57 protein-coding genes (1 of these 57 running past the window's edge) are annotated in these 57,155 nt (G+C 63.8%); 26 read left to right on the forward strand and 31 right to left on the reverse strand.

The features are described from left to right. Positions 1–81: 81 nt before the first annotated feature. From RDU83_09835 to RDU83_09880, 10 genes are all read right to left on the reverse strand, one after another. Entirely contained in the window at positions 82–1,164 is a 1,083-nt protein-coding gene (locus RDU83_09835) for a uroporphyrinogen decarboxylase family protein (GenBank protein MDQ7841312.1), read from the reverse strand. A 142-nt stretch (positions 1,165–1,306) separates the two neighbouring features. Further along, positions 1,307–2,158: a nucleotidyl transferase AbiEii/AbiGii toxin family protein gene (locus tag RDU83_09840; GenBank protein ID MDQ7841313.1), complete on the reverse strand. Its 852-nt coding sequence runs from the start codon at positions 2,156–2,158 to the stop codon at positions 1,307–1,309. Continuing rightward, positions 2,142–2,771: a type IV toxin-antitoxin system AbiEi family antitoxin domain-containing protein gene (locus tag RDU83_09845; GenBank protein MDQ7841314.1), complete on the reverse strand. Its 630-nt coding sequence runs from the start codon at positions 2,769–2,771 to the stop codon at positions 2,142–2,144. The genes RDU83_09840 and RDU83_09845 overlap by 17 nt, the downstream gene beginning before the upstream one ends. Positions 2,772–3,010: 239 nt before the next feature. After that, the gene (locus RDU83_09850) at positions 3,011–3,223 is read right to left on the reverse strand and encodes a hypothetical protein (protein ID MDQ7841315.1); all 213 of its coding nucleotides are present in this window, start codon (positions 3,221–3,223) and stop codon (positions 3,011–3,013) included. A 649-nt stretch (positions 3,224–3,872) separates the two neighbouring features. Next, positions 3,873–5,225, reverse strand: coding sequence for an FGGY-family carbohydrate kinase (locus RDU83_09855; protein ID MDQ7841316.1), 1,353 nt, complete (start codon positions 5,223–5,225; stop codon positions 3,873–3,875). Positions 5,226–5,292: 67 nt separating this feature from the next. Beyond that, the gene (locus RDU83_09860) at positions 5,293–6,237 is read right to left on the reverse strand and encodes an ABC transporter permease (GenBank protein ID MDQ7841317.1); all 945 of its coding nucleotides are present in this window, start codon (positions 6,235–6,237) and stop codon (positions 5,293–5,295) included. Positions 6,238–6,254: 17 nt separating this feature from the next. Then, on the reverse strand, positions 6,255–7,721 hold the full coding sequence (locus tag RDU83_09865) for an ABC transporter substrate-binding protein (GenBank protein ID MDQ7841318.1): 1,467 nt from the start codon (positions 7,719–7,721) through the stop codon (positions 6,255–6,257). 196 nt (positions 7,722–7,917) lie between these two features. Next, positions 7,918–9,108 (reverse strand): pyridoxal-phosphate dependent enzyme, encoded by a 1,191-nt coding sequence (locus RDU83_09870; GenBank protein MDQ7841319.1) that lies wholly within the window; start codon positions 9,106–9,108, stop codon positions 7,918–7,920. 22 nt (positions 9,109–9,130) lie between these two features. After that, entirely contained in the window at positions 9,131–10,369 is a 1,239-nt protein-coding gene (locus RDU83_09875) for an amidohydrolase family protein (protein MDQ7841320.1), read from the reverse strand. An 8-nt stretch (positions 10,370–10,377) separates the two neighbouring features. Next, positions 10,378–11,244, reverse strand: a complete 867-nt coding sequence (locus tag RDU83_09880) for an ABC transporter permease (protein ID MDQ7841321.1) — start codon at positions 11,242–11,244, stop codon at positions 10,378–10,380. Positions 11,245–11,432: 188 nt separating this feature from the next. Here RDU83_09880 and RDU83_09885 point away from each other — a divergent pair, with 188 nt between their 5' ends. Next, a complete protein-coding gene (locus tag RDU83_09885; protein ID MDQ7841322.1) occupies positions 11,433–12,560 on the forward strand; it encodes a SelA-like pyridoxal phosphate-dependent enzyme in 1,128 nt (375 codons plus the stop codon). Between the two features lie 42 nt (positions 12,561–12,602). On the opposite strand, the gene dhaL is transcribed toward RDU83_09885, so the two are convergent. The 3 genes from dhaL to RDU83_09900 form a co-directional block, all read right to left on the reverse strand. Then, a complete protein-coding gene (dhaL, locus tag RDU83_09890; GenBank protein ID MDQ7841323.1) occupies positions 12,603–13,229 on the reverse strand; it encodes a dihydroxyacetone kinase subunit DhaL in 627 nt (208 codons plus the stop codon). A 9-nt stretch (positions 13,230–13,238) separates the two neighbouring features. Next, on the reverse strand, positions 13,239–14,252 hold the full coding sequence (locus tag RDU83_09895) for a dihydroxyacetone kinase subunit DhaK (GenBank protein ID MDQ7841324.1): 1,014 nt from the start codon (positions 14,250–14,252) through the stop codon (positions 13,239–13,241). A gap of 111 nt (positions 14,253–14,363) precedes the next feature. Then, a complete protein-coding gene (locus RDU83_09900; GenBank protein ID MDQ7841325.1) occupies positions 14,364–14,741 on the reverse strand; it encodes an aldehyde ferredoxin oxidoreductase C-terminal domain-containing protein in 378 nt (125 codons plus the stop codon). 89 nt (positions 14,742–14,830) lie between these two features. Between RDU83_09900 and RDU83_09905 the strand changes: the two genes are divergently transcribed. The 8 genes from RDU83_09905 (at position 14,831) to RDU83_09940 (ending at position 21,558) form a co-directional block, all read left to right on the forward strand. Beyond that, positions 14,831–14,980: a hypothetical protein gene (locus tag RDU83_09905; GenBank protein ID MDQ7841326.1), complete on the forward strand. Its 150-nt coding sequence runs from the start codon at positions 14,831–14,833 to the stop codon at positions 14,978–14,980. Positions 14,981–15,179: 199 nt separating this feature from the next. Beyond that, positions 15,180–16,283 (forward strand): spermidine/putrescine ABC transporter substrate-binding protein, encoded by a 1,104-nt coding sequence (locus tag RDU83_09910; GenBank protein MDQ7841327.1) that lies wholly within the window; start codon positions 15,180–15,182, stop codon positions 16,281–16,283. Between the two features lie 10 nt (positions 16,284–16,293). After that, positions 16,294–17,418 carry an ABC transporter ATP-binding protein gene (locus tag RDU83_09915; GenBank protein ID MDQ7841328.1) on the forward strand — a complete coding sequence of 375 codons (1,125 nt, stop codon included), beginning with the start codon at positions 16,294–16,296 and terminating at the stop codon, positions 17,416–17,418. Positions 17,419–17,420: 2 nt separating this feature from the next. Then, on the forward strand, positions 17,421–18,308 hold the full coding sequence (locus RDU83_09920) for an ABC transporter permease (protein MDQ7841329.1): 888 nt from the start codon (positions 17,421–17,423) through the stop codon (positions 18,306–18,308). Next, the gene (locus tag RDU83_09925) at positions 18,305–19,129 is read left to right on the forward strand and encodes an ABC transporter permease (GenBank protein MDQ7841330.1); all 825 of its coding nucleotides are present in this window, start codon (positions 18,305–18,307) and stop codon (positions 19,127–19,129) included. Before RDU83_09920 ends, RDU83_09925 begins: the two co-directional genes overlap by 4 nt. A gap of 23 nt (positions 19,130–19,152) precedes the next feature. Then, entirely contained in the window at positions 19,153–19,923 is a 771-nt protein-coding gene (locus tag RDU83_09930; protein ID MDQ7841331.1) for a creatininase, read from the forward strand. A gap of 470 nt (positions 19,924–20,393) precedes the next feature. Beyond that, positions 20,394–20,822, forward strand: coding sequence for a hypothetical protein (locus RDU83_09935; GenBank protein ID MDQ7841332.1), 429 nt, complete (start codon positions 20,394–20,396; stop codon positions 20,820–20,822). A 106-nt stretch (positions 20,823–20,928) separates the two neighbouring features. Beyond that, entirely contained in the window at positions 20,929–21,558 is a 630-nt protein-coding gene (locus RDU83_09940) for a hypothetical protein (GenBank protein ID MDQ7841333.1), read from the forward strand. Positions 21,559–21,657: 99 nt separating this feature from the next. Here RDU83_09940 and RDU83_09945 read toward each other — a convergent pair whose 3' ends face one another. Both RDU83_09945 and RDU83_09950 read right to left on the reverse strand, forming a co-directional pair. After that, positions 21,658–22,815 (reverse strand): hypothetical protein, encoded by a 1,158-nt coding sequence (locus RDU83_09945; protein MDQ7841334.1) that lies wholly within the window; start codon positions 22,813–22,815, stop codon positions 21,658–21,660. Continuing rightward, complete coding sequence (locus RDU83_09950; protein ID MDQ7841335.1) at positions 22,812–23,420, reverse strand: nitroreductase family deazaflavin-dependent oxidoreductase; 609 nt, start codon at positions 23,418–23,420, stop codon at positions 22,812–22,814. Before RDU83_09950 ends, RDU83_09945 begins: the two co-directional genes overlap by 4 nt. Positions 23,421–23,632: 212 nt before the next feature. Here RDU83_09950 and RDU83_09955 point away from each other — a divergent pair, with 212 nt between their 5' ends. The 10 genes from RDU83_09955 to RDU83_10000 all read left to right on the forward strand — a co-directional run bounded on the left by RDU83_09955 (position 23,633) and on the right by RDU83_10000 (position 34,389). Beyond that, positions 23,633–24,283, forward strand: coding sequence for a corrinoid protein (locus RDU83_09955; GenBank protein ID MDQ7841336.1), 651 nt, complete (start codon positions 23,633–23,635; stop codon positions 24,281–24,283). Next, positions 24,280–25,440, forward strand: a complete 1,161-nt coding sequence (locus RDU83_09960; protein ID MDQ7841337.1) for a uroporphyrinogen decarboxylase family protein — start codon at positions 24,280–24,282, stop codon at positions 25,438–25,440. Before RDU83_09955 ends, RDU83_09960 begins: the two co-directional genes overlap by 4 nt. A gap of 75 nt (positions 25,441–25,515) precedes the next feature. Then, positions 25,516–26,556, forward strand: a complete 1,041-nt coding sequence (locus RDU83_09965; protein ID MDQ7841338.1) for a LacI family DNA-binding transcriptional regulator — start codon at positions 25,516–25,518, stop codon at positions 26,554–26,556. A 4-nt stretch (positions 26,557–26,560) separates the two neighbouring features. Continuing rightward, entirely contained in the window at positions 26,561–27,577 is a 1,017-nt protein-coding gene (locus tag RDU83_09970) for a uroporphyrinogen decarboxylase family protein (protein ID MDQ7841339.1), read from the forward strand. Between the two features lie 20 nt (positions 27,578–27,597). Continuing rightward, on the forward strand, positions 27,598–28,029 hold the full coding sequence (locus RDU83_09975; protein ID MDQ7841340.1) for a cupin domain-containing protein: 432 nt from the start codon (positions 27,598–27,600) through the stop codon (positions 28,027–28,029). 107 nt (positions 28,030–28,136) lie between these two features. After that, positions 28,137–30,092 (forward strand): ABC transporter substrate-binding protein, encoded by a 1,956-nt coding sequence (locus RDU83_09980; GenBank protein MDQ7841341.1) that lies wholly within the window; start codon positions 28,137–28,139, stop codon positions 30,090–30,092. Positions 30,093–30,174: 82 nt separating this feature from the next. Further along, a complete protein-coding gene (locus RDU83_09985; protein MDQ7841342.1) occupies positions 30,175–31,161 on the forward strand; it encodes an ABC transporter permease in 987 nt (328 codons plus the stop codon). Positions 31,162–31,218: 57 nt separating this feature from the next. After that, positions 31,219–32,319: an ABC transporter permease gene (locus RDU83_09990; GenBank protein MDQ7841343.1), complete on the forward strand. Its 1,101-nt coding sequence runs from the start codon at positions 31,219–31,221 to the stop codon at positions 32,317–32,319. A gap of 61 nt (positions 32,320–32,380) precedes the next feature. Then, positions 32,381–33,367, forward strand: a complete 987-nt coding sequence (locus tag RDU83_09995) for an ABC transporter ATP-binding protein (GenBank protein MDQ7841344.1) — start codon at positions 32,381–32,383, stop codon at positions 33,365–33,367. Then, positions 33,364–34,389 carry a dipeptide ABC transporter ATP-binding protein gene (locus tag RDU83_10000; GenBank protein MDQ7841345.1) on the forward strand — a complete coding sequence of 342 codons (1,026 nt, stop codon included), beginning with the start codon at positions 33,364–33,366 and terminating at the stop codon, positions 34,387–34,389. The genes RDU83_09995 and RDU83_10000 overlap by 4 nt, the downstream gene beginning before the upstream one ends. Positions 34,390–34,424: 35 nt before the next feature. Here the strand turns inward: RDU83_10000 and RDU83_10005 are convergent, their stop codons facing one another. The 5 genes from RDU83_10005 to RDU83_10025 form a co-directional block, all read right to left on the reverse strand. Further along, positions 34,425–35,450, reverse strand: a complete 1,026-nt coding sequence (locus RDU83_10005) for a glycerol-3-phosphate dehydrogenase (protein ID MDQ7841346.1) — start codon at positions 35,448–35,450, stop codon at positions 34,425–34,427. Between the two features lie 69 nt (positions 35,451–35,519). After that, positions 35,520–36,386: a metallophosphoesterase gene (locus RDU83_10010; protein ID MDQ7841347.1), complete on the reverse strand. Its 867-nt coding sequence runs from the start codon at positions 36,384–36,386 to the stop codon at positions 35,520–35,522. Positions 36,387–36,390: 4 nt separating this feature from the next. Then, positions 36,391–37,257, reverse strand: coding sequence for a carbohydrate ABC transporter permease (locus tag RDU83_10015; protein MDQ7841348.1), 867 nt, complete (start codon positions 37,255–37,257; stop codon positions 36,391–36,393). Further along, positions 37,254–38,087, reverse strand: coding sequence for a sugar ABC transporter permease (locus tag RDU83_10020; protein ID MDQ7841349.1), 834 nt, complete (start codon positions 38,085–38,087; stop codon positions 37,254–37,256). The genes RDU83_10015 and RDU83_10020 overlap by 4 nt, the downstream gene beginning before the upstream one ends. Positions 38,088–38,176: 89 nt before the next feature. Then, positions 38,177–39,433 carry an ABC transporter substrate-binding protein gene (locus tag RDU83_10025; protein ID MDQ7841350.1) on the reverse strand — a complete coding sequence of 419 codons (1,257 nt, stop codon included), beginning with the start codon at positions 39,431–39,433 and terminating at the stop codon, positions 38,177–38,179. A 189-nt stretch (positions 39,434–39,622) separates the two neighbouring features. On the opposite strand from RDU83_10025, the gene RDU83_10030 reads away from it, so the two are divergent. Then, positions 39,623–40,606 carry a sugar-binding transcriptional regulator gene (locus tag RDU83_10030; protein MDQ7841351.1) on the forward strand — a complete coding sequence of 328 codons (984 nt, stop codon included), beginning with the start codon at positions 39,623–39,625 and terminating at the stop codon, positions 40,604–40,606. A 37-nt stretch (positions 40,607–40,643) separates the two neighbouring features. Here RDU83_10030 and RDU83_10035 read toward each other — a convergent pair whose 3' ends face one another. The 7 genes from RDU83_10035 to RDU83_10065 all read right to left on the reverse strand — a co-directional run bounded on the left by RDU83_10035 (position 40,644) and on the right by RDU83_10065 (position 46,275). Continuing rightward, positions 40,644–41,768 carry a uroporphyrinogen decarboxylase family protein gene (locus RDU83_10035; GenBank protein MDQ7841352.1) on the reverse strand — a complete coding sequence of 375 codons (1,125 nt, stop codon included), beginning with the start codon at positions 41,766–41,768 and terminating at the stop codon, positions 40,644–40,646. A gap of 41 nt (positions 41,769–41,809) precedes the next feature. Then, a complete protein-coding gene (locus RDU83_10040; GenBank protein ID MDQ7841353.1) occupies positions 41,810–42,622 on the reverse strand; it encodes a sugar phosphate isomerase/epimerase family protein in 813 nt (270 codons plus the stop codon). Between the two features lie 5 nt (positions 42,623–42,627). Continuing rightward, a complete protein-coding gene (locus tag RDU83_10045) occupies positions 42,628–43,848 on the reverse strand; it encodes an MFS transporter (protein MDQ7841354.1) in 1,221 nt (406 codons plus the stop codon). 4 nt (positions 43,849–43,852) lie between these two features. Continuing rightward, a complete protein-coding gene (locus RDU83_10050) occupies positions 43,853–44,416 on the reverse strand; it encodes a YSC84-related protein (protein ID MDQ7841355.1) in 564 nt (187 codons plus the stop codon). A 198-nt stretch (positions 44,417–44,614) separates the two neighbouring features. After that, positions 44,615–44,821, reverse strand: coding sequence for a cold-shock protein (locus RDU83_10055; protein ID MDQ7841356.1), 207 nt, complete (start codon positions 44,819–44,821; stop codon positions 44,615–44,617). 96 nt (positions 44,822–44,917) lie between these two features. Beyond that, positions 44,918–45,523: a DUF305 domain-containing protein gene (locus RDU83_10060; protein ID MDQ7841357.1), complete on the reverse strand. Its 606-nt coding sequence runs from the start codon at positions 45,521–45,523 to the stop codon at positions 44,918–44,920. 47 nt (positions 45,524–45,570) lie between these two features. Continuing rightward, on the reverse strand, positions 45,571–46,275 hold the full coding sequence (locus RDU83_10065; GenBank protein MDQ7841358.1) for an endonuclease V: 705 nt from the start codon (positions 46,273–46,275) through the stop codon (positions 45,571–45,573). A 144-nt stretch (positions 46,276–46,419) separates the two neighbouring features. Here RDU83_10065 and RDU83_10070 point away from each other — a divergent pair, with 144 nt between their 5' ends. The 6 genes from RDU83_10070 (at position 46,420) to RDU83_10095 (ending at position 53,276) form a co-directional block, all read left to right on the forward strand. Further along, positions 46,420–47,559, forward strand: a complete 1,140-nt coding sequence (locus tag RDU83_10070) for a serine hydrolase domain-containing protein (protein MDQ7841359.1) — start codon at positions 46,420–46,422, stop codon at positions 47,557–47,559. 97 nt (positions 47,560–47,656) lie between these two features. Continuing rightward, positions 47,657–48,823 (forward strand): MFS transporter, encoded by a 1,167-nt coding sequence (locus RDU83_10075; protein MDQ7841360.1) that lies wholly within the window; start codon positions 47,657–47,659, stop codon positions 48,821–48,823. Between the two features lie 93 nt (positions 48,824–48,916). Then, positions 48,917–49,408, forward strand: a complete 492-nt coding sequence (locus tag RDU83_10080) for a ferritin (GenBank protein MDQ7841361.1) — start codon at positions 48,917–48,919, stop codon at positions 49,406–49,408. Between the two features lie 139 nt (positions 49,409–49,547). Beyond that, positions 49,548–50,792, forward strand: coding sequence for an L-2-hydroxyglutarate oxidase (lhgO, locus tag RDU83_10085; GenBank protein ID MDQ7841362.1), 1,245 nt, complete (start codon positions 49,548–49,550; stop codon positions 50,790–50,792). A 39-nt stretch (positions 50,793–50,831) separates the two neighbouring features. Further along, the gene (locus RDU83_10090; protein ID MDQ7841363.1) at positions 50,832–52,022 is read left to right on the forward strand and encodes a dipeptidase; all 1,191 of its coding nucleotides are present in this window, start codon (positions 50,832–50,834) and stop codon (positions 52,020–52,022) included. Positions 52,023–52,067: 45 nt separating this feature from the next. Continuing rightward, positions 52,068–53,276, forward strand: coding sequence for a threonine synthase (locus RDU83_10095; GenBank protein ID MDQ7841364.1), 1,209 nt, complete (start codon positions 52,068–52,070; stop codon positions 53,274–53,276). Here RDU83_10095 and RDU83_10100 read toward each other — a convergent pair. From RDU83_10100 to RDU83_10115, 4 genes are all read right to left on the reverse strand, one after another. After that, positions 53,239–54,024: an aldolase/citrate lyase family protein gene (locus RDU83_10100; GenBank protein MDQ7841365.1), complete on the reverse strand. Its 786-nt coding sequence runs from the start codon at positions 54,022–54,024 to the stop codon at positions 53,239–53,241. The two genes, RDU83_10095 and RDU83_10100, sit on opposite strands and share 38 nt — an antisense overlap. Positions 54,025–54,277: 253 nt before the next feature. Further along, positions 54,278–55,009, reverse strand: coding sequence for a PIG-L deacetylase family protein (locus tag RDU83_10105; GenBank protein ID MDQ7841366.1), 732 nt, complete (start codon positions 55,007–55,009; stop codon positions 54,278–54,280). Between the two features lie 115 nt (positions 55,010–55,124). Next, a complete protein-coding gene (ugpC, locus tag RDU83_10110; GenBank protein MDQ7841367.1) occupies positions 55,125–56,225 on the reverse strand; it encodes a sn-glycerol-3-phosphate ABC transporter ATP-binding protein UgpC in 1,101 nt (366 codons plus the stop codon). An 18-nt stretch (positions 56,226–56,243) separates the two neighbouring features. Next, positions 56,244–57,155 carry the 3' portion of a pyridoxal phosphate-dependent aminotransferase gene (locus RDU83_10115; protein ID MDQ7841368.1) on the reverse strand. The gene runs 288 nt beyond the window's last position, so 912 of the gene's 1,200 nt are visible here — the last part of the coding sequence; the start codon falls outside the window, past its right edge; its stop codon occupies positions 56,244–56,246.

Raw genomic sequence — 57,155 nt, forward strand, 5'->3', positions numbered from 1 at the left:
CGGGCTTTTAACCCGCGCGTCGGGGGTTCGAGTCCCTCAGGGCCCACCAGGCAGGACTCGGTCGGGATGCTGCGGTGGTTCTCAGCGCCTCCCGCAAGACTCATCGTAAACCGCCAACAGATTCTCCAGCGGCACGTCATGCTGCACGACGTTAGACGGGGCCAGGATCAGGCCGCCGGTCTGTCCCAACTCTCTGATGCGCGCTCTGACTTCGGCTCGAACATCCTCGACGCTCCCAAACGGCAAGGTACGCTGTGAGGACAAAGTCGAATGGAACGTGATGCGGGCCCCATACTGGCGTTTGAGTGCCACGACATCCATGCATTCCGGCTGTAGAGGATCGACGATATCGAAACCAAGCTCAATAAGGTCGGGAATCACCGCCTGCATGGCGCCGTCGCTGTGGAAGTAGTAGTACACGCCAGGACGGCGCGTTGCGGCAACAACCCGCGCGAGGCGCGGTTTGATCTCGGCCCGCCACCAAGCGGGGGAGATCATCATGCCCTGACCAGTTGCGATGTCACCAGCCATCTGAATGATGTCGGCTCCAGCCTCGACCATCCGGTTGACGTCCGCAATCTTGTGCTCGGTGATGCGATCGAGCAGCCGGATGGTGAAAGCACGGTTGATGCGCGTGTCCATCAGGAACTGTTCGAATCCGCGCAACTCCCACGCGTCGCGGAAGATGTTCCCGGTCTCAATCTGAACCATGTAGCGGTCTTTAAACCGCTGCACCTGCCTGGAGAGGTGGGCGTAGCGTTCGGGGAGATCAGGATTCGGGAACGTGAAGACGTCCGGGCTCTCGGCGCCCCCGAGGGGATGGTAGGTGAAGTTGAAATAGGTCTCGGTACTATCGGTGATTCGGCGGATGCCGCGATCATCTTCGAACTCGCCGCTGGGCAACACCCGCACCAGGTTCCGCGATCCGACGCCCACGCCGACCTCAACGGGAGCTGGTACCGCCGTGGAAGCGAATTCGTGAGATGGTTCGATGACAGCCTGGCGGAAATCAAAGCCGAGCATATCCATGATTTGGTCATCGTCGTGTACGCGGAAGTGGGCGCGCAACTTCTTCCATACCTGCGAGCGGAAGGTCCCATCAACTGGAGGGCGGTCGGGGACGATGTGATTGAGCGTCATCCGTACCCGGTCACACGGGTTCATTGCCTGGCTCCCTCCCACAGATCCCCGCAACGCATGCCCCAGCCCCCCCGACCGGACCCCGTGACTGCACTCGGTCTCTGCACTGCTGTCCTTCTGCTACCCTCTTGGCATCCCTGAGCATTTCGGATATCGTTCGGGCAGCCTACTCCTGCATCCCGGTCAGGACGGGGTCAAGCCACGCGGCAACCATCCGGTGTGCTTCTTCCGGATCGGTGGTAATGCCCACCGTCTCGGCCATCTCCCGGTAAGCCGTTCGCCATTCGGCCGGCGGTGGCGGCAGCCAAGTGGGTGGCTCGTGCGTGCGGCGCGCCGCGAAGGTTCGTTGGATGTCAGCGCGCAGGCGCTCTCCGTCCAGGGTCTCGAACGCACCGATCAGCACGAGATCCACGAGGTCTTTGGCCCGGGTACTTGGCTCGCCTCCATGGTATGTCCTGGTGTAGGCGTGGAGCTTCTCGGCCACCTGCCGTTCGATTGGGACCAGCAGGACGTCGATCGGGCCGAGCCCCACGGCTGCGAGCAGTCCCGGCCGGCGCGCGCGTACGGTCTCCCACACTTCGGGCGGCCCGACGGTCACATCGACCTGCAGCACCTCGAATGGGGCGTTCGCCACGGCACACTCGACGCGGTACCGGATAGCGAGGCTGATACCGTCGTCCTTGATCTCCCGGCCCTCGCCGAGCGCGAAGGTGAAGTAGTCGCCCAAGTCCGCTGCCACCGCGCGGAGGAGGTCTTCCCGCGCTGCCGGCATGCCGTGTACGTGATCGATGTCCATGTCCATAGAGGCGCGTGCACGCTCACCTAGCCTTGTGTCCAGGGCCAGTCCGCCCTTCAGGGCCCATCGGTCCGGCGCGGCAATCGTCAGGCGAGCCATGAGGCGTTCGAGGGCAGCCTGTCGGCGGACAACCATCACAGGAACCCCAACAGCCCGGGCGTGGTTGCGCAGGCGCTGGTCCACTGATGCGCGGAAGGCCGCCGCTCTAACGTCTTGGCGCATGCTGCCGGGCCTCCTGGAGCGCGCGGAGAACCAGACGCTGCACCCGTGCGGAGCGGCCGGCGGCGGCATCGCGCAGCTCCTTCGCGGTCAGCAAGCGACGCGCAAGCGCCTGCGCCACAGCCTCGATGATGTGTTCTGGTCCCGTGCCAGCCGCCGCGGCATCGACGATGGTGCGAACTGTCGACGTCATCCGCACCCCTTCACGGTGCACAACCTCGCCGGGACGAAAGGACCGCGTGGTCGTGTGGATTCGAACAGCCGACAGTTGTGGGCGGTTGCCTGCCGGACGGGCCTCGCGTGGCAGGGTGATGTCGATCTTCCGAGGCCTTGCGGTCGACAGGTCGTGCAACGCCAGGGCGGTCTCATGAGAGACGACGGCCTTGCTGGGCCCGCTTTTCACCCAGGCAGCCACGATGTCCTCGTGGGAGAGGGCGGGGAACTCCCTGATCCGGTAGAACCCGCGGCTCACCCGTTCGAAGCGACCGGTGGATGCATGGTAGGCCAGGTTGCGCCTGCTATAGCTCGCCGCACTGGCCTGCTGGGCCGTGAAGTAGCCGGCCTGCGTGGCGGCGATCTCAAAGAGCAACTGGGCGTTGGCGACTCTCTTCGGCATATCCTCTGGGCCCCCATACGGCGACGGACGAAGCCACGGGGACGGTGTCGGGGTAGTCCGGTGGCCCCTCTCCCTCGAGCCGTGTCGCTCGTTGGTTACATCTTACTTCCCTAACAGTCGACAAGGCAAGGCACCGTGTGATGGCAGTCGGCATTGCCGCCGGCCTATGTGCTGGTCAGGGCGGTTGGGCAATTCCCAGATGGGAATACGGGATATCAGCGGCACCCCGGTCTCCGCGCTCACATCAGCGGCTTCTTGGGCGGGATTTGAAGCCCCCTTTCTCGGGCCGCCGCCCGGAGGACCTCGTTCTCGATCGTCAGCTCGCCAGTCTTCCGCTCGGCCTCTTTCAGCCGGCGGTCCTCCGGCGCCAGAGGCTTGCCCTTCAAGCCTTCGATGCCGCTGGCCGCGAACTCGTCATGCCAGGCCTGCAGCCGGCGAGCTCCCACGCGCATCTCGCGGTTCAGCTCATCAAGACTCTCGCCGCGGAGCAGGCGGGCGTCTGGACTTCGCCACCGCCGACCTCCCGTCTCCCATGGGGACCCCCTTTCACTATCGGGTCTCCAAGGAAACCGGGTGCGGTGGACTTCTGGACGACGCGTCCCCCAGTCCGTTGCCGTTGCCAATCGTCACCTCAGATGTGGCAAGCCGGACGCCTTGCTAATCCCCTGCTGATCTCCGGAGCCAAACTCCACGATACGGAGCGGCACTGCGCTGCGCACGGGAATGGCTGGAACGCTTACAGGACGGCGACTTTGGACACTCAGGTATGCTGGCCAGAACTGCGGGTACCGGGCTCCTAACCCGCGCGTCGGGGGTTCGAGTCCCTCAGGGCCCACCAGCTACGACACCCTCCAGGCGAAGATGACCAGGAATTGTCCACCAGGATTCCAGGATCCAAGGCCGGTCTCGAAGTCAATGCATGACAGACGCCGCGATCAAGCCCGAGATCCCTGACGGTGACACCTACCTCCTGCATAGACACGCCTTCAACCGGCTATGTCCCGATCGTGATGCTGCTGAAGCCGCTTTGGCGGACACATCTTCAAGAGACGGGGCCTCGGTGCAAGCCTCCTGGATGCCCATGCCCGGTGGTCTTGGGTGCTAGGCAGGGTGTGCAGCTTCGGCGCGGCCCACGAGCTTGGTGAAACGCTCGTAGGCGCCTCGATACAATGCCCGATGCTCGCCTGCGGGGGTGATCGTCCCCCCCAGCGAGGCCATGCCCAGCGTGGCGCTGTGAAGATCCTCGTACCAGCCCAACCCGACAGCACCTAGCATGGCAGCGCCCCTTGCCGAGGCTTCGGGAGCGGCTAGATGCAGCGGGCGATCCAGCACATCTGCCATGATCTGGGGCCAGACAGCGCTCTTCGCGCCCCCGCCGGTGAGCGCCAGCGTGCGCGCCCGCACATCTTGAAGAGCAAGGGCATCGCTGAGCATGCGCAGCGAGAACCCCGAAGCCTCCATGACCGCGCGGGCAAGATGCGCCGCGGTGTGCCGCGAAGTCAACTCGTGGAACGCGGCGCGAGCATCGGGTGCCGACCTTGGGCTTAGGATGTCTCGAAGGCGGGGAAGAAAGAGCACACCCTCGCTGCCAGGCGGCGCCGACGCGATCAGCCGGTCCAGCGCCGCGAGTCCTGTATCAAACTGCTCGGGCCGGCCGTCGAACAGGCCGAACAGGCGCGCAGCCCAGATGATCGCGGAGCCGGTCCCGACGGCCTCTGCGCCGCTTGTCCAGGCACCGGCGGGGAAAGGATAGGTGAAGGTATTGAGCGACTCGTTCAGAAACACCGGGGTTGGGGTGTTGATGCGGATCACACCGGTGGTGCCGAGAGTGACGCAGCCCTCGTCAGGCCTCAGCATGCCCGCCCCAACGTTCGCGCACACACCGTCGTGACTGCCTACGAATACGGGCGTTCCCGGCTCAATGGCCAGGCCTGCTCGAGTGGCTTCGCCCAGCAATTGATCGCCGCTTAGGATCCCAGGGAGGGCAATTCCGTCCAGACCGAACCCCGACGCCGGCGGCCATGACTCGGCGCCGGCTGAGCCGGGATCGGTGGCCTTCCGGCCCGTCAGGCAGAAGTTGACGTAATCCTTTACTGTCAGAACTGCCCGAATCCTGGTCCCGACGCCAGGCGCTGCGTGTCGCACCGCGGCAACCAAGTTGGCCCACGAGGCAATCCGCGCGTGCTGGTTCGATACGTACGGGGCAACGGCACTGACGCGCGCTTCGACCGCATCCCAGGGAAACACGAGAGGCCTCTCTGCTTCGTCGAGCAGCGCCAACCCCCTGCCCCGGCCGCAGAGCACGACTCCAGCAAGGTTCCAGACTTGAGCGGCGGCCCTGAGCCTCGCGATGACCTCAACAAAGGTCGTCCACCAGACGCGAGGGTCATGAGGCGTCTGACCGTCTGGGTACGCCATGCCCGCGGCCGTGGAAATACCGCCGCCGCGATCCATTAAGACGGCTTTGCACGTGGTGCTGCCGATGTCGACTGCGAGAATGTGAGGCGACACGGCTACTGGATCAGGAATACATAATCGTTGGGTTCAGGTAGCTGTATGCTATGTCCACTAGGATGTTGACCAGCAGGACGATCGTGCTGACCATCAGGAGGGCACCCTGGACTACCGGGTAGTCGCGGCGCAGTACCGCCGACACCACCAGGCTGCCGACGCCGGGAAGTTGGAACAGGGTCTCCGTGATGAAAGCCCCACTCAGCAGCATCGTGAAGGCCAGGCCTATGACGGTGATGACCGAAATGAACGCGTTCCGCAGGGCGTGCTTGACTATGACAGCACGTTCCCTGAGTCCCTTGGCCCTCGCTGTTCTAACGTAGTCCGAGTCCAAGACCTGGAGCATGCTGGCGCGCGTGATGCGGGCGATCAATCCTGTTTGCAGCAGGCCGAGCGACATAGCAGGCAACAGCAGATGGTGTAGCCACACCCCAACCCCTTCGCTCAGTGGCTGGTAGCCGCCGACCGGAAACCATCGCAGGCGTACTGAGAAGAGGAAGATCACCAGCATGCCGGTGACGAACTCCGGTACGCTCAGTCCGAAGAGCGCTACACTGGTTGTTAGCCCATCCTTCCAGCTGTCCGGTCTCAGCGCTGCCAAGATCCCAAGCGTCACGCCGATGAGCACTGCCACGGGCAACGCCACCAGGGTTAGGCTGACGGTAACGGGGAGCCTCTCGACCAGCGCCTCGGCCACGCTCCGGCCCAGAAAGAACGACTCCCCGAGATCGCCGCGAGCTGCGCCAAAGATCCATTTCACGAACTGGATGTGTAGCGGCTTGTCGAGACCCAGACGTCGGTAGATCGCTTCCTTGCTTTCCACCAGGGCGTCCTGTCCAAGGAATGTGGCTGCGGGGTCCCCTGGGGTGGCGTGTACGACCACGAACGACACCACACCCACCGCCACCCACAAGGGGATCAGTAGGATTAGACGTTGTAGAATGTACCGCCCCACAGCGTTCTCTCCGGTCTCTAGCGGACCTTAGATACGTTCCAGAATCTCGGGATTACGTGGTATGGCCGGTAGCCTTTCAGGCTGGTGCGGATCGCCTCCGGCTCGAAGTAGTCACCAATCCTGATGATTGCCACGTCGTCCCATACCATCTGCTGGATCGCAGCCCACACCGCCTGGCGTTCCTTGAGCGGCAGATCGGTATTGACCTGATCGAGCAGTCGGTCCATGTCCTGGTTGCAGTAGTTGTAGGCTGACCGCGACCCGCATCGCAGCGAGAGTATGGCCTGAGACGGATCAAAGCGCGGCGACCAACCCGTCTGGTTGATATGCCATCCGCGCAGGCTCTGGGCCTTCTGGATCTGGGATGGCCAGTCCATCATTTCGATCTTTATGTTGATCCCGGCCCGCTGCCACTGGGAGGCCATGGCGAGCGAAGCCTTGTACATCCAATCGAAGTTCTGATTGGTTAGATAGACGATGGGCTCGTTCTTGTAGTCTGCTTCGGCCAGCAGCCGCTTGACCTGATCCAGATCCGGTTTGTTGTACGGACCGGAGCCCGCCGTGGTGTACCAGGTCTTCTGCTCCGGGAAGAAGATGCTTGGCGACAGACGCACGTACTCCGGCCGGTTCCCAAACGCTGTGGCTGACATGATCTGGCCCATGTTGAGCGCGGCCACCAGCGCTTTCCTAAAGGCCAACTTGTTCATGGGGGCCTCAGCGTGGTTCAGTTCGACCAGGATGCCCCACTTTGGCTTGACGATCTCGACGTTGATGTCTTTGTGGGCTTCGAGCTGCGGAACGCTTGTGATGGGAACCGCCTCGGCGAAGTCGTAGGCACCGGTAAGCAGGCCGGCCACGCGGCTGCCCGCCTCGGTTACCGGGATCAGCCCGATGTGGTCCGCACAGGCGATGCGCCTGCCGCCGAAACCAGACGGTCCGGGGAACCGGGTGTCGGGTCGGTAGTCAGCGAACTTGGCCAGGCGGACCGCCACATCCGGCCTCCACTCGCCGAACTTATAGGGTCCGGTGCCGACCAGATCCTGACCGCGAATCTCCTTCTCGCCATACTTATCGATGATCGTCTTTGGTAGAACCGCGAACAGAGGCGTTGGCATCGCCAGATTGGCAGGGAAGGGGAAGCGATTGGCCAACTGAAAGCGCAAGGTCAGATTGTCGACCACCGTGACGCTCTGGACTGCCGCAAATCGCCCCGCCGCGCCGGGAGCGGACTTCACATAGCGTTCGAACGAAGCCTTGACATCGGCCGCCGCCAGCGTCTGGCCGTCATGGAACTTCACGCCAGACCGGAGCTTGAAGGTATAGACGAGTCCGCTCGAGTCGATTGTCCAGCTCGCCGTCAGTTGCGGAATGACGGCGTATTCCTCATCGAAGGTCAAGAGCGACTCGAATATGTAGAGTGCTACTTGACGCGAGGCTGTTGTGGTGGACAGCATGGGGTCCAGTGTCGGCGGATTGGTTGTCATGGCCGCCACGATGGCCCCTCCTGTAGCAGCACACTCTGGCGCCTGGGCCGACGACGGCGTGTTCAAACCAATCACCATCGACGGCACACCGAGACTCAGGGACAGTACCGTGACCAGTAGGGCGTTCCTGCTCCATTTCACGGATCTCCCACCTCCTCAGGTGAATGTCCATTCCTGACACGAGCACGCCAGTGATCTAGGCTAACACCGTTTCCACAGGCTCCCGGTACAAGGGGTGGTCCCTGAAGCGCGCCGCTGACTTCATGTCCTTCAGGCCCGAGCCTGTGACCGTGCACACCACGGTTTCATCGGGTGCGATCTTCCCGGCGGCGCGACACTTTGACAGGGCCGCTAACGCGTATGCGCCCTGTGGCTCTGCGAAGACCCCCTCCTCGAACGCGAGGGACTGCTGGGCAGCGTAGACTTCCTCCATGGTCACCCCAACCCACTCCCCGCCGGAGGACTGGATGCTTTGCCAGGCCCAGGCGCCGTCCAGCGGACGATAGTAGCTGCCGCTTCTGAACGGTTCGTCGTGCAGCCGGTGAATCGGCGCGTGCAGACGATCGGTGACCTGTCCGCCGCTGATGCGTGGCGTCCTCTGGGCGAGGCCCATGGACACCAACTCACGGAATCCTTTGTAGACACCACCCAGAAGGCCACCGCCGCCCACGCAGCAGAAGACGTGCTCCGGGACGGCTTCCAGCGCCGCCGCGATCTCGAACGCGATTGTCTTCCCGCCCTCGACCATGAAGGGATTGACCGGACGGGCCGAGACCATCGGTACCTTGCCGTGTTCGACCGCATAGCGCTGCATGCCGGTGTACGCGGCGAAGTATCGCTCGATGTCTTGATCGGATGGTGGAAGAAGCTTCACCTGGGCACCGTACATCGAGATCTGCAGGCGCTTGGATTCAGCGACATCGACGGACACCCAAACCTCGGCATCAAATCCGGCCCGCGCGCAGTACGCTGAGAGCGCCACACCCACATTGCCCGACGATACCACCGCAAACTCCCTTGCGCCTTCGTCCGCAGCCTTCGTGATGGCCACAGAGACCTGGCGGTCCTTGAAGGAGCCGGTAGGGTTCATGTACTCAAGTTTAAAGTATAGGCGTTCGAGCCCGAGGCGTGCAGCCGTTCGTCGGCTTCGGACGAGCGGAGTGCTGCCCTCTCCCAGCGAGATCACAGAGGCGTCCCGGACAGTCGGGAGCACGGCCCGGAAGCGGTCCCAGATACTACCGGGTGCCATCCATGTGCGGGTGAACTCCTGCGCCGCGCGCGCGTACTCGAAAATCAGCTCGAGTTCGCCTCCGCAGGCGTCGCACCGGTATAGAAGGCCCGCGGGGTAGGAGGCGCTACAGGTCACGCAACGCAGCGACTCGGCCATCTCCTGCCTCCCGGCACCTGCCTCAGTTCCCACGGCTCGTCTTCACGACGCAGCCGCGGCACATCACCCAATCTGCGGTGCGATAGGTACTGATGTCGGCCAGGGGGTTGTCGCGCACTGCGATTAGGTCAGCGCGCATGTCGGGGGCGATACGGCCGGCCTGCCGGTCGAGCCGAAGTGCCCGCGCGGCTCTCGTCGTGGCGGCCCGCACTGTCTCCAGCGGGGAGAGACCGGCTTGCACCATGAGCTCCATCTCCAACCATGTCTCATCGAAGGGTGTCAGGGTGGCCCCCGCGTCGGTGCCCACGACCATAGGGACCCCAGCGTCGTGCATCTGCTTGAAGATCCCCAGCATCGTGCGTTCTTGCAGTAGCAGGAATCGTTCGTGGTCGGTACCCGTACCGGTCAGGCGTGGCTGGTCCAGTCGGCGGTACCCGGCCGCGAGGCCCATCATGATGCTGTTCCCATTCTTTAGGATCTCCGTGGTGACTGCTGGATCGTAGACGCGCCGCAGCCATCCGTGCTCCTCGCGCTCAAAGAACGCGCAGTGCTCGATGCTGTGGAACCCAGCCAGTGCGGATCGTACCGTGCCCTCTCTTGATAGACAGTGTGATACCGACGGGAGCCCCAGCTCATGTGCCGACTCCGTGATGGCGTCGGTTTCGGCTTGCGTGAAGGCTGGATGCTCGGGCTGCGTGCCCGGCGTCATCTGGCCCCCGGTCGCCATAGCCTTGATGCTCGTGGCGCCTTGGTCGTGCAGCAGCTTCACCAACCGCCGGATGGCGTCGATACCGTCGACTTCTCCCCCCATGAAGTGAAGATGCCCGCCGATTCGCGTGATTGGAGGACCAGAGAGAAGGAGGTTGGGCAACTCGACGAGCTCGTGGGCCAGGGCATGACGCATGCCTTCGAGCACGACGAGGTCGCTCCCGCAATCCCGTGCAGTGGTGACCCCACTGAAGAGCAGGGTCTGCGCGTTCTTGAGGGCTCGGAGCACCCGCACCCCCGGGCCCTCAGCCAGGTAGTCTTCCCGTGGGCTGGCCCCCCCGGTGAAAGCCAGGTGGACATGGGTGTTCATTAGCCCGGGGACCAGGTAGTGCTCCGAGAGGTCGACCACCTGCCATTCGTGGCCCTTGAACTCCTGCGCGAAGTCCACAAACGCGCCCACGAACCGGATTGCGGATCCGTCTACTGCCACTACGTGCGGGGCGAACCCCCCGGGTGGGTCGAGGAAGACGCCCTTGCTTTTGATAAGCAGCATCCCTGTGCTCATTGCGCTGTCCGTCGCCTCGGATTGAATAGGTCGCTCAGGCCGTCGCCCAGGAGGTTCAGGGACAACACGGCTAGGGCGACGGCTGAGCCTGGAAAGACGACGAGCCAGGAGGCCTGCTGGAAGATGGATCGAGCCTCACCGAGGATGTTTCCCCAACTCGCGATAGGCGGTTGAATGCCGACACCTACGAAACTCAGTCCGGCCTCACCGAGGATGGCATAGGCGAAGAGGAACGTCTGTTGGACCATCAGCGGCGGCAGCAGACCTGGAAGGATGTGACGATACACGATTCGCAAGGACGAGGCGCCCAGTGCCTGCGCGGCTTCGACGTACGCCACCTCCCTCAAGACCAGTGCCTCCCCGCGCACGATCCGAGCCGTCCGGGGGATGTATACAAGTGAAAGCGCGACAACCACGTTCACAGCGGTATTACCCAGGGCGGCCAGAACTGCCAGCGCCAGCAGGAGGGCCGGGAAGGCCATCATCACGTCCATGAGGCGCATCACGTACCGGTCCAAGCGACGGTTTGCTCCGGAGACAAGGCCGAGCACGGTCCCCACGATGCCTGTGACCAGCATCGTGAACAACCCGATGAGCAGGCTGTTGCGTCCTCCGGCAAGCAGGCGGGCGGCGAGATCACGGCCGAGCGCGTCCGTACCCAACAGGTGACCAACTGCCGGCGGTGTGAGGATGACTTCGTAGTACGGCTCGTTTGGATCGATCCTGTAGATCAGCGGGCCGATAGCGGCTGTTAGCACTATCGCCACGAACATCGCCGCCCCAAACTTGGTTGCCGGGCTGACCTTGAACGCGCGACGTGGGGGGATAGTGTTCGTAGGGCCTTTAGGACTGGCAGTGCCCATCAAATCCGCTCATCGCTCCCGACACGAGTTGAAAGGCAGGTGCGCTACCAACTACATTCCAGTTCTGTGATACGACGAGCATATCCTTCTCCACATCCGCTGCGGCAATACGCAGCGACACCACTGGCGCAGGTTCCGCCCCTTGCAGCGCCTAATAGGGTTCATGCGCTGTTGTTGGAGGTGCTGTCGTGTACACGTACGAGCGGCTTGGTATTCACGGCGTCATCAACGCCTGCGGGAAGATGACCAGCTTGGGGGGATCGGTTCTCAGCCCTCGCGTAGCCGAGGCGATGGCTATGGCGGGGACGGCTTACGTGGATTTGGAAGCCCTCAAGGAGCGGGCCAGCGACGTGATCGCCAAATGGGCCGGAGCAGAGGCAGCCTGGATTACCTCGGGCGCGGCCGCCGGGGTCGCCATTATGGTCGCGGCGTGTGTAGCGGGTAGTGACCTGCGACGGGTGAGGCGACTACCCGACGCCGATTGGGAGCCACGGTCTATCTTGATTCAGGGTGGGCACCTGATTGACTTCGGTGCCTCGGTCGAGCAGATGGTTCGAATCGGTGGTGGCCGGCCGGTGGCGGTAGGAGCGGTTAACCTGTGCACTCCTGACACGATCCGGAGCTTCATTGATGAGAGCACCGCGGCTGTTATGTACGTGCAATCTCACCACGCGGTCCAGAAAGGAATGGTGAGCTTGGAAGAGGTGGTGGCCATCGGCCACCGCGCTGGTGTGCCGGTGCTCGTTGATGCTGCCGCCGAGGAGGACATGCGCCGGTACGCTTCAGCAGGTGCTGATCTGGTGGTCTACAGCGGGGGCAAGAGCTTTGGAGGCCCCACATCAGGGTTCATCGCTGGGCGCGCAGGCCTCATAGCCTGTTGCCGGGTGCAGGACCGCGGGATTGCCCGGTCCATGAAGGTGAGCAAGGAAGCCATCCTTGGTTTGCTGACGGCCCTGGAGCTCTTCCTGGACTGCGACGACGTTGCCACCCGGGCCGGACAGGATGAGATCGTCACCGCACTGCTTCGCGGGTTGACCGGCCTGCCTCATACCCGGCTCGCGATTGTGTCCGATGAAGCTGGGCGTGCCATCCAGCGAGTCGCGGTTTCGCCCCTAGCCGACGAACTGGGGTTTGATGCCGTCGCGCTCCTGCACGATCTTGAGGCCGGGTCTCCCAGGATCGTGGTTCGGGGGCACCAGGCCAACACCGGCATCCTCCAGCTTGACCCCCGGCCCCTCAAGCTGCAGGATGTTCCGGTCATCGTCGACGCAATCCGGGGGATCTACGCACGACGGCTATCTCGCGCCACCACCTAATGGGCCCGTGCGTCAGCCGCAGGTAGGCTCTCCGCTGGGTGGTCAATTCCAGATGCTGCAAAACCCCCTGAAGATCAGAACGCCCACGGTGGCGCCCGGGTCCTGCTTGCCCTTGGACTGCTCCCCGTAGTAGGCTACCCTACCGTGCCGCGCTACCATTTCCTTTGAGGCCTCCAGCCCGACCTCCGCAGCCTCAAGGGCTTTCTCCATGGCGGTTCTTATGTCAATGTCCCCCGCCGCCGCCAAGGCCTCTGCGGCAGGATGCATGGAATCGATGATGGTCTTTTCCCCAGGCTTCGCCTTTCCTCTTTCCATTATTCCACCGACAAACGCCTGGAAGAAGGCGGTCAGATCGGCCGCGGAGATCTCTCCCTTACCGGCGAGCGCCTTCCCTCCGCGCATGAACCCTGTGGCGACCAGTGTGCCCATCGTGGAGGGTGCCACCCTGGCCATGGCCAGTCCGGCCTTCATCAGGAGCTTGCCGATGTCAGTGTCCGCATCGTTCGCGATCTCCGCATACCCCGCGCCGAATGCCCGCTCCATCGTTAGGCCTAGGTCTCCATCACCCATGACCGAATCCAGTTCGATCAAGTACTGCTTGTTCTCTTGCATCAACTCGGAAAGGGCGCGCATGATCGTGATTACAGTATCCTTGCGCAGGGTATCCATGCTGGCGCCTCAGACCAGCAGCTGCTGCTGCACGAAGAAGGGAGTACTTGCCGGCCGCGCTATCAGTTCCTTCAGCTCGCTGTCCAGTCTTAGCACAGACACTGAGAAGCCGGCCATCTCCATTGAGGTAGCGAACTCCCCAACGTAGACATGGTAGACCGTGATTCCCCTCTCCTTCAAAATGAGGTGGGCTCTGCGGTACACGATGTACAGTTCCTCCCTGGCAGTACCTCCCAGGCCATTGATCAATACAGACACCTCATCGCCCTCTTGAAACGGGAGGTCCTCGAGCAGCGCCCCCATCATCTCATCTACGACCTCATCTGCAGGCCGCAGCTTCCCGCGCCGGATCCCGGGTTCGCCGTGAATACCCATGCCCACTTCCATTTCATCCTCGCCGATTGTGAACGTGGGCTTACCGACCTCTGGGACGATGCAGGGCGTGAGCGCAACACCCACGGTGCGCACGTTCGCTGCAGCCTTGGCGGCCACACGTTTGACATCCTCCAAACTAGCCAACTCATCTGCCTTTGCGCCCGCCACCTTGTAGACGAAGAAGATCCCGGCCACGCCACGGCGCTTTCCTTCTTCTCCCCTGGGGGCGGAGGCGACATCATCGGAGGCTACTAGGGAATCTACCGTGACGCCCTCCATGCTTGCCATCTCGGCCGCCATTTCGAAGTTGAGGATGTCTCCTCCGTAGTTGCCGTATATGTATAACACGCCTGCGCCGGTATCAATCGCCTTCGTCACATTCAGCATCTGCTCGGCGCTGGGCGATTGAAACACCCCCCCCACCGAGCATCCGTCGAGCATTCCTTGGCCAACATACCCTAAGAAGAGGGGCAGATGTCCTGATCCTCCGCCGGTGGCTAGACCGACCTTTCCCGCCCTCCTGGGGCCAGCCTTGACGAGGCAGCGCAGTTCTTCGGCCACACACGTAACCTGGCTTGGGTGCGCGCTGACAATCCCCTGGATCATCTCGTCCACGAATCTCTCGGGTTTGTTCAGGAACTTCTTCATCGGGTAGCTCCGGTTTCTTGGAATGATGTCCTGCCTAGAGCGGTAGTTCGTAAGGAACCCCAAGCGCTTTTTACGCCACGAGCGCGACCGTTCCCTGCGCGGGCCTGTTCTTCAAGGCGGCGGTTTGTTGTTGCGGAGCGCGGCATCCCTGCCACCAGCAGCCCCCGGGGCCATACGCCCCGGTGCGTGTCCGCCCGCCACCGCGCATGAGAACGGCTGAAAGACAGATCGGACGGTGTTTTGGGACACGTAGGCGCGCTGGCCAGAACCATGGGCACCGGGCTTCCAGCCCGCGCGTCGCAGGCTCGAGGTGATCCTTTCGCGCTGGTTGAACACGCGCCCGGGGGAGGCGACCCGCTTGCCCATCCTCACCGCCTCGTGGGCGGTGAACGACCAGCCCGTGACGGCGCGCACGATCTCCGCCATCTGGTGCATGCTCCAGGGGACGAATTGGCAGCAGACCATCGAGTCCAGGAACAGGTTCCACAGATGTTAAGCTTTCTCGATGGTGGCCGAAGGGCTCGAGGAGACCCTCACCCTCCATCGGCTGGGCCTCGCCGATCGGTTGGGGCTGGACCATGGGTGACCAGAAGCAGCGGTGGCTGGCGACGGCCCTGTTGGAGATCGAACCCCGGCTGCGTCGGCTGCGCGGCTACCGTGCGGTACCGCAACTACGGGTGGCATTGAAGCAGGGGATCACGCAGGGACAGGAGGAGACGGTGGCGTAATGATGGCTGGGGCTGCTCTCACATTTCAACTGGCCCTGGGACACCCACCCGCACTCGACAGAGAGGAGGTGAACGTGCGCAGGCCGGTCGGTCCAGGGGCTCAGTGCCTGCGCGGGTGCAAGGAGATCTAGGGAGAGAGTGGCCAGCGCTCCATCCTTGAAGCTGGGGACGGGCCACACTATCAGGAAGGAGGACTGAAATGCTACGAGGCAGGGTTCGTATGCACCCCGCGGTGGCCGTTGTCGCTGTCGCCGCGCTGATCTCGCTCGTGTTTGTCGGCACCCCGTTGTCAGCACAGCAGAAGATCGGGGGCACGCTGAATATCCTCGTGATGCCGGGCTACGAAGAGGATCAGATCATCAAGCCCTTCGAGGAACGCTACGGCGTCAAGGTCAACGCCAAGATCTATCCTAGCTCCGACCAGATGTTCTCCATGCTGAGCGTGGCCAAGCCAGGCGAATGGGACGTGACGACCCCGGACACGCCGTGGATCGCCAAGCTGGTCAAAGCCAATCTCCTCATGCCCCTCACCCCATCTGAGTATCCGGTGGTGAGCGACTTCTTCTCCCGCTGGCAGAAGTTCGACCAGAACTACGTTAACAACACGATGTACGGCCTGGTGAGCCGCTTCGGCTTCTACGGGATCGTTTACAACTCCAAGCACGTGAAGGCGGAAGAGACCCGTTCTATCAAGATCATGTGGAATGCGAAGTACAAGAAGAAGATCGTCCTGTTTGACTGGTACCTTCCCAACATGGGCATGCTGGGGCGATACCTAGGCTTCAAGCAGCCGTATCGCATCGCCGGCGCCGACTACAAGAAGCTAGAGGACACCCTCATATCGCTGAGGCCGCAGGTGGGCATCATCGCGGCGACCAACTCGGATACCATCCAGGCGCTTGCCAACGAGAGCGCGTGGCTGAGCTTCGGAGGCGAGTGGCTGCAGGTGCTTCTGAAGGAGCAGGGCCGACCTCTCGAGCTCACGATTCCCGATGAGGGCGGGGTGAGCTGGACCGAAGCCCTCGTGATCATGAAGAACAGCCAGAACGTGCCGGCGGCCAAGGCCTATGTGCAATACATTCTGAGCCCCGAGGTGCAGGCGAAACTCGCCTGGGCGAACGCGTTCCACGCCATGGTGCCTAACAAGATGGCATCGAAGTACCTCAAACTCGAACAGGCCCGGGCGATCTTCATGGACGATGCCGCCCGGTTGGAGCGCATCTTGGGTCGGATCGCCACTCGAGAGATCCCAGCGAACGAGGCTCAGTGGAAGTTGACCTGGGAGCGATTCAAGAGCCGCTGACCGATCTGCCGTGACTGCAGAGTCTGACGTCGAACTCGTCCACGTGACGAAGCACTACGGCGATGTCGTCGCGGTGAATGATATCTCCCTGCAAGTGCGCCCTGGCGAATTCCTGACGCTCCTCGGGCCGAGTGGCTCTGGAAAGACCACGATCCTGCGCATGGTGGGGGGATTCGAGGCGGTTTCAGCCGGCGACGTACTCATCAAGGGCCGCACTATGACCGGTGAGCCCCCGCACCGCCGGGATACCAGCATGGTCTTCCAGGACTACGCGTTGTTTCCCCACAAGAGCGTGGGGGAGAACATCGCGTTTGGCCTGAAGATGCGGGGTGTAGCGCCCGAGGAGCGCCGGCGGCGGGTCCAGGGGGTTCTCGATCTCGTGGACCTGCCAGGCGTAGCCCATCGCATGCCCTATCAACTGAGCGGAGGCCAGCGCCAGCGGGTGGCGCTGGCCCGCTCGCTGGTGATCCGCCCGTCGGTGCTTCTTCTGGATGAACCACTAGGAGCTCTTGACGCCCAGATACGGAAGCACATGCAGGTTGAGATCAAGACGCTCCAGCAGAGGCTTGGGCTGACATTCTTGTACGTGACGCATGACCAGGAAGAGGCGATGGTGATCAGCGACCGCATCGCCATCCTGCGCAACGGGGTGCTTGAACAGATTGGGCCGCCGGAAGAGGTCTACGAACGCCCGGCCTCCCGCTTCGTAGCCAGCTTCCTTGGGGAGTGCAACCTGCTAACGGGTGTTGTCCACGCCCTCCGCGGCGCGACCCTGGTCATTGACAGCCCCGAGATCGGGCCGTTGCAGGGTTCGGCGCCGCACCTCTCGCCGGTTCTCGTACCCGGCCAGGCGGTCACAATCGGGATTCGTCCCGAGAGGATGCGGGTCGGCTGGCAGGACGGGGATCGCGTCAATTCGAAGTCAGGGCGCGTACACCAGGCGGCATTCTCGGGAACGGTTACCCGCTATACGGTCCGGGTGGGGGGAGCCGACATCGTGGTGGCCGCGCTCGGGCCCAAGGCGCACTCCGTGGGAGATGAGGTTACGCTCTCGTGGGCAGTTGAGGACACGATCGTGATTCCAGGGCCGCCGGGCGAGCCCGCCCAACCACCAGACAATCCGGGAATACGATGATCATGCGCACACCACCGTCCGAGACGGCGATTCGGCGGGATCGGTGGGCCTTGTGGTTCCTGCTGCCCATCAGTGCATGGCAGGCGGTCTTCTACTTATCCTCGGCTGCGTTCATGTTCCTGGTCAGCTTCTGGGTCATGCAGGACTACAAGTTGGTACCCACATGGACCCTCCAGAACTACGCCATCTTCTTCAAGGAGTTCATCTACTTCAAGGCCTACTTGACCTCGCTGGTGTTTGCCACGACAACGGTCCTCATCACGATGGTGGTGGCCTATCCATTTGCCTATGCGCTGGTGTTTGTTGTCCCGAAGCGCCTGCTAACCGTTGCCCTCGTCGCGGTGATTGCGCCATTCTGGACGAACTACTTGGTGCGGGCCTACGCCTGGCAGATCATCCTGGCGAACAACGGGATCATGAACTACGTGCTTCAGCGCCTGCGTCTGATTACAGAGCCGATCGATATCCTCTATACCCTCCTGGCCGCGCGTATCGGGATTGTGCACTTCCTGCTGGCCATCATGACACTCATCCTCTATACGACCCTTGAGGGCATCGACAAGAACCTGCTCGAAGCAGCCGACGATCTAGGGGCGGGGCGCCTCCGGACTTTTTCTGAGGTCATCCTACCCCTCAGTTCTGGCGGCCTTGTGGCAGGAGGGATGTTCGCATTCGTCCTGGCGTTCGCCGATTTCGTCTCTCCTGCGGTCCTGGGTGGTCAGGCCCAGCGGGTCTTCCCACAGATTGTCGTGGATGCAGTGCAGTGGACGGTGAACTGGCCCCAGGCGTCGGCATTCGCGGTGATTATGGTCGTGACCATCCTCTCGATTGTCGGCCTTTTCGCTCGGTGGATGCGGTTCGCGGGCTTTGGCCTGGCGGTGGAACGGTGAGCTCCTGGGAGATCCGACTGGATCGGATGACCGTGCGCTGGGATCGGTTCGCGACCGGCCTGCTTCGCGCTTATCTGGTGCTGGCCTATGCCTTTCTCTTTGCGCCGATTGCCGTCACGATCGTTTCGTCCTTCAACGCAGACCGGTTTGTGACGCTGCCGTGGCGGGGATTCACCTGGCATTGGTATGACCTAGTCATCCGGAACCGCGACCTGATCTTCCCCTTGCGGAATAGCGTTGTGGTGGCCGCGGGCGTGGGCCTGATGTCCGTCTTGCTCGGCTTCCTGGGCGCGTACGGGCTGACCAGGACCCGGGGCCGCTGGCAGGGCCTCTACACGCTGGGGCTGATCTCGCCGCTAGCAGTACCCTGGATCCTGCTGGGCCTGGGGCTCTTGGTGTTCTTCACGCGCATTGGCATTCCGAAATCCCTCTTCACCGTCTGGATCAGCCATACGATCTTCGCCGCACCGCTGGCCATGCTCATCATTCGCGGCCGCCTGCTCACGATGCGCCGGAGCTATGAGGAGGCCGCCTGGGATCTCGGTGCGGGCCGGCTCCGTGCGATTTGGGAGGTCGTGCTGCCACTTGCGGGGCCAGGCCTGGCCGGCGCTTTTCTTCTGACATTCACGTTGTCATTTGACGAGTTCATCCTGGCGTGGTTCGTCTCCGGTTTCGATGAGACGCTTCCGGTAAAGATCTGGGGGATGATGCGGTCGGGGATCAATCCGACCATCAGCGCGATCGGAGCGATCGTGTTTGTCATGTCGATTACGTTGAGCATTCTGGGACAGGCATTCCAGCGACGAGGCACGGCGACATGATGGAAGACGAGCGGAGGCATCGCATGGCGCTTCTGGGCGACGACATCTCACACCTCACCTGGCCGGAGTTTGCGGATCGAATCGGCCGCTCCGTGGTTGTGATCCCTGTGGGATCTGTCGAGCAGCACGGCCCTCACCTGCCCCTGGGCGTGGATGCGTTCATTCCGTACCACCTGGGGCTGCGGCTGGCGGCGCGGCTGCCGGTCCTTGTTACGCCGCCGATCTGGTATGCTGGCCCGTCGGATCCGGTGAGCGGAGGCGGACAGCGATTCCCGGGGACACTGGCGCTCCAGGGAACGACCTTGATTGAGTTGACCACCGATGTCCTTCGAGAGTTCATTAGACAAGGAGCCCGGTGCTTGGCCCTTCTGAATGGTCACTTCGAGAACACAGCGTTTCTCGCCGAAGCGTCTCGCCGCGTCCTCCCCCTCGATGACTCCTCCAGCCGGAAGATCGTCATTATCAACTGGTGGGAGCACGTGCCGGACGAGGCGCTGCAGAGGCTGTTCCCAGAAGGGTTCCCCGGCTGGGAGGTTGAGCACGCGAGTCTGACCGAAACATCGTTGATGCAGGCACTCCTGCCTGAACTCGTGCACGTTGACCGACTCCCCACCGGCGCGGGCCGGGGGCGGCGTGCGCCGCGCCATAAGGTGTTTCCCGAGCCGGTGGGTCTGGTTCCCCCAAGTGGCATCCTCTACACGGCGAGCGGGGCGTCCGCCTCCACGGGAGAGGCGCTTGTTCAGGTCCTGCTTGACGCGATCGAAGAGGTGCTGAGAGCAGAGTTCCCGCTCTAGGCCGGCCCGTGCTCGCTCCTCGCCCAGCACGCGGAGCGTCTCCTCGCTGGCTTCTTCGGCAAGAAGACGCCATGAATATCTGCTACGCTCCTGCTACCTGCTTCGAACACCGCGAACGTTGTTGCTTCCTCTTGACGAGCCGTTCCTCTCCGTAGCACGTGTGGGGCCTCGTCCGAATGCTCGCCGTGACCGCTGCGAAAGGGGCCGCAAAGAGCCGTGCCGAAAGTGGCATGGGACCGACGTTCCCAGACTCCATACTTTCCCGGAGAACGGGGTGATACGAGGTGGGGGATGCGGATCGTCCTGTCAGTCGTGCTTGCGGCTGTCCTGGTGAGCTTGAGCGGCCTCACGCAGCATCAGTTTACCCAGGCCCAACCCGATGCCCAGTTCGGCAGGAACCGCATCTAAAACGACGACGCGGAAGCCGGCCCTGGCGCTCCAGACGACGAAGCGATTATACCTCCGCCCCAGTGGACGGTGACGACAGGATTCACGGCGGTGCGATACGGTGCATCCGGCGGGTTTCTCTCTGTGGGAGGGCCAAAAACGCTCGTTCAACCGTCACTCAGACGATCATCCTGACCGCGGGCTCCGAGATCGATGCCGGCGCGGTCACTTACCGACTGTACGAGTACCTCGGCACGTGCGAAGCTGAGGACGACCAGGCAACCGTGCTTGTGACGTTCCAGACTGGCGCGGGGGTGCCGCTCGGCGAGGCGACAATCGGGCCGGTGACCTCGGATCACTTTCGGAACAAGGGCGGGCTGCTGCGCGCGGTGACCGGCACGGTACCCCGCGAGACGAGGCGCGTCGTGGTCAATGTGATTATGACGAGGCTGTCCGGCAGCTACAACGACGGCTCCGCGGACAATCTTGTGTTCGAGCTCGTCCGGAGGTAGCCGGGAAGGGGCAAGCAGCCCGGCCCTGGATGCTCCCTGCCGGTCTGCGTGGTCTGCACGTGAGCACGGAGAACGCTGCACATCAAAGGGAGGAGGGAGGTCTGTGATGATCAGTTCGCGCGCGCAAGGCCGCGTTGTGATGTCGGCCACCTGGGGAATCCTGCTCCTAGTGGCGATCGTGGCCCTCTCGGTGACCGAGGCGTCGGTGCTGCTCCCGGATGGCGCGGTCGGAGTTCGGCTACCCGGCACAACGGCGGCTGCTGAGCCCGACTTGGCCGGAACCGTCTTGCACGACGAGTTGATCCCATTTGTGATCAGGGACGCCGCGGGCAACTCGCTGTTCGGGGGCGTACTGCAGAACCGTGCCGTCCGATCAAGAACCCAACTGGTCCACTTCTACTACCGCATCAGGGACACCGCCCCGGGTCTGCCCGGGCGCATCGTTCGCGTTGACACGATCGGCTTCCCTGGGACGATCCACGCCGACTACAGGATTGACGGTTTGGGGGCCGTGGCTCCGGTGGAGGCCGGTCGCGCAGGAGAGCGGGTCAAGTTCTTCTTCGCCGGCAGGCCTACCGCGGCCGCGCCCGCCCCACTGGGTCTGCTTGCCGGCACGGAGTCCCGCTTCTTCTTCGTGAAGGGCGTGTGCTACAGTTTCGGGCCTGGCGGATTGACTACGTTGGTGCTCGCCACGGGTCAGCAGGTGACCCTTTCTACAGTCAGGCCGGCTCGATAGGCTTGCCCGGATCCAGAAGGGTGCCCAGCGCGTGGCGGCGGCAGGTCGGATGCAAGGTGCCCGGAGACGGCCCCCAGCCGGCTCCGGGTCTTCTCATTACTATCGGGTGTCCAGGGAAACCGGGTGCGGTGGACTGCCTGCCGCAATTCGAAGTCGCCACCAGTAGACACCAGTCGCCAGGGCGGTCGCCGCGCCGGAAAATAGAACGGTCGTCTCGCGCGTCGGCAAAGGGTATCGCGCATAGATGTGGTGGAGGCTGCCCAGGAAGGCCGCTATCAGCAAGACGGCCACCTGCCGTGAACCGAGAGGGTTCTCATCAAGCAGTTTCCCGAGGACGAAGTAGAACGAGACAAAAGCGGGAGCCATTAGCCTTTCCATGTCTGGGCTGAAGAGTATTGTTCCCACGGTAACGGCGTAGAGGAGCAGCAGGTGTCTTGCCCCCATCAGCAGTCTCCAGGTCTTGCCTGGGGTAAGAAGTGGGAACAGCGAGACAGGGGCGAACGCAAAAACCAGCACCTTGAGCCACGGCTGCACCTCCAGGATTCCCCGCCCGTACGCTGAGACCGCGCCCGCATAATAGGTCGGCGACGTCCCATGCGCGAGCACCATCAGGACGAGCGACAGGAAGGCGAAAGCGGCTGGGGCCAACGACAGCAGGAATACGCTGCGCTCTTTGCTCCAGCGACCGGATTCAATCAGATACACCAGGACAACGATGGGCATGAGAACGATGACTTCTCGCGTAAGAACTCCGAGGACGAGGATCAAACCAAAGAAGAGCCAGCTCCCCGTGTGCGCGGTCCACAGCAAGAGGAGGATCCAGAGGAGTGCGAGGAGGTCATTGAACTGGTAGTAGTCCCAAACCGCGAACCCGTACGGCCCCCTGCTGGCAATGAAGAGAACCGTGGAAAGAGTAGCGTTTGAAGGGGTCACTCCGAGCTTGCGCAGGAACATATAGAGCGTCAAAGGGACAAGGAAGGCTGCACCCAGCGTGAGGAACAGAAACGCTGAATCCCTTTGAACGGGCAGGATTCCGGCGAGATATGGGCCCAGGATCCGGTAGACGAAGGGGGGACGGATTTCGAGATTGAGATTCGGTGCCGCGTCGGCCATTCTTCGATAGAGGTGAAGATCCCATCCTGCGAACCGAGGGGAGTCGGGCTCGATGCGTCCCCATAGGAAGACCATGATGAGGCACGCCAGCACTATCACGATAACGTTCGCGAGCGTCGGGTTCGGGCGACTGGTCCTGTTCATTCTTCAAAGGAGAAGGCCCGATCTAATCGGCGCCAGCCCCTTACGACCAGCAGCAACACGAGGATAAGCGCCGCCAGGGGCCACACCCATGCCAGGTCTCCAGGGCCGCCGCGCCCTGTGACGGCCTGCTCTCGCTGGATGCGGACCAGCCTGTAGGTCCCCAGCAGGCTCTCTACTTCCGCATCGGTGATCTTCTTCTCGTTTACCCCGAACAAGGGACCTGCGAAGCCGCTGGCTATGATGACCCTGCGAAACAGGTCTATTCGATCCGGCCTTCCTGTGACGTCCTCTGCCGATCCCGACCACCGGCCGTCAGGCAGCCAGACTTCCACCCGAGGATTGACCGTGATGTTGCGGTACCAGTCAGCGGCCTGCCCGAAGCCGGCCGTGCAGTAGATGTCGCCGCCCACGTCGGCGAAGTTGAGGGGGGTCAGGCGGGTGAGGCCGGTCTTCCTGCCGGTGTGCTTGAGAACCATGACGTATCCGCCGTACCTGGTGCCGTTCCCATAGCTCCCGAGGCCCAAGCGCCACAGCAGAACCATGAACTTGTTGAAGGTCTTGAACCACCCACGGAGTCGTTGAGGAGGTATGCGGGACAGGTCCATCGGGGCTCACTTCCCCTGTGATCGCAACTCCGCCTTTGCGATTGGTCTTCCGCGGCGCCATCGGACCAGTTCGCCACTCGCGCCCGACGCGCCTGCTCTCTTCTTGTCGCTGGCGATTGCTCTTCTTGGGTTCTGTTGAAAGGCAGAGACGGTCGGATGACGAATCCTTCCTGTTGGGAGACACTCATTACTACGACATAGGAGAATATACCGTGGTGACTGATCTTCGGGAACTCCCGACCGCCATCGTCGAGGGGAATGCCGTCCGGGTGAAGGAACTCGTCCAGGCGGCGCTGGACGAGCACGTGCCCCCGGAAGATCTGGTGAGCCGCTGGATGATTCCGGCGATGACGGAGGTGGGGGCGCGATTCGAGCGCCAAGAGTTCTTCGTACCGGAGATGCTGGTCTCCGCACGGGCGATGCAGGCGGGCCTGGCGCTCCTCAAGCCGCTCCTGGCCCAGCGGGCCGTCAGGCCGGTCGCCACCGTGGTCATCGGGACCGTTCGGGGCGACCTGCACGATGTCGGGAAGAACCTGGTTGCGATGATGCTGGAAGGGGCAGGGTTCCAGGTGGTGGACCTGGGGGTGGACGTTCCCGCCGCGCGTTTCGTCCAGGCGGTGCACGAGCACCAGGCGGAGATTCTCGGGATCTCGTCCCTGCTGACGACGACAATGCCCCAGATGGAGGCGGTGATCCGCGCTCTGGCGGAGGCAGGGCTACGGGAGCGCGTGAAGGTCCTGGTGGGCGGAGCCCCGGTCACGGACCGGTTCGCGGCAGGGATCGGCGCCGACGGGTACGGCGAGAGCGCGACCGCAGCCGTGAGGGTTGCCAAGAGCGTCCTGGGGCTACCCGAAGGCCCGTGAACTCCCGCGAGCGCCTGCTCACCGCGCTCGATCACCGCGAACCCGACCGTGTGCCATTTGATCTCGTCAGCACGCAGGTCACCGGCATTCACGTCCTCGCCTACCAGAGTCTGCGCGGGCACATCGGCCTCCCGCCCGTAGAACCGCGGATGTGCGACACGATCCAGCAGCTTGCGCTGCCCGACGAGGATCTGATCGAGCACTTCGGTGTTGATGTGCGCGGATTGTTCCCGCTCAACAGCCACAACTGGCACATCACCAATGCGGATGTGGGCGACGCCTGGGAGTACACCGATGAGTGGGGCATCACGCATCGGCGCCCTAAGCCCGACGGCCTTTACTACTCCATTGTGCGCTCTCCGCTGGAGGGGGCGGCCCTCACACTCGACGACCTTCGCGCGCACGGGTGGCCCAATACGGGCGATCCGCGGCGCATCGCAGGCCTGCACGAGCAGGCCACGGAGTACCGGGCGCAGGGCAAGGCCGTGATGATCAAGGGCGTGCTGGCAGGGATCCTCGAGATGGCCCAGCGCGTGCGCGGCACAGAGGACTGCCTGGCGGACATGGCCGCCAGCGAGGTGCTCGCGTGCGCGATTCTCGACAAGATGCTCGAACTCAAACTGGCCTTTTGGGAAATGGCCCTGCCACGGCTCGCCGCTGTGATCGACGTGGTCTCGGAAGCAGATGATTACGGGACGCAAACATCGCAGCTCATCTCTCCGCGCATGTTCCGCAGGCTCCTCAAGCCGCGATTGAAGATCCTGTTCGACCGCATCAAGCAACTAGCCCCCGGGGCCCGGCTCTTCTTCCACTCGTGCGGCAACGTGCGCCCGCTCCTGCCGGACTTCATCGAGATGGGCGTAGACATCTTGAATCCTGTGCACATCCGCGCAAGCGGGATGGAGCCGGCTTGCCTCAAGCGCGACTTCGGCAAGGATATTGTTTTCTGGGGCGGGGGCGTAGACACGCAGGAGGTCCTGCCGTTCGGCACGCCCCAGCAGGTGAAGGACGACGTGAAGCGCAACGTAGAGGCCCTCGCGCCCGGCGGCGGCTTTGTCTTCAGCACCGTGCACAACATCCAGGCCGACGTTCCGCCTGAGAATATCATCGCGATGTGGGAAGCGGCGCAGGAACTCGGGGGGTACGCGGCCTCTTGACATGATTTGCGAATAGTGGTTGAATAGTTTCAGAAAAACATCGGATCATTCAGCCGCGACGAGGAAGACATGGGCGTGAACGTCAGGAGATCTCACCCAAACCTCTCCGACGTGGCACGCGATGCCGGCGTTTCCCAGTCCACGGTGTCCCGCGTGCTCAACAACAGCGCACCGGTGCGTGAAAGCGTCCGGGCGCGCGTTGTTGCCTCCCTCACCTCCCTGGGCTATGAGCCACCTCCCGCGCGTCCGAACGCCTCTGCCCTGCAGGGCGCCGTCGTTCTCCTGGTTCCCGACATCCTGAACCCCTTCTTTGCTGAGATCGCGCGGGGTGTTCAAGACGAGGGAGGCATGGACGGGTCCATGACCGTCCTGGTTGATACGACCGAGGACCCGGCGCGAGAAGAACAGATCCTTCGTGCGCTGACCGGACAGGCAATCAGCGGTGCCATTATCTGCGGCTCCCGCCTCTCCTTCGAGCAGCTGGTTTCTGTGCGCAGCCGCCACAGGATGCCGATGGTTGTGCTGAATCGGTGCATCCGGCACCCTGGGATTCCCTGTGTGACCGTTGACTCCGAAAACGCTACTTACCGCGCGACGCGTCACCTCCTTGATCTGCATCACACCCGCATCGCCTGTATATCCGGACCGAATACCTCCGAGGCCTCACAGGCGCGGCGGCGCGGAATTGTGACTGCTCTGGCTGAAGCAGCGCTCGACTTGCGGCCCGAATTGTGTGTCAGCAGTCTGCCGAACGTGAGCGGGGGGTTTCTGGCGATGAGTTCACTGCTGGCGCAGCCACCGGTGGACCGCCCAACCGCCGTGATTGTCTACAACGACATCATGGCCTTTGGCGTCCTGCACGCCGTGCGGGCACACCGCCTGCGGGTGCCAGAGGATATCTCCGTCATCGGCTTCGACGATATCGCGATGGCGGCTCACGCGGACCCGCCCCTGACGACCATTGCTCAACCCAAGTACCGCATGGGCCGCCTGGCGATGCAGCTCCTGCGCCGCATAATTCAGGGGCAGCCGCTTCCCGGCGAGGGCTACTCGCTGATGGAGAGCCCGCTGACCGTTCGCGAATCCACTGGGCCCGCGCCCGCCGGCAACGCATAGAGCGATGTCACCCTGGGAACGGTTCGTTGTGGTTGCGCGGGGCGGGCAGGCCGACCGGGTGCCCGTCGCGTTGATTGTGGATAGCCCCTGGCTGCCCGGTCACGCCGGCATCGACACCCTGGACTACTTTCTCCGGCCCGACGAGTGGCTACGCATCAACCTGGGGCTGAGCGACCGGTTTCCCGAAGTGGCCTGGATTCCCGGGTTATGGGTCGAGTACGGCATGGCAATCGAACCGTCCGCCTTCGGCGCGCGCGTGCTATGGCATCACGACCAGCCGCCGTCCATTGAGCCAGTGAGGGGCGGTCTTGCCGTGCTCGTCGAGATGGAACCCCCTGATCCGTGGCGACACGGCCTGATGCCGTTGGTCCTGCAGCGCTACGCCGACGCAGAACGTCGGTTGTTGCCGGAGGGCGTCAAAGTGCAGGTGGTTGCTGCGCGCGGCCCGTTCGCCGTGGCAGCGTGGTTGCTTGGTGTGAGCGAGTTCCTGATCGCGCTCAAAGTGGAACCCGACGCCAGCAGCCGTCTGCTCGATACTCTCACGGCGACTACGATCGCATGGCTGCGCGCGCAACTGAACGTGCTCCGCGCACCCGAGGGCATCCTGCTGCTCGACGACATCGCCGGCATGCTCTCGCCGGTGATGTTCGAGCAGTTTGCCCAACCGCGTCTTTCCCGCATATTTCGTGAATTCGGCGGACTGGTCAAGATCTTCCACAACGACACTCCCTGCGCGCATCTCGCCGGGCCTATGTCCACGCTTGGTCTCGATGTGTTCAACTTCAGCCACACCATGGACATTGCCGACCTCCAAGCGAAGATGCCGGGGGTTGCGATGATGGGCAACGTTCCACCGCTGGATGTAATGGCGCGCGGCACACCGGCGGAAGTGGCGGTTTGGGCGCAGGAGTGCGTACGCAAGACCGGCGGAAGGGGCCTGATCCTATCTGCGGGTGGAGGTGTCAGCCCAGGAACGCCGCCCGAGGCGATCGATGCACTTGTCCAAGCAGCGGGAGGATGAAGATGACCGGGAGGATGAAGATGACAAGGTATGTTTTCAGTACCACCGACACCGTGCGGTATCGTCTCCCGACCCACACCAATGATCTGATCATGGATCGCGCTGAGGCGGAGACCTCTGAGGCCTTTGTCGTCACGTTGGAACCAGGCGAGTCCACGCCCCAGCACTCCCATCACGACACGGAGCAAGTCTTCTATGTCATGGAGGGCGTTGGAGTCCTGCAAATCGGTGAGACGCCGGAATCCTACCCCGTGAATCCTGGGGACCTGGTTCGCATACCCCCGCATACGATACACAAGATCGCGTGCACCGGCCCGCAGCCGGTGCGCTATCTGGCTGTCGACGCCTTCGTGGGTGGGAGACCCAAAGATGAACCCACCTGGGACATCCACATGAGGGCCGTGTGCGAGATGAACGGCTGGGACTTCGACCGGGTACGGTCTGAGAAGTAAGACTTCTGTAGGAGGAGGAGGTGGGGCCCGACGGCAGACACGGTGGTGTTCGGTTTCGGCACGGGAGCACCACCTCTGAGTGAGGTGGGAAGAATGGAGGTGCACAAATGAAGGGCAAACGGCATCGCCTCGTGATCCTCACGATTGCCATTCTCGCGCTGTGCGCGGGCACCTATGCCCCTACGCCCACGCACGCCCTGGCGCAGGCGCCCAAGTACAAGGAAGCGCCCATGCTCGCCGAACTCGTGAAGGCCGGAAAGCTTCCGCCTGTGGGCCAGCGCCTGCCCGAAGACCCACTCGTCGTTGAGACCTTTGAGAGCATAGGTCAGCACGGAGGCATGTGGCGCCGTGGGTTCCTGGGGCCCGGTGACTTCAACAACTACCATCGCGTTGTGTACGATGCGCTCGTTCGCTACTCGCCGGACGGCACAAAGGTTGATCCAAAGCTGGCATCGAAAGTCGAACCTTCCAAGGATTTCACTTCCTGGACGGTCATACTCCGCAAGGGTGCTAAGTGGTCGGACGGCACCCCGTTTACCGCCGACGACATCATGTTCTGGTACAACGATGTGCTTCTGAACAAGGACCTTACGCCTGCCATCCCGTTCTGGATGAGGAACAAGGACGGCTCGACCGTTGTGGTTGAGAAGATCAACGACAACACGGTCCGCTGGGTGTACAGGGAACCCAACACTACGTTTCTGATGGAGCTGGCCAACAAGGACAGCGGCGATCGGGTCTACGCGGTCTTCCTCCCGTCCAACTACCTCAAGCAGTTCCACGTCAAGTACACCGACAAGGCACAGTTGGATCGCATGGCTGCCGATGCCAAGTTCAGGACCTGGGTGGAACTCTTCGCCGCAAGGAACCACCCGCCGGAAAACCCGATGCGCCCCACCATGGCGGCATGGGTTCCCGTGACGCGCGTAAGCGACCAGATGTTCATCCTGCGGCGCAACCCGTACTTCGTGGGCGTGGACAAGGCAGGCAACCAGCTTCCCTACATAGACTTCATCCAGTTCAAGTTCTTTACCGATGCCGTTTCCCTGAACATGGCGGCGATTGCCGGGCAACTGGACCTGCAGGAACGGCACATCAGCCTGGCCAACTACCCCGTGTTCAAAGAGCAGGAGAAGAAGGCGGGCAAGTACCGTATTATTCTGTGGCCAACCTTCGGCGGCACGGATGCCTCCGTTAGCATCAACCAGACCTTCGCCAAGGACCCCGACCTGGCCAAGTTGTTCCAGAACAAGGACTTTCGTATCGCCATGTCGCTCGCCATCAACCGCAACGAGATCAAGGAGTCCGCGTTCCTCGGCCTGGGCGAACCTCGTCAGCCCGTAGCTGCGCCGTGGCACCCCTACTATCCGGGCGATGCCTACGCGAAGAAGTACACCGAATACCGGGCGGACGAGGCCAACAGGATGCTGGACAGGATCGGCCTGGACCGAAAGGACGCGGAAGGATTCCGTCTCTTTCCCGGCACCACCAGGCGCGCTACGATCGAACTCTCCGTGGTCCCCGCGTTCGGCCCCTGGCCCGACATAGCGCAGTTGGTCGCCAAAGACTGGGAGCGGGTCGGCATCAGGACCATCGTGCAGGTTCGCGACCGCTCGCTGCATTTCACGATGCGGCAGGCCAACGATCTACAGGTGGAGATTTGGAATCAGGACACCTCGGGCTTCCCGTTCACGGGTGTGCCCAAGTACGATCCGCGGTCTCTCCTCTACGGAACGCTAACCACAGGGCCGCTGTGGAAGCAGTGGTACGATACAGGGGGAAGGGAAGGCGTTGAGCCTCCAGCTGAGACCAAGAGGATCGTCGAACTCATCGACAGGGGCAAGACGGTCGGCCCCAGGGATCAGGTCAGGATCGCCCAGGAGATATTCAAGATCTGGGTGGATAACATGTACGAGATAGGAATCATCGGATTGACGCCGATGATTCAGGGAGTCGTAGTGGCCAACGTGAGGATGCGCAACGTCCCTGACAAGCTGGGCAATGACTGGCCGCTGCGCACGCCGGGAAATGCGCGCCCCGAGACGTTCTTCTTCAAGAAGTGATAGAAGTGATACGCGGCGGCGGGCGGCAACCGCACCATACCGGTGCTGCCCGCCGCCTGACTGAAGGCGAGGTCTAGTCTCGGTGCTGCGAGTCATTGTCCAACGCCTGCTCCTCCTGCCGGTCCTGCTCCTGGTATTCTCGATTCTGGTCTTCGTGTTGGTGCAGGCGCCGCCGGGTGACTTCCTGACCAGCTACGTCTCAATGCTGGCGGCATCCGGCTCCTCGGTGGACATGGCGCAGGTCGAAGCGCTGAAGCATCAGTTTGGGCTCGACCAGCCGATCCACATCCAGTACGTCCGCTGGATGGAAAGCCTGCTCAAGGGGGACTTGGGTCTGTCCCTTGAGTATCAGCGTCCGAATCGAGAGTTGATAGGCGAATTCCTGCTGCTTACCGTCCTGCTTGCTCTCCTTTCCTTTATCTTCACGTGGATGATAGCGATACCGGCCGGCATCTACGCGGCGACTCATCCGCGCTCGTTTCTCGACTACGCGCTCGCTGTGCTGAACTACGTCGGCGTGGCGACGCCCAACTTCCTGCTGGCGTTGGTCCTGATGTGGCTCGCCTTTTCCCATTTCGGTATCAGCATCACCGGGCTCTTCTCCCCCGAGTATGTTCAGGCGCCTTGGAGCCTGGAGCGCGTTGTTGATCTGCTCAAGCACATCTGGCTGCCGATGATCATCCTCGGCATTGCCGGAACAGCCCGCCTCACGCGCATTATGCGCGCCAACCTACTGGACGAGCTCAACAAGCCGTATGTTGTCACGGCGCGCGCAAAGGGGCTGTCGGAGTGGCGGCTCGTCCTTAAGTACCCGGTGCGTATCGCGCTGAACCCGCTGGTGAGCACCATTGGCTGGTACCTGCCGCAGCTCTTTTCAGGTAGCCTCATCGTCGCAACGGTGATGAACCTCCCCAACATCGGGCCTCTCCTGTTGCGTGCGCTGGTGAGTCAGGACATGTATCTGGCGGGCAGCATTCTGTTGATCTACTGCTTCCTCACCATCGTCGGCACGCTGATATCCGACGTCCTGTTGGCCTGGGCTGACCCGCGGATTCGCATGGAGGGTTGAGACGCGGTGATTGGGAACCCACGGGCTGAGGAAGCCGTCGTTAAGCTCGCCAGGCCGATCACGTCCGAGGCCGAAGAGCGGGTCTCGCTGGCGTCCAACTGGCAGCTCATCTGGTGGCGTTTCAGGAAGCACCGCCTGGCGCTTGCAAGTTGCGCAGTGCTGATCGCCTTCTACGCCGTGGTGTTGTTCCCCGATTTCTTCAGCACCCTGCACCCCGAAGCCAGCGACGCGCGCATGGCCTTCATCCCCGCGCAGCGCTTCGGCTTCTTCGACGGCTGGCGACCCAGCCTATCATCGCCTGCGGTCATCGGGAAACGGAACCCCGTCACCCTGCGCATGGAGTGGCACATTGACGGGACGAAGAGGGTGCCCATCCGGCTGTTTACGCGCGGCTACAGATACAAGGTGCTGGGGCTCTTCGGTACAGACATCCACCTCCTGGGCACTGGGAACAGCACCCAAGACAGGGTGCATCTGCTCGGAACCGATCGGATGGGCCGCGATCAATGGTCGCGCCTGATGCACGGTACGCAAACCTCAATGACCGTGGGCCTGATCGCCGTCACGCTCAGCGTGATCCTGGGGGCCCTGCTGGGAGGCATCTCCGGCTATTTCGGTGGATGGTCGGACCTGGTCATACAACGGCTGATTGAACTGCTGCAGTCCCTGCCCACGATTCCCATCTGGCTCGCCATGACCGCCGCGCTACCGCAGGACTGGCCGCCGCAGAAGGTGTTCTTCGCGATCACAGTCATCCTCGCGTTCATCGGCTGGACCACGCTCGGACGGGAGGTGCGCGGCCGGTTCCTGTCCCTGCGCGAGGAGGACTTCGTTCTCGCCGCCGAGCTGGCGGGATGCAGCCGGTTCCGCATCATCACGCGCCACATGCTGCCGGCCGTGGCCAGCCACATCATCGCCGCCAGCACCCTGGCCATCCCGGTGATGATTATCAGCGAGACGTCTTTGAGCTACCTTGGTCTGGGCATTCGACCGCCGGCGATAAGCTGGGGGGTGCTGTTGCAGGAAGCGCAGAACATCCAAACCGTCGCTAATGCGCCCTGGCTGCTTATCCCCGGCCTGCTCGTTATCGTCGCCGTGCTGGCGTTCAATCTTGTTGGAGACGGCCTGCGGGATGCCGCCGACCCCTATGGTAACTAGACAACAGAGTAGTCGGACCCACCCCCTCCTCTCGGTGCGGGATCTGAAGGTCCACTTCTTCATGGATGAGGGGATCGTCAAGGCCGTCGATGGGGTGTCCTTCGATGTCTTCCCCGGTCAGGTCTTCGGCATCGTCGGCGAGAGCGGATGCGGCAAGACTGTGGCCGTTAAGGCCATCCTGCGGATTGTCGAGCCGCCGGGACGCATCGTCTCGGGCGAGATCCTGCTTCGCCGGGCGCACTCCAGGCCCCACGACAACGACGACGAGCCCGTCCTGGACCTGGCCAAACTGGACCCCGGCGGCAAAGAGATGCGCAACATCCGCGGCGGAGAGATCGCCCTTATTCCCCAAGAGCCCATGGCGGCGTTCAGCCCGGTGCACACGGTCGGCAATCAAGTCATCGAAGCAATTGCGCTGCACCAATCCGTGAGCGAAGCCGAGGCCCGCCGGGTGGCCGCGGGATTGTTCCGTGACGTCGGAATCCCCGCCCCCGAGCAGCGGTTGGACAATTACTCCTGGCAGTTGAGTGGCGGCCTGCGCCAGCGGGCTATGATCGCCATGGCACTCTCGTGCAATCCGCTGCTGCTGATTGCCGACGAACCCACCACGGCAGTGGACGTTACCACCCAAGCCCAGGTGCTGCGTCTGCTACGGCAACTCCAGGAGAAGCGCAATTCCGCCATCGTCTTTATCACCCACGACCTGGGAGTCATCGCCAATACGGCAGATTACGTGCTGGTGATGTACCTCGGCCTGGTGATGGAGCAGGGCCCTGTGGACGGCATCTTCCACGCGCCCAAACATCCCTATACGCAGGCGCTGCTACGATCCATTCCGAGCATCCGCTCGACACCACGGGTCAATCTTCCAACGATCAGCGGTTCGATTCCGCATCCGTTCAACCGTCCCCGTGGCTGTCCGTTCCATCCGCGCTGCCTGCACTTCATGCCCGGGACATGCGACCGGCAGGTTCCGACCCTGCGGCCGACCCCAGACGGGCACCTGGTGAGCTGTTTCCTACAAGATCAAGCGGAGGGGCGGACGTGACAGGACCTTCACAGGAAGCCCGGCCGCTGCTGGAGGTCAGGAACCTCCGCATGTATTTCCCAATCACGAAGGGCTTCATGCGCCGTGTTGTCGGGCACATCCGCGCGGTGGACGACGTCAGCTTCACTGTTGGGGAAGGCGAAACCGTCGGCCTGGTCGGTGAGAGCGGCTGCGGCAAGACAACCGCGGCCCGTTGCATCCTGCGCGCCTACACACCCACAGGAGGCGAGATCCTGTTTCAGACGACCGATGGCCCCGTCGTGGACCTGGCCGGGCTGCCGCGGCAGGATCTCCGCCCGCTCCGCTCGCAGATCCAGATGATCTTCCAGGATCCGTACGGCTCTCTCAATCCGCGCATGACGATCTTCGACACCGTGGGCGAGCCGCTGCTGGTCAGCGGAATGAAGGACCGCCGGAGGCGTGTCGAGCGTGTCGAGGAACTGCTGCAACTGGTCGGACTGCGGCCGGAGTACATGCAGCGCTTTCCCCACGCCTTCAGCGGTGGTCAGCGGCAGCGCATCGGCATTGCCCGCGCGCTGGCACTGAATCCTCGTCTCGTGGTCGCCGACGAGCCGATCTCCGCGCTGGACGTCTCCGTGCAGGCGCAGATCTTGAACCTCATGCTGGATTTGCAGCGCGAACTGGGTCTTACGTACCTGTTCATCGCGCACAACCTCAGTGTGGTCAAGCACGTCTGTGACCGGGTTGTTGTGATGTATGTGGGCAAGATCGCCGAGATGGCGACCACGCAGGAGCTGTACGACACGCCCAGGCATCCCTACACGGCGGCGTTGATGGCGGCGGTGCCCGTGCCCGACCCCCGTTACAAGACCGGCAACGTCGAACTGATGGGCGAAGTCCCGAGTCCGGCCAATCCGCCACCGGGCTGCTATTTCCACCCGCGCTGCCCCCACGCCGTCGACCTCTGCAGCACGCACGCGCCGGCCCTTCGGGAAATCTCGCCTGGCCACTTCGTCAGTTGCCATCGCGCCGATGAACTGAAGCTGCCCGGGGTGGCGTGAGGCGCGGTCCCTGCCGTAGGACCCCACGGGCTCCGCTAAGGCGACCGCCCCCCGGGAACAAAGCAGGCTGCGCGCAGTTCGGTCTCCACGTCCTGGTCTTCGTACACAATCCTATGGAGCGCGCGCAGTAGCGGGAGGTCCTGGACGCCGCTCTCGGACGCGTAGCGCCAACACCAGCGGATTGCGCCGTAGCCTTCGGTGAGCTCGTCCTGCGCCTGCAGCAGCTCCACGACAGCGGCTGTTGGCAGCCCAGAGCCGCGCAGTTCGCCAAACTTGCGGTTCCGGCCCGCGACTGCGGTTACGAAGAGATCGCCTGCCCCGCCGAGCGCGTGAAGGGTTGCCGGCTGGAGATGAACCTGACGGCCCAGGCGCTCCATCTCGACCAACGCCTGGGCAAACAGCGCGGCTTTGGTGTTGTACATGGCCTCGGCGCGGCGGGCGGCCACAAGGCCGTCGCACAGTCCAATGGCGATGGCGTACGCGTTCTTGAGGGCTGAGCACAGTTCGAGCCCTTGCTGGTCGTCAGACTCGTCGACCCTGTAGTAGGAGGTCTGAAACCATTCCCGCGCCTGCTGGCGGGCTCGGACATTGGGCGACGCATAGAGAACCCGAGTCGGGACGCGCCAGGCGAGCTCCAGCGCCTTGCTCGGCCCCCCGATGGTCACGACATGCGAGACCCCCATCGCCGCGATGGCGGTTGAAATGGTCACCACCCTGCCGCTCCAGTCCACCAACCCTTTGGAGACCACGGCGAGCGGAACGTCCGGGGGGAGGAAGGGACGCGCGCGCTCGAGCACCGGGAGCGCCGCTTCCGAGATGACGGCAAGAATGACGAGATCCGCTCCTTCCAGCGCCGCTGCTAACTCCTCCTTCGCGTAGGGGTGCACACGCTCGGGCATGTGTATGCCAAGCTTGGGATGCGGCTGGTGCGCGCGAAGGGCGGCGATGATATGTCCGTCGAGATGTGTACCCCAGAGGGCGGCGGTATGACCGTTGTCGGTAGCCGGGATGCTCAAGGAGGACCCCATAAAGCCAGCGCCGATTATCGTTATTCGTCCCACGGTGCTCCTCCTGTGAGGGGCCGGCTGTGCCGGCCGCAGATATCGTAAGAGCCGTGGCCCTCCACCGCTTCAACGGGTCAGCCAGTGATGGCCGCGCTGCTTGAAGGGCAATGAGAAGATCGCCCGGTCACGCCCCTTGATCTCCAGATGGAAGCCTTCAGGCGTCATCTCCAGCAGCGCCCATGCACCGGCCGGATGTGGATGGGTGGTGAATGTCTCGGTCAGAGACTGGATCGTGACGTAGCGAATCCCATCGATTGTCGTGAGGGTGTTCCAGTGCACGTGTCCGGCAATCGCGAGCACCGCGCTTTCGGTGCACCCAAGGACGTCGCGGATGCCCGACGCATTTCGGTACTCCGCGCCGCCCGGTGGATTGTGACCGAAGTAGTAGTTGCCAACCACGGATGCGCCGCCAAACGGTATGTGCGTGAAGATGATGGCCGGCAGATCCGTTGAGCGCAGGTCGGCCTCCAGCCAGTCCAGATCTCCTCGTTCGACGGCACGCCCAGCAGGCCGCTGCCGGGGGTCCGCGTGCCAGAACACGAGGTGGCAGCCTCGTAGGTCCATGCTGTGATGACTAAGAGGCTGCCCCAGGACGGTCTCGCACTCGGCAACAGACAGGTGGACCAGGTCGTGATTGCCGGGCAGGAATCTCCAGGGCACGCGGAGTTTCTGGAACCGCTCGGAGACCTTTCGGAAGAGCGCGGCGTCCCTGTCCAGGCATTCTTCGTTGATCCGATCCCCCAGATCAACGACCAAATCGGGGCTTACGGAATTCACTTCGTCAATAACACCTTCGAGCAGGCGCAAGGCTTCCGGGCCCGCCTTGGCCTCGGAGAACTGTCCGTAGTGAATGTCGGCGACGAGCGCGAGTCTCACAGGGTGGGCACCGACGGCCTCGTCTGCGCTCTTGACACTCGGCGGTGTGCGATTCATGTCTTCACCCCTTGATGGAGACATGAGCCATGCTCTCAATGAACTGCCGGCGTGCGACGAGGAACACCGCCACAAGGGGGGTTACAACTATCACCGCGGCTGCCATGACTACTCCCCAGTTCGCTCCTGCCTCGGCGTCCGCGAAGTAGGCGATACCGGCCGGGGGCGTGTAGAGGTGGCTGCTCTGAATGACGACGAGCGGCCAGAAGAAGTCGTTCCAGTGGGTGACGATGCTGAACACAGCAAACGCCGCGATGGCCGGCCGCGTAAGAGGCAGCAGGACGTGCCACACCAGCCTGCCCGCGCCGCATCCATCGAGCAGCGCGGCATCAAGGATCTCGCCGGGAATCTGCCTGAAGAACTGGCGCAGGAGGAAGATGCCAAAGGCCGATCCCACGAAGGGCAGGATCAGTGCCGGATACGTGTTGATCAGCCCCCACCCAGACAGCAACAGGAAGTTCGGCACCGCCGTAACGTATCCGGGCACAACGAGGGCTGCCAGGACCAGCCAGAACAGCAGATCCCGGCCCGGGAACGTCATCCGGGCGAACGCGTATGCGGCCGGGATGATCACGAGCAACTGCAGCACCAGTATGCTGCCCGATACAATGACACCGTTGAGCAGAAAGCGTCCCAGCGGGGCTCGCTGCACGGCAGTAGCGTAGTTCCCGAGCGTGGGAGCCGTCGGCAACAGATGCACACCGGGCCGGAAGACCTCTTTCGGCGGTTTCAGGGAAGTCCCCACCATCCAGAGGAACGGGAAGAGTGTCACAAATGCCATCGCAATAATGAATGCGTGGATGCTCGCCGCGCGGAGTAGAGCGCTGGGCTTGAATCGCGGAACGCTCAGGGGCGGCCGCGCGACGGTCACTGGTAGTGCACCAGACGTTCTGCCCGCATCTGGGTCAGCGTTACCACTACCAGCAGGGCAAAGAAGACCATTGCGATGCTCGCCGCGTAGCCCGCGTCGAAGTACTGGAACCCTACACGATAGAGCAAGCGGGAGAGGACCTGCGTGGCGCCTAGGGGCCCGCCATCGGTGAGGATCTTCACCGAGTCAAACGTCTGGACTGCCCTCAGGGTGATGATTACCACCGCAAATAGCGTCACCGGCGAAAGGAGGGGCCACGTAACCGCGCGGAACTGCTGCATCGCACTCGCGCCGTCGATGGCTGCCGCCTCGTGCAGCTCGCGCGGGATGGTCGTCAACCCGGCCAGGAAGAGCACCATCGCGTACCCCATGTTGCTCCAGACTCCGACTAGGATCACGGCGAACAACGCCAGGTGGTCGGTCTGGAGCCAGTCCACAGGCAGAAGCCCCACCGCGACCGCAACAGCGTTGAGGACACCGATATTGGCGTCGAAGATGAACCTCCACACGACCGCCATCGCGGACATCGTGGCGGCCACGGGAAGAAAGAAGGCCGCCTGATACGCTCCCTGCAGCCTGCCGGCGCGCCGAATCGCCAGCGCGAGCAGCAGTCCGACAACGATGCTGGCCGTGCCGACCGCCGCAGTGTAGATGGCTGTTACCCTAAGCGCATTCCAGAACTCTGGCGCCGCGAACATCTTCTCGTAGTTTCCGAGCCCTACGAACTTCCGCGTAGTACTGCCCAGCATCCAATCGATCATGCTGAGTGGTATGAGGTAGGCCACGGCGCCGAACTTGAAGAGTACAAGGAATACGAAGGCGGGCAGCACCAAGAGGTATCCACCCATACTCTTGGTCCAAGCCGCCCGCCTTCGCGCGTGCATGCGCGGAGGGATGACCTGCTCCGCGTGCGAGGAGGTCACCGCCTCAGAAGCGCCTGCACCTGCACTGCCGCCTCGTCTAGTGCCGCCTTGGGAGCGCGTCGGCCGAGGAGGATCGCATGCTGTGCATCCCGGATGATCTGCGAGATCTGTGTGCCGTTCTGCCCTGGCCAGGAATGCCAGGGGACCACCCGCTCGCCGTCCGCCAGCACAACCTGGTAGTTCGCGTCCTTCGCGTACTGCTTGCGCAATGCCACCAACACGCTCTGGTTTGCCGGAGTATACCCGGAGTTCTCGCCGATGATCCGGTTAACCTCGGGCTCCGTCAAGTACCTGGCGAACCGCCAGGCGGCCTGCAGGCGGCTGACGTCCTGAGAGAGGATCATGATTCCGTTGCCTCCGGCCGGCAGCCGACCGGGCCGACCGTCGGGCGTCGGGATGGTCGCCATGCGCACTGGGAAATTGGACGCCTTTGGAAGGTTCACGCGCTGGAACGACGAGTCAACCAGCATCCCCAACCGCCCCGAGGAGAAGAGCTGCACCGTTTGGTCCGTGACAGGCATGAGCTTGTTCGACGACAGATCGGCGAAGTACTCGGCCACCCTGACGCCGGGTTCGCGGTTGAACGTCGCCGTGTAGCCATCGTCGCTCGCCATCCGCCCACCAGCCTGCTCGAGCATGGTCTGAAAGATCCAGTTCCCGGTTATTGACCATCCCCAGAGCACGCCTTCGTAGCCGGCGGCCTTGAGCCTCTCGGCTGCTGCGCGCGTCTCGGCCCAGGTCTTCGGAGTGCTCTTGGGGTCGAGGCCGGCCTTCTGGAAGGCCTCTTCGTTGATGTACATCACCGGAGTACTGGTGCCGATCGGAACTAAGTAGTACTTGCCGTCCACCCTCCCCAGACTAAGCATTGCCGGGAGAAGGTTGTCATCCCTGAAGGCCTTGTCTGCCTTCATGAAGATGTCAAGCCCGACCGCCCTTCCGCTTTCCACGAATGTGCGCGTCAGATGGTACCCAACTTGGACGAGGTCGGGGGCGGTGCCGCCGGCCGCGCCCAGTAGAGCCCGCTGCGCGATCGCCTCGTAGCCGCCTGCCGCCACGTTGATGGACTCAATCTTGAACGTGGGATGGGCTTTTTCGAAGGCCGCTATGAGGGGGTCCAGATAGGCGTTGTGAGCCGCAGTGCTCAGGCGCACGAATGTGAGCGTCAGCGAAGGGGCTTGGGCCGACGCGCCGGTCAGCAGCATCGCAACGAGCAGACCAATGCCCAGGACACGGTACGCATGTGTTGCCTTCATGGGGGCCTCCTTGAGAGCGGAGTCTACTGCCGTGCGTCCTTCCGTTGCTCATTCCCAGACCGGCGCTCGTTGAGATGGCAGACCGCACAGCACTCGCGGGTCGTGCCCCGCTGGATGGCGACCCGGCCTGAGCATTTGCTCAACCCTCTTCCATATGTTATAGTATGGTTGAAGGCGAGGCATGTCAAGATGCTTGGCCGGGAGGCAGCGAGAAGCGCCGGTCCGCCGATGATCAACGAAGACAGCAGGCTTCTGACCAAGGCCGCGACGCTGTACTACAAGGCCGACCTGACGCAGGCCGAGATCGCACAGCGCCTGGGGATATCGCGCCAGTTGGTCGGGCGCCTGCTGAAGAGGGCACGGGCGCAGGGCATTGTCGAGATCAGGATACGTCCGTCTCCGTCCTCATCTTTCACCGAGCTCGAGCACGCACTGGAGACTGCCTGGGGCCTTCGCGAAGCGCGCGTCGTGGCACCGGCCGCAGAATCCGACGAGGCGAACAAGGAGGCCCTGGGACAGGCGGCTGCTGCTTTCCTGGAGCAGCGGATCAGCGCGGGTGACGTCGTCGGGCTTTCCTGGGGGAGTACCCTCTATCAGTGTGCCCGCCATTTGACACCTACTCCTACGCCGGCTGTGAAGGCCGTTCAGATCAACGGCAGCCTCGACCGCACGACTCAACCGACCCACGCCGAATACATCATCCACCGGGTGAGCGAGGCTTTCGGCGCCGAGCCCAACCTTCTGCCGGCGCCGCTCATCGTCGACCGGCCTGACATCAAAGCCAGCCTGGTGAGCGACTCCCTGATATCCGCCGTGCTGGAACTGGGGCGCAAGGCCACCATCTGCGTGTTCGGAATAGGCAGCCTGTCCAGCCTGTCTTCGCTCTACAAGACCGGCCACGTCAATGAGGAACTACTGCAGAGACTGGAGGCTTCCGGCTCTGTCGGGGACATCTGTGGACGGTTCTACGATCACGATGGGAGTCCCTCAGCTCCGGATCTCGATGCGCGCACCATCGCCATCGAGCTTTCGGATCTACGCTCCAAGGGACTCTCGGTGGGCGTAGCAGGGGGTCTGCACAAGGTAGAGGCGATCAGGGGGGCACTTCGAGGTCGGTACTGCACCGTGCTCATAACCGACAGGGAGACCGCCGAAGCCCTGCTGCGGGATTGAGCAAAGCGGTATGAAGCCTCGATGGCCCAGGGTCTGCTCAATACGGGGCGTATTCATGATAGGCTTCCAGTAGCGCCGCGATGTTCTCGGTGGGAACATCCAGTTGAAGGTTGTGCGCAGTACAGATGATGAAGCCCCCGCCCGGCTTACCCACATCCATGCGCTCCCGCACCTCGCGCCTTACGTCCTGGGGACTCCCAAAGGGCATTGTCTGCTGGATATCCATTGATCCGTGCAGGCAAAGGTGGCGACCGTACTTCTTCTTGAGGCCGGCCAGATCCATACCGGCGGCGCGCGGTTGGAGGGCTTGGAGAATGTCGAGCCCTGCATCAATGAACTCAGGGATGAGGGGCTCTACAGCGCCGCACGTATGGTGCATTGTCTTCACGCCGTACTCGTGGGCCAACTCAATGCATTGCCGAAACCCGGGTGCGAAAAAACGCTTCCACTTCTCCGGGCTCATGAAGAGCCCGGTCTGCATTCCAAAATCATCACCCATCATGAAGATGTCAATTGCCCGCGCGGCGGCCTGGAAGACCCGCCGATTGTACTCAAGGAAATACGTGGTGACGCGCTCAACAATGCGTTCTACGATTCCCGGATTGAGCGCCAAGTCGATCAGGATCTGCTCCACACCGCGCAGATACATAGCTGTCTTGAGTTGCGCGGTGCGATCCAGCCGATCGCCTGCGTACACAACGCACTTCCCGGCGTGCCGGCGGCATTCGTCAGCAATATGGCCGTAGTCCCACCAGTCTGGCGAGGGCCAACCGCTGTACTCTTCGATTTCGCGAGCAGTAGTCATGTGCGCGAGCGGCGAGTAGGCGACCTCCAGATAGGTGCCCTTGCGTTCGCCCTGCCCGTAGGTGACGGGCTGGCGAAGTACTCCCCATACGTCACTGCGCAACCCATTCGGTTGGGTCATGAGCTCTGGGCCAACGTACCTCGGTCCCTGCACCACGCGGAAATCGACTCCCAACAGATCAAGGAGGGTATCGTAGTCATAGCCAAAATGCTCAGCCAGGTACTGCTTAACCTCTGAAGCGACCCATAGGTCTATAGGCACACGATCGGGCTCCTCGTGGGCGATGGCTGTCATGACACGCTCTTTTGCCGACATCCTCTCCGTCTTCTTGCGAACCATGGATATGCGATCGAGCATGATCGCTCCGGGCGGAAGGCTCGGTTGCTGGGGATTGGAGGTCATGGACGGCACAGCCATGCACCGACCCGCACCAGCGACCGCGCGCACGCCTCCAGGCTGTTGGTCTCAAAAACAACCGTGCGCACCGATCGTGGGAGGTCATGCGCCAGGTCCACGGACTTCGAGACCTCGCCGTCTCCCCACGCGAGGTGGTCGTCGCGCCCCCCCCGGTTGTCGCTGGCGTGAACATGCACTACGTCTTCATCAGCCACCAGGGCTTCAAGGGTACCCCTGCCGGAAAGAAAGGCATGGCCGAGGTCCAGGCACAGCCGCAACGACGGGTGCCCGACCGCCTCGAAGATGTGGCGCAGCTCGTCGTATGCCGCTCCGTAGCTGTGGGCGATCCGCGGCCCGCCTTCGAACTGCGCGATGGCAGGCATGTTCTCTAGGTAGACCTCAAGGCCGGCGGCCCCGGCAGCCTCGGCGCAGAGCCGCAGGGATTCAATTGCGTATGGAAGCCCTCGGTCCCTCGGCAGGACCCCTTCGTGCGGCGGCGCACCGGGATGGACGACAACTCCTGGTGCACCCAGCCGTGCCGCCTCACCTATGACGTCGATCACCTGACTGGCAGACTCCTTGCGGATTCCCGGGTTGGTGCTGGCTATGTTGATGCCCAGCATCGGCACATGCAGCGCAAGCAGGTTCCCGCGCTGCCACGGCACCGGAGCGGGCCAGGCATGCGGGACCTCGCACATCACCTCGACACCCACCCCGAACCCCGCGAGCGCGCTTTCGACCTCCGCCAGAGGTTGCCTGACCGTGGCGAAGCTCGAGATGCCGAACCTGATCCGGGACGCTTCCTGCATCGACATGCCCCCTACTCCTCGACTACTACCCCCGTGCCCGCTGAAGGCCCCGGATTGGTTCCGGCCAGTGACAGCGTCAGGATGCTTCCCGGAAGCGGCAGGAGACTCACCACGGTCAGCACGGGGATGATGCCGAACACCTGTGCGAGGGCGCTGACCGGTCCGACCAGAAGGCCGCCGACGCCCATGCCTACGCCCAGCATCAAGCCCGCGGCCATGCTCGCATGCGCGGGGAGCAGGCTCTGCGCCTCGACCGTTACGAGCGACGACGAGCCCAGCAACGCGGCCCCTCCCAGGGCCAGGAAGATGATCGTCGCCGGCCCCCTGGACATGATCGCTGCGAGAAACAGCGGGGAGGCAATCGCAAACGATACAAACAGAACCAGGCGCCTGCCGTAGCGGTCCGAGAGATATCCCCCAACCATCCCTCCCACCGCACCGGAGAAGATCATCGCGGTGATCGCCGCCGCCCCGGCCGTGACGGGCGCGCCGCGGGCGTGGAACATGAACGGCAGCAGGGCCAGCATGCAGTGCAGCAGGGTCGCGCGGGACATGACAAGACCCATCAGACGCGCCAGCCCGCCTAGATTCTGGCGCAGCGCGTCCCGCAGGCCCGCGGACACCCCCGATTTCTGCCCCACGCGCCAGTGCCACGGGACGACGCGCACAAGGACCAGTGACACGAGCAGTGCCGGGATGACGGTCAGGGTGACCCACGGCAATCCGGCGCGAACCGCCACGAACGCTGCCAGCAGAGGGCCCAGGGCCTGTCCGGACTGCCCGGCCATGATGTAGATCGCCATCCGCGTCCCCTTACGCGCGCCCGACAGCAGGTGGACGAACCCTGCCGACTGCGGGTGAAAGGCCGCCGTCCCGAATCCGTGCATTACGGTGACAAGCACGAGCCAGAGATACGACGGGGCCACGCCGAGCAGAGCCGATCCCAGCGCCGCGCACGCCAGCCCCACCGATGCCACGACGCGAAGTCGCGTGCTGTCGGCGATATACCCAAACACCGGCTGAAACAGGGATCCTGTAATGGTTGAGATCGAGATCAGCAGGCCGGCCCGGCTCAGGCTCATGCGATGTACGTCGGCCAGCAACGGGAGCAGCGCAGGGAGGTAGTTGTTGTACAGGTCGTTCGTGAAGTGCGCGACCATCAACCAGGCCAGCGCCCCCGACACCGGTGCGAGCGCGCGGCTGCCCGGTCCCTGCGTGACGTCTACGGTCAACAGGCTACTTCTTGAGCTTCGATATCTTCGACCCCTCCAGGGTCAGGTTGTACATGAGGCCCTTCTGGCCCACCACGAATCCTACGACCGGCTGATTGATCTTCGCCGTGTCTATGGAAGCGTTGGCCCCCACGTCAATCAACACGACCGATCCATCAACACCTATCTGCCAGCCCTGGCTGGCCTGGAACTTCCGCAGGGCCGTATCCTCGAGGAATACGATGATGATGTCCTTCTTCTGGGCCCCAAACTGGAGCCCGATCGAGGCCGCCGCGATGCTGTAGTATGCCACGCTCTTGCCGCCTATGCGCAGCGCGCCCTCGCCGTACTCAGCCCCGATCCCTGCGCCTGCCTTGATGACGCCCGCAAACACGAGGACGCCCTTGGCGGTCTGGAGGAGATCCCCGGATCCCCGTACCTGATTCGTGAACCGAGCCAGCGCCGCGTTCACGCTCGCGTCGATCTCCTCCGCCGTTCTGGCCTGGGACGCGTTCGGTAGCAGCAGGCCACCCAACAGACAGAGACAGACTGCCCACACGGCGTTCCTGCCGAATGCCCGTGCTCGCATCGCTGTCACCCCCTTCAAGGTCGTTCTCTCGCTTCCATGAACTTCGTCTTGAGAGGCCTGATATCCTAGGCCCCCCGCCTACGTACTGGCGCAACGCCCTACGAGGCCGCACATGTGAACAGGCCTGGGCAACGATAACCCAGGCCTGCATCTGTCTCGTGGACAAGCCTCGTCGGACAGAACTGATTGTCGAAGGCGCTAGCTGATCGCTCGCACTCCAGTTGCCTGAGGGCCCTTCTGGCCCACAGTCTGGGTGTACTCGACCTTCTGCCCTTCGGAGAGCGACTTGTAACCCTCGCCCTCAATGCCGCTGAAGTGCACGAAAAGATCCTTCGTGCCGTCGTCCGGGGTGATGAAGCCATACCCCTTCTCAGAGCTGAACCACTTCACTGTTCCTGTTGCCATGCTGTTCCCACCTTGTCCTGCAAGCTACCACAGATCTTACTTGTTCTGCGATGCCCAAGTATTCTCTCACGGATTGCCCGCCAGCACAACAGGGAATTACGGGTACCAGGCTTTCTGCCAGGCGCGGAGCCGAGCAACCTCCCGGACCTCCACGGCCACGATCGCCTGCGCCATGCTCCTGAGCTCCTGCCGATCCGCCTTCGTCGCGGCCAGTCTGGCCAGAGCGGTGCTCCGCTCGAGGTGCGCGGCAATCATCGGCAGGTAGGCCCGCTCGAGCGCGGCGCCCCGCAGGCCCCGCATCTTCTTCACCGGTTCCGTTACGACATGGACGTTGCGCCGGTGTGGTGAGACGCCGGCCTCCTGCAGCCAGGCCAGCATCTGCCGGACCTGCCCGTTCTTGCGGTCAATCATCACCTGGTTCCACCGTAGCAGTTCAGAATGGTCGGCGTGCAGGGTAGCGGCCATCGCGATCTCCACGGCTTCTTCGTGGATGGGGATTAGTTCCCGCATGAAGGTCTTGTCGAACGCCGGCCCGCTGAGGCGCGACAGCGCGCTGAGGGTTGGATTCGGTGTGGGCGAGGCCGCCGGCTTGGGTGGGGCCGCCGGTTTGGGCAGGGTTACTGGGGCGGCCGCGGCATGGAGCACGCCGGCCAGCGCCAGGGACACAAGAGCAATGAGCGCAAACAGCAGGCAACAACGCATCGAGCACCTCATGGGGGGTCCGGTTCCTTCAACAATTCTTTGCGCTCTTATCCTACCATTCTTCTCATAGCCCGCGCCTCCCGGGCCGCACGCCTTGCCAGCCGCAGAGGTTCGGGCGTGCGCTCGCTTCCGGTCACTGAGACAACGACGGCCAAGGCGATGTCAGGATCGGTGCGCCAGGCGGCGTGGACCGCCAGGGGGCGGGCGCCGCGTATTGTGCGCATCCAGAACCCGACGACCTCATCGCCGATCCGCAGCGGGCTGGCTGCGCCGCGCTCATCCGGCGGCCAGTCCCCCTTGGCAACCAGCGGTCTCACCGTGACGCCCACGGTCGGCAGAGAGAGCACGGCACCCAGGTGAAGCGCCAGGCCGGCGCGTCGCGGATGATCGCGGCCCGTGGCGTTGACGATGAGCACATCCGGGACATCGGGAAGGGCGCGCACCGCCGCCTCCAGCAACGGGCCCTCGCGCAGGGCGAGCAGGCCGGGTTCATAGGCCGCGCGCGCCCATCCGCCCACCACCGACAGCGCGACCAGCCTGCCGTCAGCCACCAATGCCGCGCCGGCCCAGCCGGGATCACCTGCGGCCCCTGCCCCCGACGATCCCCGGGGGAAACAGACGAAGCAACCGGCTGCCGAAAGCGATCTTCCGCCCGCGAACTGCCACGGCTCGGGCGCCGCAGCCGCCAGGATCTCCTGGGCCTCGATCAGCGCTTCGCGTGTGTCCGGCCAAGGCAGCAGTGAAGGGACCACAGGAAAGGCGGTTCTCGCCCCCGCGCCTGATCCCCTCGCAGCCGAAGGCAGCTTCCCATCGGCTTGACCCACAAGGTGGCGCGACATTTCGAGAGGTTTACCGGCGTATCTGGACGAACGCCCCTGGCGACGATGGCTCACTCCGTGAACAGGCGGACCTTCCTGAAGCTCGCGGCTCTTGGCGCAGGCGCCGCTTTTTTGCCCGTTACCATGGGGGGGGAGAAGGCGAGCCTGGCTCAGGCATCTCCCGAGAGCCTGGACGGGCTGCTTGAGCCGATCCGCGCGGCCCACGGCATGCCCGCGTTGGCCGGCGCCTTCGTGCGGGGGAGCGACCTTGCAGCCATCGGTGCGACCGGTGTGCGTCGCGCCGGGACCGCCGATCGCGTGCAGGTGCACGACCGGTTTCACATCGGATCGTGCACAAAGTCCATGACGGCCACGCTCATTGCCCTGCTGGTCGAACAAAGCAAGCTGTCCTGGGGAGCGACCGTGGCGGACGTCTTTCCGGACCTGCTGGGCAAGATCCATTCCGGCTACCATCGGGTCACGGCGGTGCACCTGCTCTCTCACCGCGCTGGGCTGCCCGAGAGGAGCGGCGCGGACCCGTCGTGGCCGCAGGTTCGCGCACTGGCCGGGCCCCTCCAGCAGCAGCGGCGCGCGTTGATCGAGATCGTCCTTTCGCGCGCGCCGGTGGCCGAACCGGGCTCGCGGATGGCCTACTCGAACTTCGGGTACACGATCGCCGGCGCGTTCGCCGAGCAGGTGACCGGGCAGAGATGGGAGGACCTGATGCACCGGATGCTCTTTAGCCCGCTGGGGATGACCATCGTGGGTTTCGGCGCGCCGGGTCTTGCCCAGCCTTGGGGGCATAAGCCCACCGGCTGCCATCCGGTTGCGCCGGGACCCGATGCCGACAACCCGCCGGTGATTGGGCCGGCCGGCACGGTCCACTGCTCGATGGGTGGCTGGGCACGCTATGCCGCGCTCCACCTCAGGGGCGCGCTCGGTGAGCCGGGCCTCCTGGTTGGTACCGACAGCTTCGAGCGCCTCCACCGGGATGAGTTCGGGCAGGGCTACGCCCTGGGATGGAGCGTGGTGCGTCGAGGTTGGGCCGGTGGGACCGCCCTCACTCATGCCGGCACCAACGGCTTCTGGTATGCCTTCGTCTGGCTCGCCCCGGCACGGAACGCCGCGTTCCTGGCGGCAACCAACTGTGGCCCTGAGGTCGGTTTGCGCGCGTGCGACGCGGCGGTGGCTGCTATGATTAGGAAGTATCTCTCCTGACCACCCCAGGAGGCCGCCTCCGCGCATAGAACAGAGCGACCATGGAAGTCCCGCCCCACGAACTTGTCCCGCCGTACCCGTCGAGGCCCTGCTGACATTGCGGCCCCGGCGCGATCGCGTTTTCAGCCGCGCGTTTGTTGACCTTTGGATCGTCGCCATGACCACCTTCTTTGGATTCCAGTTGCTGACCGCTGCTCTACCCCTGTACGCGGTGCGGCTCGGCGCCGACGACGCCGTGATTGGGCTGATGATTGGGCTGGTCGCGGTGGTGGCGCTCTTTGTTCGGCCCCTCGCCGGGTGGTGGGTTGACCGCGGGAACGGCGTAGCGCCGCTGGCGGTCGGGGCGGCGATCTACGCTATCTGCGCGCTCGGATACTGGCTGGCACCCTCGGTGAGCGCGCTGCTTGCCATGCGCGCCGCCTCCGGCCTGGCGATCGCGTTCTTCGTGACGGCGAGCCAGGCCTTGGCCGCCAACCTGGCGCCAGCGCAGCGCCGTGGCGAGGCCCTCAGCCTGTTTGGGCTGGCGGCGACGTTGAGTGGGGGTATAGCGCCGCCGGCCGGCGTTGCGGTCTCGCAGGCCGCCGGCTATCCGGTTCTGTTCGCGGCGTGCATGGCCGCCGGCCTGCTGGGCATGTTGCTGGCATGGCCCTTGCGGATACTCCCGCCCAATCCCGCCGACCATCGCAGCACCCGGCTGATCAACATGGCGGTCCTGATGCCGGGCTCGCTGCTGGTGACGCTCGCGGTGACGTTTGGGACGAACGTCGCCCTTCTGGCGGTCCATGCCAGCCGCCGCGACCTGCCCAATCCGGGAATGGTGTTCGTAGCACAGGCCGCGGGCCTTCTCCTGGCGCAGACGCTGGCCGGACGCCTCTCCGATCGCTATGGACGCCTGGCGGTCATCTGGCCGGCGCTGGTCCTGGCCTCCACCGGGATGTGGGCGACCTCACTGCTCTCCGGCGGATGGCTGCTCATGGCTGCCATGGTTTCGGGATTGGGCCTGGGATTGGGCAACCCTGCGCTCTACGCGCTGGCAGCCGATCTGGTTCCGGCCCACGAGCGCGGGAGCGCTATGGGCACGATGGGAGTCTTTCACGAGATCGGCATCGCACTGGGAGCTATCGGCGGGGGGTTGATGGGGCGGGCCGTCGGGCTCGGGCAGATGTATGCGCTGGCAGGGTTCCTGCCCGCTATGGGCGCGGCGTTCGCGCTCGCACTAAGATCCTCACGAGCCGGGAAGAAACCGCCCGTCAGTTTCGTTTAGACGGTAGAATGAAGCCACACGCGGTGAAACCCCACGCTGTGGTATTCCGCACGGTGTGCCACACACGGTGGTACCAAACACAAGGAGGCAGTCATGTTCTTCAGCGACAAGATGAACAACGCGCTCAACGAGCAGATAGGCCACGAGTTCGCGGCCTCGCTCCAGTATGTCGCCATCGCCACGCACTTCGACTCCGCGGGTCTGGCCGGGCTGGCAAAGCACTTCTACAGCCAGGCGGAAGAGGAACGCGAGCACGGCATGCGCATCCTGCGCTACGTGCTGGATGCGGGAGGCACGGTGGCCATTCCCGCCATTCCCGCGCCCAAGAACAAGTTCAAGAGCGCCGAGGAGTGCGTGAAGCTCTCTGTGGACTGGGAGAACACAGTGACCAAGCAGATCCACGCGATCGTGGAGCTGGCCGTCAAGGAGAACGACTACACGACCCAGAACGCGATGCAGTGGTTCGTTGAGGAACAGCTCGAGGAGGTCTCCAGCATGGAGACTCTGCTCAGCATCGTCCAGCGGGCCGGCGAGAGCGGCCTGCTTCAGGTGGAGGACTACCTCGCCCGGAAGAGCACCAAGTAGGGCGCCTGCCCGAGAAGACCGCACAGCAGGAACCCGGCGGGCCGGGGCCACCATTGTGGTGTCCCCGGCCTCTTTGTCCCCGGCCCCGCATCCCATGCAGGGCGCGGGCTCCCCACGGAGAAACCTCGATCTGAGTCCGATGACGCCTGTTGGTTCCCTCTCCGGCATTGATGCTACCCACTACGACGTGGCGATCGTCGGCGGCGGCATCGTGGGCCTGGCCACCACGCTGGCGCTGGTCACGCGGCATCCGGGCCTCCGCATGATCGTCCTCGAGAAGGAACTCGATCTGGCCGCCCACCAGACAGGACACAACAGCGGCGTGATCCACTCGGGCATCTACTACAAGCCGGGGTCCTACAAGGCACGGCTCTGCGTCGAAGGCCACGCTCTGCTGAAGGCCTTCTGCGCTGAGCACCGGGTGCGCTACGAGAACTGCGGCAAGATCATCGTCGCCACCGACGAGCGCGAGCTGCCGCGCCTCGACGATCTGTTCGATCGCGGCACGGCCAACGGCGTGGCAGGCCTGTGCAAGATGGGCCCCGAGGAGATCCGGGAGATCGAGCCGCACGCGGCAGGCCTGCGCGCGATCCACTCGCCCAACACGGCGATCGTGGATTTTCGGGAGGTGGCACGCGCCATGGCAGCCGAGGTCCAGCGCCGCGGTGTGGAGATCGCAACCGGCGCGCGCGTGACCGCGATCGCCGGGGAATCCGGCGGCCTCCGGCTGTTGACGACGCGCGGTGAAGTACGCGCGGGCTATCTGGTGAACTGCGCCGGTCTCTACTCCGATGCGGTCGCGCGGATGGCCGGGGAGACACCGGACGTGCGCATCGTGCCGTTCCGTGGGGAATACTGCATGCTCAAGCCCGAGCGACGGCACCTGGTGCAGGGACTGATCTACCCGGTGCCCGATCCAGAGTTTCCATTCCTGGGGGTGCATCTCACGCGCACCGTGCACGGCGAGGTTGAGGCCGGCCCCAACGCGGTGTTCGCGTACGCCCGCGAGGGATACACCAGGTGGCGCGTGCATCCGGGCGAGATGCTTGCCACTCTGACCTATCCCGGGTTCTGGCGGATGGCCGGACGTCACTGGCGCACGGGTCTCCACGAGGTCTGGCGGTCGTTCAGTACAAGGGCCTTCGTGGCCGCGCTGGCGCGCCTCGTGCCCGACCTCCGCCCTGCCGACGTGGTCCGCCACGGCGCCGGCGTGCGGGCGCAGGCGCTGACGCCCGATGGTTCGCTCGTGGACGACTTCCGGATCCTACGGTCGCGGCGTGCGATCCACGTGCTGAACGCACCCTCTCCGGCGGCCACGGCCTCGCTTGCCATCGGCCGCCACATCGCGGACCTGGCCGCCGAGTCATTTGGGTTGATGCGGTAACCGAGGTACAGTGGTACAGCGACACAAAGGAGGCAGCAGATGGCGCAGCGCAGGAAGCCCACCCTCACCCCGCAGGAGGCCCGGCAGCTTCACGAGGACGCCCTTGTCATAGACACGCAGCAGCCACCGGTTACCACCGGGTTCCTGTTCACCGAGAAGATGAAGGTAGCGCTCGATCAGTTCGTCCGGCAGGGACTGTCGCGCGAGGAGGCCGCGCCGCCGCTGGTGGACATGGCGGCCCGCGAGATCAAGACCTCCGAGGAGGCGCGCAGGCAGTACATGGACCTCTGGCGTAGGTCCGGCGTCACCGTGGCCTGCGGCACCTACTCCGGGACCGCCCGGATGAGCGAGGCGTTCGATCTGGCCGGCAGGCGCATAGCGCAGGCCTACGCGTACATGGACGCTCTGGGTGGCGAGATGGTGCCGGTCCTCCGCGCCGCCGACGTCGAACGCGCCTACCGCGAAGGGAAGCGCGGCCTGATCCTCGACTTCCAGAACACCACGCCCTACGGCGACGACCTGAGCCGGATCGAGTACTTCCACAACCTTGGGGTGCGGATGGTGCAGTTGACCTACAACCTGCGCAACCTGGTCGGCGACGGGTGCACCGAGGCCCACCAGGGCGGCCTGTCGTACTTCGGCCGCGAGGTCGTGGGCCGGCTCAACGAACTGAGGACGCTGGTTGACGTCAGCCACTGCAGCGAGCAGGTGGGCTGGGACGCGCTGAAGATCTCGAAGGCGCCGATCGTCGTATCCCACTCAAGCAGCAAGGCGGTCTGCTACCACGACCGCGGCAAGTCCGATGAGCTGGCGAAGGCCGTGGCCAATTCGGGCGGCTATTTCGGAGTCGTTGTCCTCCCCGGGTTCCTCTCAACGTTGAAGGAACCGACCCTAGACACGTTTGCCGACCACGTCGAACACCTGGTGGACGTCTGCGGCATAGACCACGTCGGCATCGGCACCGACAAGGCCGGCCCGGGCCCGGGGACCGACTCGCTGATCGAGTATCCGGCCTCCATGCCCAAGCGCCGCGCCAACTCCTTTGATTGGGGCGGATTCCGGGACGAGGAACACCGGCTGACGCCCGACTACCGCATGAACGGCTTCCAGGACTTTGGCGACTGGCCCAACCTCACAGTGAAGCTGGCGGAGCGGGGGTTCAACGAGGGTGAGCTGCGCAAGCTGCTCGGACTCAACTTCCTGCGGGTGTTCCGCGAGGTGGTCGGGTAGCGCTGGCGGACGGGCCGAGGCCCAAGCCGCTACAAGGAGCCGCACATGGCCTACAGCTTCCTCTCACATCTGGAGTGCACCGCCTGCCGCGAGAGGTTCGATGCCGATCAACTCCTGGGTGTCTGTCCCGCGTGCGGCAAGGTGCTCTACGCCCGGTACGACCTGAACGCCGCGGCCGCGACGCTCACGCGCGACTCGCTGCGCGGACGGCGGCCGGACATGTGGCGCTACCACGAGGTGATGCCGGTCCGCGATCCTTCCAACGTGTTGAGTCTGGGCGAGGGGATGACGCCGCTGCTCGATGCGCCGCGCCTGGCCCGGCGCTACGGCCTGCGGACGCTGCTTCTCAAGGACGAAGGGAAGAACCCCACCGGCACTTTCAAAGCGCGCGGCCTGTGCGCGGCGGTCTCGAGGGCGCGCGAGCTCGGCGTGCGTGCGATCTCGATGCCCACCGCCGGCAACGCCGGAGCGGCGCTGGCCGCATACGCGGCGCGCGGAGCCCTGGACGCCTACACCGTGATGCCCCAGGACACCCCGGCGATCAACCAGGCGGAGTGCGCCATCTACGGCGCCCGCGCGTACAGCATCAACGGGCTGATCAACGACGCCGGGCGCGTGCTCCGCGGCCTCGCCCAGCACCGGGGATGGTTCGACATGTCCACCCTGCGGGAGCCCTACAGGGTCGAGGGCAAGAAGACGATGGGCTACGAGATCGCCGAAGCCCTGGACTGGGATCTGCCCGACGTTATCGTCTATCCGGCCGGTGGAGGGACCGGGCTGGTCGGTATCTGGAAGGCGTTCGATGAGATGGAAGCGCTCGGGTGGATCGGAGAGCGCCGGCCGCGCATGGTCGCGGTCCAGGCCGCGGGGTGCGCGCCCATCGTCCGCGCCTACCTGGAGGGGAAGAGCCACGCCGAGCCGTTCGAGAACGCGCACACGGTCGCCTCGGGACTGCGCGTGCCGGTCGCGATCGGGGACTACCTGATGCTGCAGGCAGTGCGCGACAGCGGCGGCACCGCCCTATCGGTTACAGACGACGAGATGCTGGCGGCGATGCGCGAGATGGCGTCGGCCGAAGGCGTATTCGCCGCGCCCGAGGCCGCGGCCACTCTGGCCGCGCTGCCGGAGCTGATTGACCGCGGCACCGTGACGCCAAAGGACCGCGTGCTGCTCCTGCTGACCGGCGCCGGGATGAAGTACACGGACCTGGTGCCTGTCAGCCTGCCACCGGTGGATTCGGCAGCCCTGCCTTGATCTTCGCATAGGTGGACGCGGCCGCGCCGGCCAGCAGCCGCGCGTCGGTCCCGGCTGCCACAAACCGGAACCCCTGGCCCACGCGCTCCAGCGTCTCCTCGGCGCCGGACGCCATGTAGCCCGCGGCGATACCGTACCGCCGCGTCGCCACCAGGACACGCTCGACGGCCGCCTTGAACTCAGGGTGGTCGAACTTGCGGAAGCAGCCGAGGTTCGCGGAGAGGTCGTTGGGTCCGATGAAGAGCACGTCCACACCCGGGGTCGAGGCGATCTGTTCCACGTTTGCCAGCGCCTCGGCCGTCTCGATCTGACAGATCACGACCACCTGGCTGTTCCACCGGGCGAAGTAGTCGGCCAGGTCCGCGCCGTAGCGATTGACCCGGCTGCCTGCCACCCCCCGGATCCCCTCCGGAGGGTACTTGGCGGCCGACACCGCGGCCTGCGCCTGCTCGGGCGTGTTGACCAGAGGGACGATCACGCCGTAGGCGCCGCGGTCCAGCGCCTGCTTGATGAGCCCGGGATCGTTGGCGACCACGCGGACGAGAGGGGTCACGTTGGTGCCCTTCATGGCCCGGAGCTGGTCCTCCATCGTCTCCGTCGTGGCCGGGCCGTGCTCGGTGTCGAGCAGAAGCCAGTCCATCTCGAAGGCGGCCAGCAACTCAACGATGGACGGCGACGGGATGCTGATCCAGTGGCCTACGGTGGGAAGGCCCTGGGCCAGGCGAGACTTGAGCGGGTTGGTGAACATGAACTGCGCACCTCCGGAGATGTGAGCGGTTTCTTGGGACGAACTCGTGGAGCGTCCTCTGCTTGGAGCGTCCGTTGTGTGTATTACGACACGGGGCGAAGGCACCCTTTGTGGTGACGGCGCCGATGGGCATTGCGGTGAAGGCCTGGCGTGACTCCGGCGCGGCAATCCTAGGCCACCAGAGGCTCGTGGGGGATGTGCCCTGAACGGCGGGGGCGTAGTCCCCGGGTTACCATCCGCCCCGAGCTACGAGTCAAGGGAGGAGGCGACCCACCCAAGGCGTGCAGCGCTGGAAAGCCTCGGCGAAGCGTATCTCTGGATCTGCTGCCACATAGGCCGCCTGCGTCGCCCGGGAGACCGCACGGCTTCGGTAGCGGTCCACATGGTAAGGCTGCGTCTTGAACTCCCCGACCGCACGCATCTTCTGGTCCATTACATCCGTAATGTCTATGAACGTGTTCGGATTGAACTCGGTGGCCTCTGCCAGTGGCTGGGAGGGCTCAAACATCAGGACTTGAGGGGGCGAGATGACCGGCAGATCGGGCTCCACGCCGTCGAGTTGGGCGTAGTACACAGCATCGAGCGCTGCTCGACAAGCCGCCGCATGATCCGGGTTGTAGGGTTCTTGTTGAGGATGCGTCAGCACGTGAGATGGACGGAAGCTCCGAATCTCTCGAACGATCCGCATCATGCGCTCTCGGTCGAGCGTCAGAGGCTGATCCGGGTAGTCGAGAAACACCGTCTCTGCTCCGAGAATAAGCGCAGCCGCAAGGGCCTCTTGGCGGCGAACCTCACTGACCGCGACCTCTGTAGTGCGCCCCCCTCGGGCCCGCCACAACTCGTTTGATTCGCCCCGCGCGCCCAAGCTCAGCACCAGGACCCGGACCGCAGTCCCGGAATTGCTGTGCTTGGCGATCACTCCGCCTGCTCGTATGCAGAAATCGGCCGCGTGGGCACTAACGACCATGAGACGATCAACTGCCATCGTGACTCACCTCCTGTTTATGGACACATGCTTGAAGCACCGGCCGCGGTCTTTCAAGCGAGGTGCTGGGCGCGAGCAGGCATCTGGTTCTTCGCGGTCAAGGACCATACGGGCGTCAGACGATCGCCGTGTGGGTCTGCGGATCGAACAGGTGCATGCGGCGCATGTTGAACACGACCTCGGCCTCGTGGCCCATGCGGGCCACGCTGTGGGCATCGACGCGGGCCACAATAGTGTGCGGCCCGCTGCTGAGGTAGAGGATGACGTCGGAGCCCAGCGGCTCGTGGACATCGACCATCGCCCGCAGCGTCCAGGCGTGGTTGGCATCGCGCGCAAACGCCTTATCCTGGATGTCCTCGGGCCGGATGCCGAAGATCACCTTCTTGCCCACCCAGTCCTTCGCGTGGGGCGCGAGATCGGCCGGGACCGCCATCGCGAACGACCCGGCGTCCACCGCCAGCGTGCCGTTCTTCTGCGCGAGGGTGGCCTCGATGAAGCTCATCGCCGGGCTGCCGATGAACCCGGCTACGAACAGGTTGGTCGGCTTCTCGTAGAGGTTGAGGGGACTGTCCACCTGCTGCACTAGGCCGTCGCGCATGACCACGATCCGGTCGCCCATGGTCATAGCCTCCACTTGGTCGTGCGTGACGTAGATCGTCGTGGTCTGCAGGCGCGCCTGGAGCTTCTTGATCTCCGCCCGCGTCTGCACGCGCAGCTTGGCGTCCAGGTTCGACAGCGGCTCGTCCATCAGGAAGACCTGCGGCTCGCGGACGATGGCCCGGCCCAGCGCCACGCGCTGTCGCTGGCCGCCCGAGAGCTGCTTGGGCTTGCGCTCCAGCAGTTGCTCAATGCCCAGCAGCCCTGCGGTTTCCTTCACCCGGCGGTCGATCTCGGGGCGCGGGTACTTGCGCAAACGCAGCCCAAACGCCATGTTGTCGTACACCGACATGTGCGGATACAGCGCGTAGTTCTGAAACACCATAGCGATGTCGCGATCCTTCGGCGCTACATCGTTCACCCGGCGGTCGCCGATGTAGATGCTGCCGCCGGTGGCCTCCTCCAGCCCGGCCACCAGCCGCAGCGCTGTGGTCTTGCCGCACCCCGACGGGCCCACCAGCACCGTGAACTGCTGGTCGGGGATCTCCAGGGTCACGTTGTTGACCGCCGTGACATTCTGGAACTGCTTGGTGACACCTTCGAGAAACACGCGGGCCATATACCGCCTCCTGGTGATTCAGAGTGAGCCGGGCACCCCTTGAGCCGCAAGGTCCGCCAGGGCCCGCGCGATACGCCTCCCGCCCTCGACGACCCGCTCGAGTGCCGTGCAGTACGACACCCGTACGTGCCCTTCGCCTTCGGCTCCAAAGGCACTACCTGGAACCACGGCAACGCCGGCGTGCTGAAGCAGGTATTCAGCCATTGCGTCGGCGGCCAATCCGTAGACCCGGACATTCGGGAAGAGATAGAAAGCTCCGTGGGGCCGCACGCATGAGACGCCAGGGATCTCCGCAAGAGCGGCGAGCAACGCCTCACGGCGCCTAGCAAACTCACTTGTCATGTCGGCGACACACTGCTGAGGACCGGAAAGGGCGGCAGCAGCCCCCGCCTGCGCGAAGGACGTTGCGCATGTGATCAGATACTGATGCACCTTGAGTATTGGTGCTATGAGACGACGCGGGGCGGCGACATAGCCGATCCGCCAGCCCGTCATCGAGTATGCCTTGGAACAGCCATTCACAAGGAACGTCCGATCGCGCATCCCAGGAAGTGATGCGAAGCTTGTGTGGCGGAAGCCATCGTACGTAATGTGCTCGTAGATTTCATCTGAAATCACCCAGAGGCCGTGGCGCTCGACCATCCGCGCGACCGCTTCCAGGGTGTCCCGGGAAAGCCCCACACCCGTGGGATTGTGAGGTGAGTTTAGGATCAATCCGCGAGTCCTCGGCGTGATCCTCGCCTCCAGGATGTCCGGGTGCAGGGCGTAGGCGTCAGACTCAGCCAGCGGCACGGGCACGGCTGTGGCGCCGAGCATGGCAGGGACTTGGGCGTAGTTGAGCCAGCCAGGATCGAGGACAAGCACCTCGTCGTCCGGATTGAGGTAAGCGGCAAGAACCAGGAAGATCGCCTCCCCGGCTCCCACCGTCGT

This window comes from bacterium (assembly GCA_031082185.1).
GTDB lineage: Bacteria > Sysuimicrobiota > Sysuimicrobiia > Sysuimicrobiales > Humicultoraceae > VGFA01.

What these genes read in the sequence shown, in the direction of transcription:
- RDU83_09835 (MDQ7841312.1), bottom strand. Translation starts at nt 1,164, where the DNA reads ATGAACCCGTGTGACCGGGTACGGATGACGCTCAATCACATCGTCCCC.
- RDU83_09840 (MDQ7841313.1), bottom strand. Translation starts at nt 2,158, where the DNA reads ATGCGCCAAGACGTTAGAGCGGCGGCCTTCCGCGCATCAGTGGACCAG.
- RDU83_09845 (MDQ7841314.1), bottom strand. Translation starts at nt 2,771, where the DNA reads ATGCCGAAGAGAGTCGCCAACGCCCAGTTGCTCTTTGAGATCGCCGCC.
- RDU83_09850 (MDQ7841315.1), bottom strand. Translation starts at nt 3,223, where the DNA reads ATGCGCGTGGGAGCTCGCCGGCTGCAGGCCTGGCATGACGAGTTCGCG.
- RDU83_09855 (MDQ7841316.1), bottom strand. Translation starts at nt 5,225, where the DNA reads ATGGATCGCGGCGGCGGTATTTCCACGGCCGCGGGCATGGCGTACCCA.
- RDU83_09865 (MDQ7841318.1), bottom strand. Translation starts at nt 7,721, where the DNA reads ATGACAACCAATCCGCCGACACTGGACCCCATGCTGTCCACCACAACA.
- RDU83_09870 (MDQ7841319.1), bottom strand. Translation starts at nt 9,108, where the DNA reads ATGGCCGAGTCGCTGCGTTGCGTGACCTGTAGCGCCTCCTACCCCGCG.
- RDU83_09875 (MDQ7841320.1), bottom strand. Translation starts at nt 10,369, where the DNA reads ATGCTGCTTATCAAAAGCAAGGGCGTCTTCCTCGACCCACCCGGGGGG.
- RDU83_09880 (MDQ7841321.1), bottom strand. Translation starts at nt 11,244, where the DNA reads ATGGGCACTGCCAGTCCTAAAGGCCCTACGAACACTATCCCCCCACGT.
- dhaL (MDQ7841323.1), bottom strand. Translation starts at nt 13,229, where the DNA reads ATGGATACCCTGCGCAAGGATACTGTAATCACGATCATGCGCGCCCTT.
- RDU83_09895 (MDQ7841324.1), bottom strand. Translation starts at nt 14,252, where the DNA reads ATGAAGAAGTTCCTGAACAAACCCGAGAGATTCGTGGACGAGATGATC.
- RDU83_09905 (MDQ7841326.1), top strand. Translation starts at nt 14,831, where the DNA reads ATGGGTGACCAGAAGCAGCGGTGGCTGGCGACGGCCCTGTTGGAGATC.
- RDU83_09910 (MDQ7841327.1), top strand. Translation starts at nt 15,180, where the DNA reads ATGCTACGAGGCAGGGTTCGTATGCACCCCGCGGTGGCCGTTGTCGCT.
- RDU83_09920 (MDQ7841329.1), top strand. Translation starts at nt 17,421, where the DNA reads ATGCGCACACCACCGTCCGAGACGGCGATTCGGCGGGATCGGTGGGCC.
- RDU83_09930 (MDQ7841331.1), top strand. Translation starts at nt 19,153, where the DNA reads ATGGCGCTTCTGGGCGACGACATCTCACACCTCACCTGGCCGGAGTTT.
- RDU83_09940 (MDQ7841333.1), top strand. Translation starts at nt 20,929, where the DNA reads ATGATCAGTTCGCGCGCGCAAGGCCGCGTTGTGATGTCGGCCACCTGG.
- RDU83_09945 (MDQ7841334.1), bottom strand. Translation starts at nt 22,815, where the DNA reads ATGAACAGGACCAGTCGCCCGAACCCGACGCTCGCGAACGTTATCGTG.
- RDU83_09950 (MDQ7841335.1), bottom strand. Translation starts at nt 23,420, where the DNA reads ATGGACCTGTCCCGCATACCTCCTCAACGACTCCGTGGGTGGTTCAAG.
- RDU83_09970 (MDQ7841339.1), top strand. Translation starts at nt 26,561, where the DNA reads ATGTCACCCTGGGAACGGTTCGTTGTGGTTGCGCGGGGCGGGCAGGCC.
- RDU83_09975 (MDQ7841340.1), top strand. Translation starts at nt 27,598, where the DNA reads ATGACAAGGTATGTTTTCAGTACCACCGACACCGTGCGGTATCGTCTC.
- RDU83_09980 (MDQ7841341.1), top strand. Translation starts at nt 28,137, where the DNA reads ATGAAGGGCAAACGGCATCGCCTCGTGATCCTCACGATTGCCATTCTC.
- RDU83_09995 (MDQ7841344.1), top strand. Translation starts at nt 32,381, where the DNA reads ATGGATGAGGGGATCGTCAAGGCCGTCGATGGGGTGTCCTTCGATGTC.
- RDU83_10010 (MDQ7841347.1), bottom strand. Translation starts at nt 36,386, where the DNA reads ATGAATCGCACACCGCCGAGTGTCAAGAGCGCAGACGAGGCCGTCGGT.
- RDU83_10025 (MDQ7841350.1), bottom strand. Translation starts at nt 39,433, where the DNA reads ATGAAGGCAACACATGCGTACCGTGTCCTGGGCATTGGTCTGCTCGTT.
- RDU83_10030 (MDQ7841351.1), top strand. Translation starts at nt 39,623, where the DNA reads ATGCTTGGCCGGGAGGCAGCGAGAAGCGCCGGTCCGCCGATGATCAAC.
- RDU83_10035 (MDQ7841352.1), bottom strand. Translation starts at nt 41,768, where the DNA reads ATGCTCGATCGCATATCCATGGTTCGCAAGAAGACGGAGAGGATGTCG.
- RDU83_10040 (MDQ7841353.1), bottom strand. Translation starts at nt 42,622, where the DNA reads ATGTCGATGCAGGAAGCGTCCCGGATCAGGTTCGGCATCTCGAGCTTC.
- RDU83_10050 (MDQ7841355.1), bottom strand. Translation starts at nt 44,416, where the DNA reads ATGCGAGCACGGGCATTCGGCAGGAACGCCGTGTGGGCAGTCTGTCTC.
- RDU83_10055 (MDQ7841356.1), bottom strand. Translation starts at nt 44,821, where the DNA reads ATGGCAACAGGAACAGTGAAGTGGTTCAGCTCTGAGAAGGGGTATGGC.
- RDU83_10060 (MDQ7841357.1), bottom strand. Translation starts at nt 45,523, where the DNA reads ATGCGTTGTTGCCTGCTGTTTGCGCTCATTGCTCTTGTGTCCCTGGCG.
- RDU83_10080 (MDQ7841361.1), top strand. Translation starts at nt 48,917, where the DNA reads ATGTTCTTCAGCGACAAGATGAACAACGCGCTCAACGAGCAGATAGGC.
- lhgO (MDQ7841362.1), top strand. Translation starts at nt 49,548, where the DNA reads ATGACGCCTGTTGGTTCCCTCTCCGGCATTGATGCTACCCACTACGAC.
- RDU83_10090 (MDQ7841363.1), top strand. Translation starts at nt 50,832, where the DNA reads ATGGCGCAGCGCAGGAAGCCCACCCTCACCCCGCAGGAGGCCCGGCAG.
- RDU83_10095 (MDQ7841364.1), top strand. Translation starts at nt 52,068, where the DNA reads ATGGCCTACAGCTTCCTCTCACATCTGGAGTGCACCGCCTGCCGCGAG.
- RDU83_10100 (MDQ7841365.1), bottom strand. Translation starts at nt 54,024, where the DNA reads ATGTTCACCAACCCGCTCAAGTCTCGCCTGGCCCAGGGCCTTCCCACC.
- RDU83_10105 (MDQ7841366.1), bottom strand. Translation starts at nt 55,009, where the DNA reads ATGGCAGTTGATCGTCTCATGGTCGTTAGTGCCCACGCGGCCGATTTC.
- ugpC (MDQ7841367.1), bottom strand. Translation starts at nt 56,225, where the DNA reads ATGGCCCGCGTGTTTCTCGAAGGTGTCACCAAGCAGTTCCAGAATGTC.